Origin of the sequence: Variovorax sp. KBW07 (assembly GCF_003852515.1) — a bacterium.
Taxonomy (GTDB): Bacteria; Pseudomonadota; Gammaproteobacteria; order Burkholderiales; family Burkholderiaceae_C; genus Variovorax.
The window spans coordinates 1-55,462 of the sequence record NZ_QAJK01000005.1 but is presented as its reverse complement, the minus strand read 5'-3'; the positions used below and the strand labels follow the sequence as shown (position 1 = coordinate 55,462).

At 67.4% G+C, this 55,462-nt stretch carries 49 protein-coding genes; 24 read left to right on the top strand and 25 right to left on the bottom strand.

The window, feature by feature from the left end:
- Positions 1–70: 70 nt before the first annotated feature.
- Entirely contained in the window at positions 71–1,624 is a 1,554-nt protein-coding gene (gene pgi, locus DBV14_RS01295) for a glucose-6-phosphate isomerase (protein WP_124457388.1), read from the bottom strand.
- Between the two features lie 2 nt (positions 1,625–1,626).
- On the bottom strand, positions 1,627–2,583 hold the full coding sequence (tal, locus tag DBV14_RS01290) for a transaldolase (protein ID WP_124457387.1): 957 nt from the start codon (positions 2,581–2,583) through the stop codon (positions 1,627–1,629).
- 245 nt (positions 2,584–2,828) lie between these two features.
- On the opposite strand from tal, the gene DBV14_RS01285 reads away from it, so the two are divergent.
- Positions 2,829–3,512, top strand: coding sequence for a lipocalin family protein (locus DBV14_RS01285; protein ID WP_124457386.1), 684 nt, complete (start codon positions 2,829–2,831; stop codon positions 3,510–3,512).
- Here the strand turns inward: DBV14_RS01285 and DBV14_RS01280 are convergent.
- From DBV14_RS01280 to DBV14_RS01265, 4 genes are read right to left on the bottom strand one after another with little or no spacing between them, the layout of a single operon-like run.
- Complete coding sequence (locus DBV14_RS01280) at positions 3,458–4,120, bottom strand: HAD family phosphatase (protein ID WP_124457385.1); 663 nt, start codon at positions 4,118–4,120, stop codon at positions 3,458–3,460. The genes DBV14_RS01285 and DBV14_RS01280 overlap by 55 nt on opposite strands.
- Before the next feature lie 12 nt (positions 4,121–4,132).
- Positions 4,133–5,200 (bottom strand): ABC transporter ATP-binding protein, encoded by a 1,068-nt coding sequence (locus DBV14_RS01275; RefSeq protein ID WP_124457384.1) that lies wholly within the window; start codon positions 5,198–5,200, stop codon positions 4,133–4,135.
- 55 nt (positions 5,201–5,255) lie between these two features.
- Positions 5,256–7,529 carry an iron ABC transporter permease gene (locus DBV14_RS01270; RefSeq protein ID WP_124457383.1) on the bottom strand — a complete coding sequence of 758 codons (2,274 nt, stop codon included), beginning with the start codon at positions 7,527–7,529 and terminating at the stop codon, positions 5,256–5,258.
- A 4-nt stretch (positions 7,530–7,533) separates the two neighbouring features.
- Entirely contained in the window at positions 7,534–8,547 is a 1,014-nt protein-coding gene (locus tag DBV14_RS01265; protein WP_124457382.1) for an ABC transporter substrate-binding protein, read from the bottom strand.
- 143 nt (positions 8,548–8,690) lie between these two features.
- Between DBV14_RS01265 and zwf the strand changes: the two genes are divergently transcribed.
- Positions 8,691–10,163, top strand: a complete 1,473-nt coding sequence (gene zwf, locus DBV14_RS01260; protein ID WP_124457381.1) for a glucose-6-phosphate dehydrogenase — start codon at positions 8,691–8,693, stop codon at positions 10,161–10,163.
- A gap of 15 nt (positions 10,164–10,178) precedes the next feature.
- On the opposite strand, the gene ygiD is transcribed toward zwf, so the two are convergent.
- From ygiD to DBV14_RS01220, 8 genes are all read right to left on the bottom strand, one after another.
- Positions 10,179–11,111, bottom strand: a complete 933-nt coding sequence (gene ygiD / locus DBV14_RS01255; RefSeq protein WP_124457380.1) for a 4,5-DOPA dioxygenase extradiol — start codon at positions 11,109–11,111, stop codon at positions 10,179–10,181.
- A gap of 105 nt (positions 11,112–11,216) precedes the next feature.
- Positions 11,217–12,272 carry an ABC transporter ATP-binding protein gene (locus DBV14_RS01250; RefSeq protein WP_124457379.1) on the bottom strand — a complete coding sequence of 352 codons (1,056 nt, stop codon included), beginning with the start codon at positions 12,270–12,272 and terminating at the stop codon, positions 11,217–11,219.
- The gene (locus DBV14_RS01245; RefSeq protein WP_124457378.1) at positions 12,269–13,339 is read right to left on the bottom strand and encodes an ABC transporter ATP-binding protein; all 1,071 of its coding nucleotides are present in this window, start codon (positions 13,337–13,339) and stop codon (positions 12,269–12,271) included. The genes DBV14_RS01250 and DBV14_RS01245 overlap by 4 nt, the downstream gene beginning before the upstream one ends.
- Positions 13,340–13,360: 21 nt before the next feature.
- Positions 13,361–14,272 carry an ABC transporter permease gene (locus DBV14_RS01240; protein WP_124457377.1) on the bottom strand — a complete coding sequence of 304 codons (912 nt, stop codon included), beginning with the start codon at positions 14,270–14,272 and terminating at the stop codon, positions 13,361–13,363.
- Positions 14,273–14,347: 75 nt separating this feature from the next.
- Positions 14,348–15,928, bottom strand: a complete 1,581-nt coding sequence (locus tag DBV14_RS01235; RefSeq protein ID WP_124457376.1) for an ABC transporter substrate-binding protein — start codon at positions 15,926–15,928, stop codon at positions 14,348–14,350.
- Between the two features lie 31 nt (positions 15,929–15,959).
- Positions 15,960–17,243, bottom strand: coding sequence for a M20 aminoacylase family protein (locus tag DBV14_RS01230; protein WP_124457375.1), 1,284 nt, complete (start codon positions 17,241–17,243; stop codon positions 15,960–15,962).
- A gap of 1 nt (position 17,244) precedes the next feature.
- The gene (locus tag DBV14_RS01225) at positions 17,245–18,225 is read right to left on the bottom strand and encodes an ABC transporter permease (RefSeq protein WP_124457374.1); all 981 of its coding nucleotides are present in this window, start codon (positions 18,223–18,225) and stop codon (positions 17,245–17,247) included.
- Between the two features lie 173 nt (positions 18,226–18,398).
- The gene (locus DBV14_RS01220; RefSeq protein WP_124457373.1) at positions 18,399–19,676 is read right to left on the bottom strand and encodes a porin; all 1,278 of its coding nucleotides are present in this window, start codon (positions 19,674–19,676) and stop codon (positions 18,399–18,401) included.
- A 282-nt stretch (positions 19,677–19,958) separates the two neighbouring features.
- On the opposite strand from DBV14_RS01220, the gene coq7 reads away from it, so the two are divergent.
- The gene (gene coq7, locus DBV14_RS01215; RefSeq protein WP_124457372.1) at positions 19,959–20,588 is read left to right on the top strand and encodes a 2-polyprenyl-3-methyl-6-methoxy-1,4-benzoquinone monooxygenase; all 630 of its coding nucleotides are present in this window, start codon (positions 19,959–19,961) and stop codon (positions 20,586–20,588) included.
- A 34-nt stretch (positions 20,589–20,622) separates the two neighbouring features.
- Here the strand turns inward: coq7 and DBV14_RS01210 are convergent, their stop codons facing one another.
- Positions 20,623–21,072, bottom strand: coding sequence for an OsmC family protein (locus DBV14_RS01210; RefSeq protein ID WP_124457371.1), 450 nt, complete (start codon positions 21,070–21,072; stop codon positions 20,623–20,625).
- 293 nt (positions 21,073–21,365) lie between these two features.
- On the opposite strand from DBV14_RS01210, the gene DBV14_RS01205 reads away from it, so the two are divergent.
- The gene (locus DBV14_RS01205; protein ID WP_124457390.1) at positions 21,366–22,616 is read left to right on the top strand and encodes a porin; all 1,251 of its coding nucleotides are present in this window, start codon (positions 21,366–21,368) and stop codon (positions 22,614–22,616) included.
- A 94-nt stretch (positions 22,617–22,710) separates the two neighbouring features.
- Here the strand turns inward: DBV14_RS01205 and DBV14_RS01200 are convergent, their stop codons facing one another.
- A complete protein-coding gene (locus DBV14_RS01200; protein ID WP_124457370.1) occupies positions 22,711–23,841 on the bottom strand; it encodes a hypothetical protein in 1,131 nt (376 codons plus the stop codon).
- A gap of 50 nt (positions 23,842–23,891) precedes the next feature.
- Between DBV14_RS01200 and ilvA the strand changes: the two genes are divergently transcribed.
- Complete coding sequence (gene ilvA, locus DBV14_RS01195; RefSeq protein ID WP_124457369.1) at positions 23,892–25,502, top strand: threonine ammonia-lyase, biosynthetic; 1,611 nt, start codon at positions 23,892–23,894, stop codon at positions 25,500–25,502.
- Positions 25,503–25,603: 101 nt separating this feature from the next.
- On the opposite strand, the gene DBV14_RS01190 is transcribed toward ilvA, so the two are convergent.
- On the bottom strand, positions 25,604–26,071 hold the full coding sequence (locus DBV14_RS01190; protein WP_260396770.1) for a hypothetical protein: 468 nt from the start codon (positions 26,069–26,071) through the stop codon (positions 25,604–25,606).
- 203 nt (positions 26,072–26,274) lie between these two features.
- Between DBV14_RS01190 and gspG the strand changes: the two genes are divergently transcribed.
- The 15 genes from gspG (at position 26,275) to DBV14_RS01115 (ending at position 41,881) form a co-directional block, all read left to right on the top strand.
- On the top strand, positions 26,275–26,715 hold the full coding sequence (gene gspG, locus DBV14_RS01185) for a type II secretion system major pseudopilin GspG (protein ID WP_124457368.1): 441 nt from the start codon (positions 26,275–26,277) through the stop codon (positions 26,713–26,715).
- Entirely contained in the window at positions 26,690–27,205 is a 516-nt protein-coding gene (locus DBV14_RS01180) for a GspH/FimT family pseudopilin (RefSeq protein WP_124457367.1), read from the top strand. Before gspG ends, DBV14_RS01180 begins: the two co-directional genes overlap by 26 nt.
- Positions 27,206–27,207: 2 nt before the next feature.
- On the top strand, positions 27,208–27,582 hold the full coding sequence (gspI, locus tag DBV14_RS01175) for a type II secretion system minor pseudopilin GspI (RefSeq protein WP_124457366.1): 375 nt from the start codon (positions 27,208–27,210) through the stop codon (positions 27,580–27,582).
- Positions 27,582–28,301, top strand: coding sequence for a type II secretion system protein J (locus DBV14_RS01170; RefSeq protein ID WP_124457365.1), 720 nt, complete (start codon positions 27,582–27,584; stop codon positions 28,299–28,301). Before gspI ends, DBV14_RS01170 begins: the two co-directional genes overlap by 1 nt.
- A complete protein-coding gene (gene gspK, locus DBV14_RS01165; protein WP_124457364.1) occupies positions 28,298–29,326 on the top strand; it encodes a type II secretion system minor pseudopilin GspK in 1,029 nt (342 codons plus the stop codon). The genes DBV14_RS01170 and gspK overlap by 4 nt, the downstream gene beginning before the upstream one ends.
- 129 nt (positions 29,327–29,455) lie before the next feature.
- Positions 29,456–30,667, top strand: a complete 1,212-nt coding sequence (gene gspL, locus DBV14_RS01160; protein ID WP_124457363.1) for a type II secretion system protein GspL — start codon at positions 29,456–29,458, stop codon at positions 30,665–30,667.
- The gene (gene gspM, locus DBV14_RS01155; RefSeq protein WP_124457362.1) at positions 30,664–31,215 is read left to right on the top strand and encodes a type II secretion system protein GspM; all 552 of its coding nucleotides are present in this window, start codon (positions 30,664–30,666) and stop codon (positions 31,213–31,215) included. Before gspL ends, gspM begins: the two co-directional genes overlap by 4 nt.
- Positions 31,216–31,231: 16 nt before the next feature.
- Entirely contained in the window at positions 31,232–32,032 is an 801-nt protein-coding gene (gene gspN / locus DBV14_RS01150; protein ID WP_124457361.1) for a type II secretion system protein N, read from the top strand.
- 7 nt (positions 32,033–32,039) lie between these two features.
- Positions 32,040–34,331 (top strand): type II secretion system secretin GspD, encoded by a 2,292-nt coding sequence (gene gspD / locus DBV14_RS01145; RefSeq protein ID WP_124457360.1) that lies wholly within the window; start codon positions 32,040–32,042, stop codon positions 34,329–34,331.
- A 63-nt stretch (positions 34,332–34,394) separates the two neighbouring features.
- The gene (locus DBV14_RS01140; protein ID WP_124457359.1) at positions 34,395–35,786 is read left to right on the top strand and encodes a GspE/PulE family protein; all 1,392 of its coding nucleotides are present in this window, start codon (positions 34,395–34,397) and stop codon (positions 35,784–35,786) included.
- A 21-nt stretch (positions 35,787–35,807) separates the two neighbouring features.
- Positions 35,808–37,046 carry a type II secretion system inner membrane protein GspF gene (gene gspF / locus DBV14_RS01135; protein ID WP_124457358.1) on the top strand — a complete coding sequence of 413 codons (1,239 nt, stop codon included), beginning with the start codon at positions 35,808–35,810 and terminating at the stop codon, positions 37,044–37,046.
- A gap of 25 nt (positions 37,047–37,071) precedes the next feature.
- Positions 37,072–37,971 (top strand): 5'-nucleotidase, encoded by a 900-nt coding sequence (locus tag DBV14_RS01130; protein ID WP_124457357.1) that lies wholly within the window; start codon positions 37,072–37,074, stop codon positions 37,969–37,971.
- A 21-nt stretch (positions 37,972–37,992) separates the two neighbouring features.
- The gene (locus DBV14_RS01125; RefSeq protein WP_124457356.1) at positions 37,993–38,895 is read left to right on the top strand and encodes a LysR substrate-binding domain-containing protein; all 903 of its coding nucleotides are present in this window, start codon (positions 37,993–37,995) and stop codon (positions 38,893–38,895) included.
- 126 nt (positions 38,896–39,021) lie between these two features.
- Positions 39,022–40,437 (top strand): nucleobase:cation symporter-2 family protein, encoded by a 1,416-nt coding sequence (locus DBV14_RS01120; protein WP_124457355.1) that lies wholly within the window; start codon positions 39,022–39,024, stop codon positions 40,435–40,437.
- A 4-nt stretch (positions 40,438–40,441) separates the two neighbouring features.
- Positions 40,442–41,881: an 8-oxoguanine deaminase gene (locus DBV14_RS01115; RefSeq protein ID WP_124457354.1), complete on the top strand. Its 1,440-nt coding sequence runs from the start codon at positions 40,442–40,444 to the stop codon at positions 41,879–41,881.
- Positions 41,882–41,914: 33 nt separating this feature from the next.
- On the opposite strand, the gene DBV14_RS01110 is transcribed toward DBV14_RS01115, so the two are convergent.
- The 3 genes from DBV14_RS01110 to DBV14_RS01100 are packed head-to-tail and all read right to left on the bottom strand — an operon-like array spanning position 41,915 to position 44,161.
- Positions 41,915–43,207, bottom strand: coding sequence for a cytochrome c (locus DBV14_RS01110; RefSeq protein ID WP_124457353.1), 1,293 nt, complete (start codon positions 43,205–43,207; stop codon positions 41,915–41,917).
- A 22-nt stretch (positions 43,208–43,229) separates the two neighbouring features.
- The gene (locus DBV14_RS01105) at positions 43,230–43,976 is read right to left on the bottom strand and encodes a cytochrome c4 (RefSeq protein ID WP_124457352.1); all 747 of its coding nucleotides are present in this window, start codon (positions 43,974–43,976) and stop codon (positions 43,230–43,232) included.
- Positions 43,973–44,161: a DUF2970 domain-containing protein gene (locus DBV14_RS01100; protein ID WP_124457351.1), complete on the bottom strand. Its 189-nt coding sequence runs from the start codon at positions 44,159–44,161 to the stop codon at positions 43,973–43,975. Before DBV14_RS01100 ends, DBV14_RS01105 begins: the two co-directional genes overlap by 4 nt.
- A gap of 99 nt (positions 44,162–44,260) precedes the next feature.
- Between DBV14_RS01100 and DBV14_RS01095 the strand changes: the two genes are divergently transcribed.
- Complete coding sequence (locus DBV14_RS01095) at positions 44,261–45,679, top strand: PLP-dependent aminotransferase family protein (protein ID WP_124457350.1); 1,419 nt, start codon at positions 44,261–44,263, stop codon at positions 45,677–45,679.
- A 44-nt stretch (positions 45,680–45,723) separates the two neighbouring features.
- Here DBV14_RS01095 and DBV14_RS01090 read toward each other — a convergent pair whose 3' ends face one another.
- Positions 45,724–46,977 carry an MFS transporter gene (locus tag DBV14_RS01090; RefSeq protein ID WP_124457349.1) on the bottom strand — a complete coding sequence of 418 codons (1,254 nt, stop codon included), beginning with the start codon at positions 46,975–46,977 and terminating at the stop codon, positions 45,724–45,726.
- A gap of 118 nt (positions 46,978–47,095) precedes the next feature.
- Here DBV14_RS01090 and DBV14_RS01085 point away from each other — a divergent pair, with 118 nt between their 5' ends.
- From DBV14_RS01085 to DBV14_RS01070, 3 genes are read left to right on the top strand one after another with little or no spacing between them, the layout of a single operon-like run.
- Positions 47,096–47,995, top strand: coding sequence for a DapH/DapD/GlmU-related protein (locus DBV14_RS01085; protein ID WP_124457348.1), 900 nt, complete (start codon positions 47,096–47,098; stop codon positions 47,993–47,995).
- Positions 47,996–48,017: 22 nt separating this feature from the next.
- Positions 48,018–49,235: a GNAT family N-acetyltransferase gene (locus DBV14_RS34130; protein WP_311732659.1), complete on the top strand. Its 1,218-nt coding sequence runs from the start codon at positions 48,018–48,020 to the stop codon at positions 49,233–49,235.
- Entirely contained in the window at positions 49,232–51,370 is a 2,139-nt protein-coding gene (locus DBV14_RS01070; protein ID WP_124457347.1) for a tripartite tricarboxylate transporter substrate-binding protein, read from the top strand. The genes DBV14_RS34130 and DBV14_RS01070 overlap by 4 nt, the downstream gene beginning before the upstream one ends.
- A 16-nt stretch (positions 51,371–51,386) precedes the next feature.
- Here DBV14_RS01070 and DBV14_RS33725 read toward each other — a convergent pair whose 3' ends face one another.
- The 4 genes from DBV14_RS33725 to DBV14_RS01055 form a co-directional block, all read right to left on the bottom strand.
- Positions 51,387–51,521, bottom strand: coding sequence for a hypothetical protein (locus DBV14_RS33725; RefSeq protein ID WP_260396769.1), 135 nt, complete (start codon positions 51,519–51,521; stop codon positions 51,387–51,389).
- Positions 51,522–51,599: 78 nt separating this feature from the next.
- Positions 51,600–52,436, bottom strand: a complete 837-nt coding sequence (gene phnX, locus DBV14_RS01065) for a phosphonoacetaldehyde hydrolase (protein WP_124457346.1) — start codon at positions 52,434–52,436, stop codon at positions 51,600–51,602.
- Between the two features lie 49 nt (positions 52,437–52,485).
- Positions 52,486–53,646, bottom strand: a complete 1,161-nt coding sequence (locus DBV14_RS01060) for a TIGR03364 family FAD-dependent oxidoreductase (protein WP_124457345.1) — start codon at positions 53,644–53,646, stop codon at positions 52,486–52,488.
- Entirely contained in the window at positions 53,646–55,361 is a 1,716-nt protein-coding gene (locus DBV14_RS01055; RefSeq protein ID WP_124457344.1) for a putative 2-aminoethylphosphonate ABC transporter permease subunit, read from the bottom strand. The genes DBV14_RS01060 and DBV14_RS01055 overlap by 1 nt, the downstream gene beginning before the upstream one ends.
- Positions 55,362–55,462 lie beyond the last annotated feature (101 nt).

Genomic DNA, 55,462 nt, shown 5'->3' with positions numbered 1-55,462 from the left:
CACACCGTCGGCGTGGGCGTCGCCCCGAAGGCAACTGAACAACAGCGCCCCAGACAGCCCCAGGAAAGACTCAGGAGCTCAAGCGCTTCAGCAGCCCAGCCGTAGAGGCGTCAAGCCCCATGATGTCGCCCGAAGCAAGACGCGGCTCGATGTCTTTCGCCAGTACCTTGCCCAGCTCCACTCCCCACTGGTCGAAGCTGTTGATGCCCCACAACGCACCGCTGGTGAACACGCGGTGCTCGTACAGCGCCAGGAACGCACCGAGTGCCTCCGGCGTCAGCTTCTCGAACACGAAGAACGTGCTCGGCCGGTTGCCCGGAAAGTTCTTGTGGCCGCCCTCGTCGAGCTTGCCCACCATCAACGCCTGCGCCTGCGCCAGCGCATTCGCCAACAACTTCGGGTGGTGGCCCTCCAGGTCGTGCGCCGCATCGCGCACCGCCAGGAATTCGAGCGGGATCACGTCCGTGCCCTGGTGCAGCATCTGGAAATACGCGTGCTGGCCGTTGGTGCCCGGCTCGCCCCACAGCACCGGCGACGTGCCGAAAGCAACCGGCTTTCCGCTCGCATCGACCTGCTTGCCGTTGCTTTCCATCTCCAGCTGCTGCAGGTACGCCGGCAGGCGCTTCAACGCGCTGTGGTACGGCGCGATGCCGCGGCTGGTGAACTTGTGGAAGTTGCGATACCAGACGTCCAGCAGGCCCAGCCGCACCGGCAGGTTCTTCTCGAGCGGCGCCGTGCGGAAGTGCTCGTCCATGGCATGCGCACCCGCCAGCAGGCGGCGAAAACCCTCGGGGCCGATGGCCAGCGCAATCGGCAGGCCGATGGCCGACCACAGCGAATAGCGGCCGCCCACCCAGTCCCAGAAACCGAAGGTGGTTTCGATGCCGAACTTGTTCGCCGCTGCCACGTTGGTGGTCAGCGCCGCGAAGTGGCCCGCAATGTCGGTGCCGCCCGATTGCTCGTACCAACGCTTGGCCGAGAGCGCGTTGGTCATCGTCTCGGTGGTGGTGAAGGTCTTCGAGGCGATCAGGAACAGCGTGTGCTCCGGTGCCAGGCCCTTCAACACGCCGGCCAGCTCGTGACCATCGACGTTCGAGACGAAATGAAAGCGCTTGCCCGGCGCCGCGAACTCGGCCAGCGCCAGCACCGCCATCTGCGGGCCGAGGTCGGAGCCGCCGATGCCGATGTTGACCACGTCGGTGATGGTGTGGTCGCCGCGCACCTTCTCGGCATAGGCCAGCATGGCGTCGAGCGTGGCGTGCACTTCGCGCAGCTCGTTGGCAGTCTTCGGGCCGGTCGGCGCATCGGCCGGCGCGCGCAGCAGCGTGTGCAGCACGGCGCGGTCTTCGGTGTTGTTGATGTGCTCGCCCGCGAACATCGCGTCGCGGTGCGCTTCGAGGCCGCACTCGCGGGCCAGCGCCAGCAACAGTTCTTCGGTGCGCTTGTCGACCAGGTTCTTCGACAGGTCGGCAAACACGTGCGGCGCTTCCTGGCTGAAGCGTTCGTAGCGGCCGGCGTCGTCGACGAAGGCATGGCGCACGTCGAACTGGCGCCCCGCGATATCGAAATAAGACTGCAGTTGCGCCCAGGCCGGCGCACGGTCGCAGCGAAGGGTCATGGCCATGTTTACTTGCCGCTTTCCTGCATGAGCTTTTCGAGCTTCACGGCGTCGGCCGCGAAGGCGCGGATGCCCTCTGCGAGCTTCTCGGTGGCCATGGCGTCTTCATTGAGCGCGAAGCGGAAGCCGGCTTCGTCGTAGCTCACCTTCTTGGCGTCACCCTTGGCCGCAGCCTTGGCGTCGAGCGCATGCTCGAGCGGCTCGTTGCTCGCGGCCAGTTCGGCCAGCAGCTCGGGGCTGATGGTCAGCAGGTCGCAACCGGCCAGCGCCTTGATCTGCCCCACGTTGCGGAAGCTCGCGCCCATGACCTCGGTCTTGATGCCGTGCTGCTTGTAGTAGTTGAAGATCTCGCGCACCGACTTCACGCCGGGGTCGTTGGCACCGGCGCTGGCGGCTTCGTCCCACTTGGCGCCGGCCGATTTCTTGTACCAGTCGTAGATGCGGCCCACGAAAGGCGAGATGAGCTGCACGCCCGCCGCCCCGCAAGCCACGGCCTGCGCGAACGAGAACAGCAGCGTGAGGTTGGTGCGAATGCCCTTCTGCTCCAGCGCGCGGGCGGCCTCGATGCCCTCCCACGTGGAAGCCACCTTGATGAGCAGGCGCTTCTCGGTGTCGATGCCTTCGGCCTTGTAGAGCGCCACGATGCGCTCGCCGCGGGCCACGGTGGCGGCAGTGTCGAAAGACAGGCGGGCGTCGACTTCGGTCGACACGCGGCCCGGAATGATCTGCAGGATCTCGGTGCCGAAATTCACCAGCAGGCGGTCGATGACCTCGTCGAGCGGCTTGCCGGCGTGCTTCTTCACGGTTTCGTCGAGCAGCGGCCGGTATTCGGGCTTCTGCACGGCCTTGAGGATCAGCGACGGATTGGTCGTCGCGTCCTGCGGCTTGGAAACGCTGAGCTGCTTGAAGTCGCCGGTATCGGCAACCACGGTGGTCCACTGGCGGAGGGCATCGAGTTGGTTCATGAAATCATTATCCTGTGCGGGTTGTGACAAGTCCTGCACGCAGTTGCGCGTCAGCCGATGTTTTCATGCGCACCGTAGCACGGGTTTTCACGCGCTTGCATCAGCCTGTTGCCCGTGGGGTTGTCCGTCCGGCCGCCCTGCCCTACATGGGCTGTGGTCCGTGGCTGACGGGGATCCTCCGTTGCGCGGCACTACTCTGGGCTCTACGCCAGATGCCAATTGTTCGACCCCAGAGGAGTGCCCCCATGTCCCTTCGCCAACGCCCCGCAGCGCCTGTTGCTTCTGCCGCCGCCGTCAGGCCCTTCGACGACCGCCGCACCAGTGCCGCCATCGGTGCCATGGCCACCGCCTTCGTCGTGGGCGGCGTGGCGACCTGGCTCGCGCTGGGCGCCGCACGCACCGCCCGCGCCCAGGTGGCCGGCCCTGCCGATGGCGCGCCGCTGATGCGTGCGCCGCTGCAGGTGGTGGCGCCGGTCGACCTGCAGCGCTACGCCGGCATGTGGCATGAGCAGGCCCGCCTGCCGAACCGCTTCCAGAAGCAGTGCGCCGGCCCGGTGACCGCCGAGTACACGCCGCAGCCCGATGGCACCGTGCAGGTGCTCAACCGCTGCGTGCGGGCCGACGGCAATTTCGACGAGGCCATCGGCACCGCGCGCGTGGTGCCCGTGGCGGGCCAACCCGGCGCAGGCCGCCTCGCGGTGCGCTTTGCGCCCTCGTGGCTCAGCTGGCTGCCGATGGTCTGGGGCGACTACTGGATCCTGAAGCTCGACCGCGAATACCAGGTGTCGCTGGTCGGCACACCCGACCGCCAGTACCTGTGGGTGCTGTCGCGCGCCCCGCGCCTGGACGACGCGGTGCTGCAGGCCGAACTGGACTACGCCCGCAGCCTGGGGTTCGACACCGACAAGGTGGTGCTGACCGGCAGGTAGCGCGCCAGCTGCGATGGCAGCGTGGCCGGCGCGGTGCAGTGGATGGCCTGCCAGCCGAAGGCGCGCGCCGCCTCGACGTTGGCGGCCGAATCGTCGATGAACACGGTTTGTGCCGCGTCGAGCGCGTAGCGCATCGCCAGCACCTCGTAGATTTCACGATCCGGTTTGAGGAATTTCACGTCGCCCGAGAACACGCCGCCGTCGAAGCGCCGCATGAAGGCATGCCGGTGCTCGATGGCTCGGGCATAGGGTGCCGGCATGTTCGACAGGTAGTACAGCCGCAGCGGTTGCCCGGCTTCGCGGTGGGCCATCAGCTCTTCGAGCATGCCCACGGTGACGTCGATCGGCGCCAGCCGCTCGCCCAGCGAGTCGAGCATGGCGTGCAGCGGCTCGGCCGGCAGCGACAGCCGGGCCGACATGCGCGCGATGGCGTCGTCGAGCGTGCGGGTGCCGCAATCGAAACTGGTCCAGTCGTCGTGATGGAAAAGTGCCCGTCCCAGGGCCGCGGCGGCAGCCTCAGTGGGTGCGTGCGGGGCGAGATGGGCCTGTACCAGCCGTGTGGGCTCCCATGCGAACAGCACGGCGCCAAGATCGAAAACCACGTTCATGGCGCCATTGTTTCATGGCCCGGGCACCACGCTCACGCCATGGGCTCCGAGCGACAGCGTGGCCTGCGCGCCCGCGGCCAGCGGCTGCGACAGGTCGGTCGATACCACGAAGACCGGCCCCAGCGTGGTGTCGAAGCCATATTCGTAGAAACTGCCGAGGTAGGCGGCCTTGCGCAAGGTGGCCGGCAAGCCGCCACCGGCGCCGCTCACGCCACTCAAGCCGCTCGCACCGATCCGCCAGGCCTCGGGCCGCACCGCGACCTTCACCGTGCCGGGCGCGACCGCGTAGCGCGGCTGCAGGCGCAGCGGGCCCAAAGCCACGCTGCCGTCCGCTTCTGCCACGGCCGGGAACACCATGGCCTCGCCCATGAAACCGGCGACGAATTCGCTCTCGGGCCGGCCATACAGCTGCTCGGGCGTGCCGCGCTGGGCGATCACGCCGTGGTCCATCACGATGATCTGGTCGCTCACGGCCAATGCCTCGCTCTGGTCGTGCGTGACGTAGGCCACGGTGAGCTTCAGCCGCTGCTGCAGCGCGCGGATTTCTTCCCGCATCTCGCGCCGCAGGCGGGCGTCGAGGTTGGACAGCGGCTCGTCGAACAGCAGCACCGCGGGCTCGAGCACCAGCGCGCGCGCCAGTGCCACGCGCTGCTGCTGGCCGCCCGAGAGCTCGCTGGGCAGCCGCTCGTCGAAGCCGACAAGGCCCACGCCGCGCAGCGCCTCGCGCGCCCGGTCGGTGGCTTCGTTCTTCTTCACGCCGCTCATGCGCAGGCCATAGCCCACGTTCTCGATCACGTTCATGTGCGGGAACAGCGCGTAGCTCTGGAACATCATGCTGACGTTGCGCTCGGCCGGGCCCAGCGTGGTGACGTCGCGCCCGCCCATGAAGATCGAGCCCGATGTGGGCGATTCGAGCCCCGCGATCATGCGCAGCGTGGTCGTCTTGCCGCAGCCCGAGGGGCCGAGGATGGTGGTGAGCGTGCCCACCGGCACCTCGAAGCTGATGCCCTTGACGGCCATCGGCGCACTGGCGTCGGTGCCGTAGCGCTTGGTGACGTTGCGAAATTCGATGCCGTTCATTAAGTAGTCTCCGTGCTCCGCACTTCGATATTCGCCTTGGGAGCGGCCCTGCGGCTCATGCCGAGAGGCTTTCCATTTTGTGATGCCCTTGGTGCTTGGGCGCGGCCCCGCGCCGCCCCAGCTTGCGCTCCCCGACCACGAACTGCACCAGCGCAATGGCCAGTGACATCAGGATCATGAGCACCGTGCAGTAGGCCAGCGCGATGCCGTAGTCGCCATTGCCGACGCGGCCGATGATGTAGGTGGTCGCCAGCTCGTTCTCCGCCGTGACCAGGAAGATCACCGCGCTCACCGTCGTCATGGCGCGCACGAAGCTGTAGACCAGCGCGGCCACCAGCGCAGGCTTGAGCAGCGGCAGCACCACCTTGAAGAGCGTCTGCGAGGTCGATGCGCGCAGCATCAGCGAGGCTTCGTCAAGCGAGCGGTCGAGCTGCTTGAAGGCCGCCGTGCCGGCCCGCACGCCCACCGGCAGGTTGCGGAACATGAAGCACAGCACGATGATCAGCCCGGTCCCCGTGAGCTCCAACGGCGGCACGTTGAAGGCCAGGATGTAGCTCACGCCCAGCACCGTGCCCGGAATGGCAAAGGCCAGCAGCGCGCCGAATTCGAAGGCGCCCTGCCCCTTGAACTCGTTGCGCGCCAGCAGCCACGCGATCAGCAGGCCCAGCGCCGCGGTGATCGGCGCAGAGATGCCCGCGAGCTTGAGCGTGGTGATGAGCGAGTTCCATGCGGTGCCGGCCCACACCAGCCCGAACTGCCCCCACTCGAGTGCGAAGGCGCTCTTGAAGTGGTTCAGCGTGAAGGTGTAGTCGCGGCCCCAGGTCTGCACGAAGCCGCCCGCGAAGGCAAACAGGTAGACGACCACGGTGAACGCGATCCACGGCAGCGCAATGCAGTAGATGGTGCGGCGCACGCCGTCGGGCAGCGCCATGGCAATACCCGCGTCGCCCTTGCCGCTGACGGTGGTGTAGTTCTGTTTGCCCAGCAGGCCGCGCTGCAGCGCGAACACGCCGAGCGCGAACATCGTAAGCACCCAGGCCAGCGACGCCGCGCGGCCCTGGTCGTACTGCGCGCCGACGATGGCAAAGAAGATGTCGGTCGACAGCACCGAGAACTGGCCGCCCACCACCACCGGGTTGCCGAAGTCGGCAATGCTTTCGATGAAGCCCACCAGGAAGGCGTTGGCCAGGCCGGGCTTCAACAGCGGCAGCGTGATGGTGAAGAAGGTGCGGCGCCGGTCGGCACGCAGCATCTGCGCAGCTTCTTCGAGGCTGGGCGCGATGCCCTGCACCACGCCGCGCATGATCATGAAGGCGATGGGCGTGAAGGCGAACAGCTGTGCCACCAGCACGCCCGGCATGCCATAGAACCAGCGCGTGGGCTCGATGCCGAACACGTTTTCCAGCACCTGGTTGACGATGCCGGCGCGGCCGAACAGCAGGATCAGGCCCAGGCCGACCACGAAGGGCGGCGTGATGATCGGCAACAGCGCCAGCACGCGCAGCACGCCCTGCCCACGCTTGCTGCCGCGCTCGGCCATCAGCGCCATCAGGGTGCCCAGGAAGGTGGTGCCCGCCGCCGTCAGCAGCGCCAGCACCAGCGTGTTCCAGGCCACGCCGCAGCGCACGCCGCCCGACAGGCAGCCCACGCCCCAGATGCGCTCGGTGAACACGCGCGCAATGAAGGCGCTGATCGACCACTGCCCGTCTTCGTTGAAGAAGGCGCCCGACAGCGCCTTGCTCACCGGATAGGCGATGAACAGCGCCATCAGCACGCCGCAGCCGATGACCGCGGCAGCAACGAACAGGTCGCCCTTGAACAGGCCGAGCCGCGCAATGCCGAAGGCGGCCAGCAGCACCAGCGCGGTGAGCGCCACGAAGCCGCCCGCGCCGATGCCGAACTGGTTGATGGCGAGTTCGCCGAACTGCGCGTTGAGCGCCGCGAAGCTCCAGCCCCGCGCGCCGATGGCGAAGCCCGCGACCGACAGGCCGATGGCACCGATGGCACCGCCCGCCAGCAGCCAGCGCCCTTGCGCCCGGCCCGCCGGCAGCCACGCGCCCACGGCGCACATCGACAGGCCCGCGAGCCCGATGAAGAGCCAGCCGCGCCCCTGCGTCGCGGCCTGCATCAGGCCATTGGCGCCCTCGGCGCTGCCGAAGACCTGCGGAACGGCCTCGTACCAGGTGGCGTCCTGAATGGCGTACCAGGGCAGCAGCAGATAGCCCGCAAAGCCCAGCGCGACCCAGGCCCAGATCCAGCGCTGCGAGCGCCGGGCAGCGGCCACTGAAGCCGGATTGACCGGCCCGGTGCCGGCAGCAACGGTGACCACTGGCTCAGCGCGGCAACGAGTTGACGTCTTTTTCCCAGCGCGCGATCAGGCGGCGGCGCTCGGCGCTGGCGCCGTATTTCGCGTAGTCGTAGTTGATGAACTTGATCTTCTTGAAGTCGGGAATGCGCGAGTCGAGCTTGGCGTTAACGTTGCTGGGCAGCTGGAACTGCTTGTTGGCGGCGCCCAGTTCCTGCGCGGCGGGCGTCAGCGCCCATTCGTAGAACTTCTTGGCGGCGTCGAGGTTGCGCGCGCCCTTGATGATGCTCATGGAGCCGATTTCGGCGCCGGTGCCGTCGCTCGGCGTGATGGTCTCGACCGGGAAGCCCTGCATCTTCTCGCCCGGGCCATCGTGCACGAAGCTGATGGAAATCGCGGTTTCGCCGCGCGCCACGGCCTTGATGGGGCCGGTGCCCGAGCGGGTGTACTGGCCAACGTTCCTATGCAGTGCCTTCAAATAGTCGAAGGCCTTGTCCTCGCCCATCATCTGCACCAGCGTGGCGATCATGGTGTAGGCCGTGCCGCTCGACGCGGGGTTGGCCACCTGGATGTCGCCCTTGTATTCGGGCTTGAGAAGGTCGCCCCAGGTCTTGGGCACGGGCAGCTTCTTCTTGGCCAGCAGCTCGGGGTTGTAGCCGAAGCCCAGCGGGCCCGAATAGATGCCGACCGTCTTGTAGCCCGACTGCTTGGCCTGCTGCTGGGCCCAGGGGTGCAGCTGCGTGAGCGTGGGCGACTTGTATTCGAGCGTCAGGCCCTGTTCGGCCGCCTGCAGGTGCGGGTCGCCGGTGCCGCCGAACCAGACGTCGGTCTTGGGGTTTTCTTTTTCGGCGATGAGCTGGGCCAGCGCCTCGCCCGAGCCCTTGAGCGCCATGTTGATGCGCACGCCGGTGGTGCGGGCATACACCGTCGAGATCACATTGCACCACTCGGCCTGTACCGAGCAGATCACGTTCACGGTCTGTGCCGACGCGGCGGCCGACAGGCCCAGCAGTGCGGCGGCGGTGAGAATTTTGTTCTTCATTGGGAATCCCTGCCTCAGCAATAAAAAAAAGGCCTTGCGGCCACAGGCGAGCGTAGCTTTAGTACAGATTCCGCGAATCGGTACAAGTACCATCGCGACTGGCACACTGCCTGCTCGGCACTCAGACAAAGGAAAGTTTTCTCATGAGCTTCGATCTCGTTCTGTTCGGCGGTACCGGCGATCTCGCGTGGCGCAAGCTCATGCCCGCGCTGTTCCAGGCATTCCGGCACGGCAGCCTGCCGCCGGACGGCCGCATCGTCGGCGTGGCCCGGGACGACCTGTCGGACGACCAGTACCGCGAGCTGATCCAGTCGCGCTTCAGCGCGGTCGAAGGGGCCAAGCGGCCCTCGCCGGAAGAGTTCAAGAAGTTCGCTTCCATGCTGCACTACCTGCGCATGGACCTGTCCAAGCCCGACGACTACGCCAGGCTGGCGGACCTGCTCAAGCAGCGCGACGCCAAGACCGTGGTGATGTACGTGGCCACGGCGCCGGCGCTGTTCACCCAGGTGGTCGAGCAGATTGCCGCCGCCGGCCTGAACGGGCCGAAGACGCGCATCGTGCTCGAAAAGCCGCTGGGCCACGACCTGGCGTCGAACCGCGCCATCAACGCCGCGGTGGGCAAGGTGCTCGAAGAAAAGCAGGTCTTTCGCATCGACCACTACCTGGGCAAGCCTTCGGTGCAGAACCTGTTCGCCATGCGCTTCGGCAATGCGCTGTTCGAGCCCATCTGGCGCCGCGAGCACATCGCCAACATCCAGATCACCATGGCCGAAGACCTGGGCGTCGAGAAGCGCGGCGCCTTCTACGACCAGACCGGCGCGTTGCGCGACATGGTGCAGAACCACGCGCTGCAGCTGCTGTGCGCCATCGGCATGGAGCCGCCGATCAACTCGCACGCCGATGCCATCCGCGACGAAAAGCTGAAGGTGTTGCGCGCGCTCAAGCCCTGGACGCCCGAGAGCCTGAGCCTGCATGCGGTGCGCGGCCAGTACACGGCCGGCACGGCCTATGGCGAGCGGGTGCAGGGCTACAAGGACGAGCCCGGCGTGAGCCCCGACAGCCGCACCGAGACCTTCGTGGCGCTGCGCACCGAAATCGCCAACTGGCGCTGGGCCGGCGTGCCCTTCTACATCCGCACCGGCAAGCGGCTGGCGTCGCGCGATGCGCGCATCGAGGTCAACTTCAGGCCGACGCCGCACGCGATCTACCGCGCGCCCGCCGGCAGCGTCAACAAGCTGGTGATCAACCTGCAGCCCAAGGACGGGCTGGAGCTGCACATGCTCGCGCAGGCGCAAGACAACCGCCAGCGCACCAACGGCAACCAGAGCGCCGCCGCGCAACTGGCGCCGGTGCAGCTCGACCTGGACTTCGACAAGCGCTTCGGCGCCGAACGCGTGGGCGCCTACGAACGCCTGCTGCTCGACGTGATCGACGGCCGGCTCAACCTGTTCGTGCGCAGCGACGAGCAGGAAGAAGCATGGCGCTGGGTCGAGCCGCTGATCGACAGCTGGGAATCCGACGGCGGCCCGCGCCCCTACGCGGCCGGCACCTGGGGGCCAAGCGCATCGAGCGCAATGATCGCGCGCGACGGTTTCTCGTGGGGCGAAGAGCAGTAGCAGCCGGCCAGCCGGTCAGCCGAACTGCAGGCAGCGCATGCTGAGCGTGCCCGACTGGAACCCCTCGTAGACCGTCTTCGCGCGCTCGCTGGCGCCTGCAGCGCCGAGGGCGTAGAGAAAAGGAAAGTAGTGGTCCGGCGTGGCGACGGCGGTTGACGCGCCTTCCAGCTTTTCATAGCCGACCAGGGCGCGGTCATCGCGGCCCGCCAGCGCGGACTTCACCGCGTCGTCGAAAGATTGCGCCCAGGGCCGGCTGGCCTTCGGACCGTCCGCGGTTCCGCGGTCGGTGGCCCGCAGGTTGTGCACCACGTTGCCGCTGCCCATCACGAGCACGCCCTGGTCACGCAGCGCCGCGAGGTCGCGGCCCACGGCGTAGTGAAAGGCGGCCGGCTTGTCGTAGTCGATGCTGAGCTGGAACACCGGAATATCGGCCTTCGGGTAGAGGTGCTTCAGCACCGACCACGTGCCGTGGTCCAGGCCCCATTGCTCGGTGGCGATGACGGGCGTTTGCTTCACCACGCCGATGGCCTCGCGTGCCAGCAGCGGATGGCCCGGTGCCGGGTACTCGACATCGAACAACGCCTGCGGAAAGCCGCCGAAATCGTGAATCGTCTTCGGCCGCTCCTGCACGGTGACGCCGGTGGCGCCGCGGCTGAGCCAGTGCGCGGACACACTGAGGATGGCCGACGGCCGGGGAAGCTCGCGCCCCCATGCGGACAGGCGGCGGGTGAATGCGTTGTCGGCAATCGCGTTCATGGGCGTGCCGTGGCCGATGAAGACGACGGGCATGCGCCGCGCCGGCGCACCCTGCGCCGCGTGCGAGAAAGAAGCCAGCGAGGCGAGCGCCGCGGTCGCGCCGAGCGCGGAACCCATGAGAAAGCCCCGGCGTCCGGGCTCCGGCATCGCGGGCCGGGTGCGGTTCAGAAGAGTCGTTGTCGTGATTGCCATGGCGCCATTCGGGAAAGCCGCGCTACTGTGCAGCGCCGCTCGCCAGGGCGCGGTGCGTTTACGCACACTTTCCGCGACTTGGCGGCCACCACGCGCACGCTCTGGCTAGATCCGGCCTTCCTCGGCCGCATGGCAAGCCACCTGCACGCCCTTGATGCTCAGCAGCTTCGGCCGTTCCGACGAACACCGCGCATTGGCGTGCGGGCAACGCGGATGAAAGGCACAGCCCGTCGGCGGATTCAGCGGATTGGGCACCTCGCCCTGCACCGGCGTGCGCTGGCGCCCCGTGTGCTTCATCTGCGGAATCGCGTCGAGCAGCATGCGGGTGTACGGATGCTGCGGCTCTGCGAAAAGCTTCTGCTTGTCGGCCACCTCGACCAGCCGGCCAAGGTACATCACGCCGACCTGGTCGGCCACATGGCGCACCACGGCCAGGTTGTGCGAGATGAAGAGATAGGTCAGGCCCTGCTCGCGCTGCAGGTCCTTCATGATGTTGAGCACCTGGGCCTGCACGCTCACGTCGAGCGCCGACGTAGGCTCGTCGCACACCAGGAACTCGGGCTGCGTGGCGAGTGCGCGCGCAATCGAAATGCGCTGGCGCTGGCCGCCCGAGAACTGGTGCGGGTATTTGCTCATGTCCAGCGGCGAGAGGCCGACCGACTTGAGCAACTCGCCCACGCGCTCGCGCAGCGCGGCCTTGTCGGTGAGGATGTCGTGCTCGCGCAGCGGCTCTCCGATGATGTCTTCGACGATCCAGCGCGGGTTCAGGCTCGCGTAGGGGTCTTGAAAGATCATCTGGATGCGGCGGCGCAGCTTGCGGCCCTCGGGCGTCTTGAACGCGGCGTGCGCGTCCTGCCCGTCGAACTGCAGCCCGCCGCGGGTCGGCGCATAGAGGCCGACCAGCAGGCGCGCCACGGTGCTCTTGCCGCAGCCAGATTCGCCCACCAGTGCCAGCGTCTTGCCGCGTTCGATGGAAAAACTCACGCCATCGACGGCATGCAGCAGCACGCGCGGCTTGCGCTCGAGCACACGGTTGAGCCAGGGCGGCGACACGTCGAAGGTGCGCGCGAGGTCGTGCGCCACCACGAGCGGCTCACCGGCGGTAGAAACGGTCGCGGCGGTGCTTGCCGTGTCCTTGCGGGGTTCGATCACGGCGCTCATCGGTTCACCTCGGCGAGCGGTTCGGCCGCTTCGGGCGTGGCGCGTTCGCCGGCCGCCAGGGCATCGTGGTGCTTCGCCGCAATCTCGGCCTGGCCGGCATGCGGGTCGGCCGCATCGTGCAGCCAGCAGGCGGCACGCGTGGCGCCGGCGTGCATCAGCTCGGGCCGGTCGGTCAGGCAGCGCGCAAAGGTGCGCGGGCAGCGCGGGTTGTAGGCGCAGCCGGTCGGAATGGCATTCAGGCGCGGCATGGCGCCGTCGATCTGGTTGAGCCGCTCGCGGTCGCTCGCCATGTCGGGAATCGATGCCATCAGGCCCGAGGTGTAAGGGTGCGAGGGTTGGTGGATCACCTCGTGCACCGGGCCGATCTCGGCGATGCGGCCGGCGTACATCACGGCCACGCGGTCGCACGTCTCGGCGATCACGCCCATGTCGTGCGTGATGAGCATGACGGCGGCGCCGCGGTCCTTGCAGATGCGCTTGAGCAACTGGATGATCTGCGCCTGGATTGACACGTCGAGGGCGGTGGTCGGCTCGTCCGCGACGATGAGCTTGGGCTCGGCCGCGAGCGCCAGCGCGATCACCACGCGCTGCCGCATGCCGCCCGAGAACTGGTGCGGGAAGTGGTCGATGCGCTGCTCGGCGGCGGGAATGCCGGTGTCTTGCAGCAGGCCGATGGCGCGCTTGCGCGCTTCCGATTCCGTCACGGGCAGGTGCGCGCGAATGGTCTCGACCAATTGACGGCCCACCGTGTAGAGCGGGTTCAGCGAAGTCAGCGGGTCCTGGAAAATCGCGCCGATCTTGCGGCCGCGAATGGGCCGCATGGCATCGAAGCCAAGGTTGTCGATGCGCTGGCCCTCGAGCAGGATCTGGCCGCCGGCCACGCGGCCCGGCGGTTCGAGCAGGCCGATGATGGCCGCGCCGGTCAGCGATTTGCCGGCGCCCGATTCGCCCACCACGCCGAGGATTTCCCCGGGCGCGATGTCGAATGAAATCTGGTCGATCGCGCGCAGCGTGCCGCGGCGATGGGGAAATTCGACGACGAGGTCTTTGACCTGGAGCAGCGTCATGGTGGCGTTCTCCTTTTGTCTTCAGCGCAGGCGCGGGTTGAGCGCGTCGCGCAGCCAGTCGCCAAGCAGGTTCACGCTGAGCGCGATCAGCACCAGCATCAGGCCCGGAAACACCGTGATCCACCATTCACCCGAGAACAGGTACTGGTTGCCGATGCTGATGAGCGTGCCCAGCGAAGGCGAGGTCGGCGGCACGCCGACACCCAGAAAAGACAGCGTGGCCTCGGTGATGATCGCGGTGGCGACCTGGATGGTGGCCAGCACCATCACCGGCCCCATCACGTTGGGCAGCACGTGGCGCAGCATGATGCGCAGCGGCGCGACGCCGGTGACGCGCGCGGCCTGCACGTATTCCTTGTTGCGCTCCACCAGCGTGGAGCCGCGCACCGTGCGGGCGTACTGCACCCAGCCGGTCAGCGAGATGGAAATGATCAGCACGCCGAACGCCAGCGACTCGTGCGCACCGGGGAAAAGCGCGCGGCCGACGCCGGCGATGAGCAGCGCCACGAGGATGGGCGGGAACGACAGCATGACGTCGCACACGCGCATCAAGAACGAATCGAGCCAGCCGCCGAGAAAGCCGGCCAGCAGGCCGAAGACGACGCCGACGACGACCGACAGCACCACCGACACCACGCCCACGATCAGCGAGATGCGCGCGCCGTAGATGACGGCCGAAAGAATGTCACGGCCCTGGTCATCGGTGCCGAGCAGGTATTTGGACGAGCCCTCGGCGCTCCATGCGGGCGGCAGGCGCGCGTCGCTCAGTTCCAGCGTGGCAAGGTCGAAGGGGTTGTGCGGCGACACCCATCCGGCAAACACCGAACAGAAGACGCACACCAGCGCAATGAGCGCCGCGGCCATCGCAACCGGCGAGGTGCGAAAGCTGTAGCCGACATCGCTGTCGAGCCAACGGGCAAATGTTTTTTTCATCGTGAGGCAAAAAGGAATGGGCCCGCAAGAAGCGGGCCCATGGTCGGGCCGCTCAAGCGGCGGCCCACGGTCGACTTACTTGATGCTCATCCACTTGAAGTACATGAAGTTGTCGGCCAGTTGCACCAGCTCGACCTTCTTGCTCACGCCCCAGGCCAGCGATTGCTGGTGCAGCGGCAGGTGACCCACGTCGTCCGCGTGCATCTTGAACGCTTCCTTGATCATCTCGTTGCGCTTGCCCTTGTCGGACTCTGACTGGATCTTCTTGGTCAGCTCGTCGAGCTTGGGGTTGCAGTAGGCGCCCAGGTTGAACTGGCCCGTGCCCTTGTCGTCGGGGCAGGAGGTGAGCGAGCTCAGCGCGTTGTGCGAGTCGTAGGTGGTCGGGGTCCAGCCCAGCATGTAGAAGCTGGTGTCGCGGCGCAGCACCTTCGGGAAGTAGGTGCCCTTGGTCTCTGCCACGAGGTTGATCTTGACGCCGATCTTCGCGAGGTTGGAGGCCACGCTCTGGCAGATCTGGCCGTCGTTGACGTAGCGGTCGTTCGGGCAGTTCATCGAGACCTCGAAGCCGTTCGGGTAGCCGGCTTCGGTCAGCAGCTTCTTGGCGGCTTCGACGTCGTAGGGCAGGCGCTTGTCCTGCTCGGCGGTCCAGCCGTTGATGCCGGGGCCGACCAGCAGCGCGGTGGGCTTGGAGGCGCCGCGCATCACGGTCTTCTGGATGCCGACGATGTCGATGGCCTGGTAGAAGGCCTGGCGAACGCGCTTGTCCTTGAACGGGTTCTTGCCCTTGATGTTCGAGTACTGCAGCTCATCGCGCTTCTGGTCCATGCCCAGGAAGATGGTGCGCATCTCGGGGCCGGTGATGACGCGCGCGTTGGGCGCGGCGTTGATGCGCGCGATGTCCTGCACGGGCACGGGCTCCATCACGTCGACTTCGCCGGAGACCAGCGCGGCCACGCGGGTGGCGGGGTTGGCGATGGGCGTGAAGATGATCTCTTGCGCGTTGCCGTCGATCTTGCCCCAGTAGGTGCCGTTGCGCGTGAACACGGTGCGCACGTTGGGCTGGCGTTCGCGCACGCGGAACGGGCCGGTGCCGTTGGCCTTGAAGGAGGCGGTGTTCTCGATGCCCTTGCGGCGGTCGACCGGCTTGGTGGCCTGGTTTTCCTCGCACCACTTCTTGCTCATCATCATGGTGAGCGAAATGACGTCGGGCAGGATGGGGAACGGGCCGTTGGTTTCGATCTCGACGGCCAGGTCGCCGACCTTGCGCACGGCCTTGATGTCGCTCAGCGTGGCGCGCATGTCGGAGCCGTCGCCTTGCGCACGCGCAAAGCTGAAGACCACGTCGTCGGCGCTGAACGGCGTGCCGTCGTGGAACACCACGCCCTTGCGCAGCTCGAAACGCCAGACGTTCGGCGAGGTCTGCTTCCAGCTGGTGGCGAGCAGCGGCGCAAGGCTCAGGTCCTTGTTGCGGCCCACGAGGGTTTCATAGACGTTGGCGGTCACGCTCAACTGCAGCGATTCGTTGAGTGAATGCGGGTCGAGCGACAGCGCGTCGCCCTGGTTCGCGATCCGGATGGTCTGCGCATTGGCGACCAGGCTGGCGGCGCTCAAGGCGCACAGGGCTGCGGCCGCGGCCACTTTCTTCTTGAAACTCATGGGAACACTCCTCGGGTTGGAATCAAACACATCACGACGCCGCGGTGGCGGCGGCTTTCCCTGGCTGCGCGCCGCGGGTAGCGGCAAGCGGCATGCCCTGCTCGACCAGGCCCGCGTGCAATGCGGCGCCGAGCGGCAGGATCTCGTCGTTGAAGTCGTAGCGGCTGTTGTGCAGGAAGGCGCCGCTGCGGGCGTCCTGGCCGATGCGCAAATAGGCGCCGGCCTTTTTCTGCAGCATGAAAGAGAAATCTTCGGCGCCCATGCTGGGCTCCATGCTTCGGTCGACGTTCTTGGCACCGACCAGCGACTCGGCCACGTCGGCCGCGAACATCGCCTCGGGGGCGGTGTTGATGGTGGCCGGGTAGATGCGCTCGTACTTGATGGTGGCGGTGGCACCGAAGCCGGTGGCCACGGCGGTGCACAGCTCGGTCAGGCGCTGCTCGACCTGGGCCTGCACGCGCGCGCTGAAGGTGCGCACGGTGCCGACCAGGGTGGCCTCTCCGGGCACCACGCTCATCGCGCCGAGGTCGCCAGCCTGCATGGCGCAGATGCTGATGACGGCCGCATCGATGGGGCGCACGTTGCGCGAAACGATGCTCTGCACCGCGGTGATGATGTGCGCCGCGACGATCACCGGGTCGACGGTGAGGTAGGCATGCGCGCCGTGGCCGCCCTTGCCCTTGATGTTGATGGTGATGCGGTCGGCCGCAGCCATCATTGCGCCGCGGTTGATGCCGACGGTGCCGGCCGGCATGGCGGGCCAGTTGTGCATCGCGTAGACCGAGTTAACCGGGAAGCGGTCGAACAGGCCGTCTTCGATCATCACGCGCGCGCCGGCAAAGCCTTCTTCGCCGGGCTGGAAGATCAACACGGCGGTACCGTCGAAGTCGCGGGTTTCGGCAAGGTAGCGCGCGGCGCCGACCAGCATCGCGGTGTGGCCGTCGTGGCCGCAACCGTGCATGAGGCCATCGTTGGCGGAACGCCAGCCGAAGTCGTTGTCTTCGCGCATGGGCAGCGCGTCCATGTCGGCGCGCAGGCCGATCATGCGGCCGCTGGCAACGGACTTGCCGCGGATGATGCCGACCACGCCGGTCTTGCCGATGCCTTCGTGGATCTCGTCGACGCCGCAGGCCCGGAGTGCCTCGCGCACGCGGCCCGAGGTATAGACCTCTTCGAAGCCGAGTTCGGGATGGGCGTGCAGGTCGCGGCGAAAGGCCGTGATCTCTGGGTAGAAGCTTGCGATGTGCGCGAATGCACGCCCGGAGGCTTGCAGGCGAGGCGCGGTGGTGGTTGCTGCTGCCGTCGCAGTCGTCATGTCAGTGCCCTCCTGCCTTGCCAACGCGCAGACGCGGATCGACCACGAAATACAGCAGGTCGACCACGAGGTTGATCACCACGAAGATCAATGCAATGAGGCACAGGTAGGCGGCCATCACCGGGATGTCGGCGAAGGTCACGGCCTGGATGAACAGCAGGCCCATGCCGGGCCACTGGAACACCGACTCGGTGATGATGGCGAAGGCGATCAGGCCGCCGAGCTGCAGGCCGGTGATGGTCATCACCGGCACCAGCGTGTTCTTGAGCGCGTGGCCGAAATGGATGGCGCGGTTCGAGAGGCCCCGAGCCCGCGCGAACTTGATGTAGTCGGTGCGCAGCACCTCGAGCATTTCGGCGCGCACCAACCGCATGATGAGCGTGAGCTGAAAGATTGCCAGCGTCACGGCCGGCAGCACGATGTGGTGCCAGCCGTCGGCCTTGAAGAGCCCGCTGCTCCACCAGCCGAACTGCACGGTCTCGCCGCGCCCGAAGCTCGGGAACCAGCCCAGCGTCACGGCAAAGACGAGGATCAGCAGGATGCCGATCAGGAAGGTGGGCAGCGACACGCCGAGCAGCGACACGGTCATGAACACCTGGCTCATGAAGGTGCCGCGGCGCAAGGCCGTGTACACGCCCATCGGAATGCCGACGAAGAGCGCCAGGGCCGCCGCCACGAGCGCGAGTTCGAGCGTGGCGGGGAAGCGTTCGCCGATCAGGCGCGACACCTTGGCGCCCTGGCGCAGGCTCAGGCCGAACTCGCCTTGGGCGGCGTTGACGAGGAAGTGCCAGAACTGCACGAAGAAGGGCTTGTCGAGCCCCAAGGCAGAGCGCATTTCGCGGATCTGGTCAGGCTTGGCGTCTTGCCCCAAAAGGAACACGACGGGGTCGCCAACATACTGGAACAAGAGGAAGGCAATGAACGCGACCGCGATCATCACGATCACGGCCTGGATCAGGCGGCGCAGTACAAATGCAGTCATTCAGCAAACAAAGTGATCGGGCATGCTAGCAGTGCAAGGTGCGTGCCCGCACGGTGGTTCCCCGGGGGTGGGGCGCATGTTTTTACGGGTTGCAGAACGAAAAAAAGCCACTCGACTTTCGTCGAGTGGCTTTTGAGCTTTTCGATTCGAAGCTGGCTTACGCCAGCGTCAAATTAGAAAGCGTGACGGATACCGAAGTCGTAGCCGGTCGAGGTCTTCGGGGTGAACGTGCCGTTCGAGATGAAGGCCGGGCCGCCCACGCTCAGACCAGCTTGGCCTTGCATGTTCTTGTTGCTGACGCGAGCAACAGTAGCGTACAGAGCCGTGCGCTTCGACAGGTTGTGCACGTAGCCGATGGCCAGCTTGTTAGCCTTCGGGTCCTTTTGCAGGTAGTTGAAAGGCAGGTTGTAGTCGTACTTGACAGCCGAGTACGAAGCACGGATCAGGCCTGCGCCAACCGGCACGGTCACGCCCAGCAGGTAGCCGGTCAGGTCCACGTCGTTGTTGGTAGCGAAGAACTGTTGGTTTTCGTAGTCCAGCTTGTTCTTGGCCTTCGACAGTTCGCCGAACAGCTTCACGGGACCGAAGTCATACGAAGCGCCCAGGTTGAACGTGTTCACCTTGTTGGTGATGCCAGCGTAGTAAGCGTCGCCAACGGTGCTGCTGCCATAGGAAGCTGCAACGTCCAGCGGGCCGTTGGCGTAGCCGAAGCGACCACCAACGTAACGGCCGGTGCGAGCGTTGTTCAGCACGGCAGGCGTAGCAACGCCAGGGCTGTACTTCGTCTTCTCGCTGAAGCCGTACATCAGTTGACCGTAGAAACCACCCAGGTTCGGCGGCAGGAAGTAGCCGATGGTGTTGCTGGCGCGAACGTAGTTGCTGCCACCGACGTCGGTGATTGCGGGAACGTTCACGAGCTTCGTCTTGGCTGCGCTGTAGCCAGCGAAAGCGTTGAAGCCCGAGTTGGCCGTCGAGATCAGGTTGGTGCCAACGCCGTTGGTGCCGAACGGATCGAACACGGTGTCGTTCCAGAAGGTCGGGGTGTAGTCACGGCCGAGGCGGACTTCACCGAAACCACCCGACAGGCTCACGGTCGAACGACGAGCGAACGTCGCAACACCTTCAGAACCGTCATCGTTCTTGATGGGAGCTTCGAGCCAGAAGCTCGCTGCCAGGCCACCGCCGAGGTCTTCCGTGCCACGGAAGCCCAGACGGCTGCCGTTGTAGCCCGAGGTGGTCAGCGCGCGTTGGCTGACCTTGGCGCTGCCGCGGTTGGTATACGCCGGGGTATTGAAGAGGTTGTTGGCCAGAACAGTGGCGCGGGGATCGCGCGAGCCGTTCGAATAGCTGCTGAACGCAGCATCGACCACACCAAACAGGGTGACGGACGACTGAGCCGAGGCAACACCGGCGACAGCCAGGGCAGCCAGAGCAACTAGAGATTTTTTCATTGCAAGTTTCTCCAAGGTTAAACATAGGGCTCCGGTGCGAAGGGCTCACCGTGACTGGCACTTTTGTGCTCCCACCGGACCCCGGGCCAACCTCCTTTTGGGAAGTTGATGCTATTGCACCAGAGCCGCTGCGGCAGGGCAAAGCAATTCGCCCGAAATCTCGGATGGCCGGCGCGTTTCGTTGCAGTCCTGCAACAAAGGACTTAGCCCAGCCAACATGCCACCATATGAAATCAAACCGCTCCGTCGTGTCGCCTTCGCCATGTGCGTTCAAATAGCCCCATGACGACCTTGCTCGACCCCGTCCTGACCGCGGCAGATGCGGCATTGCGCACCCTTTTTGCCCGGCCCCATGCAACCCGGGCCACACCCGCCCCCTCACAGGCGCCCGGAGAAATGAGCGAGAGCGAACGCCGAGAGGCAGGCGCCCTGATGCGGGTGAATCACGTGGGTGAAGTCTGCGCCCAGGCGCTGTATACGGCCCAGGCCGCCGTTGCGCGGGATCCGGCCTTGCGCGCCCAGCTCCTGGAGGCGTCGCATGAAGAAACCGATCATCTGGCCTGGACACGCCAGCGCCTCGACGAACTCGGCGCACGGCCTTCGCTCCTGAATCCGCTCTGGTACGCGGGGGCTTTCGGCCTGGGCCTTGTCGCGGGGCGCCTTGGAGACCCGCTGAGCCTGGGGTTCGTCGCGGAAACCGAGCGCCAGGTCGAGGCTCACCTCGACAGCCATCTGGATCGCCTGCCGCCCGCCGACAGCGCCTCCCGGGCCGTGGTCGAGCAGATGAAGCTCGACGAGGGACGCCACGCTACACAGGCCGTCGACGCAGGTGCGGCGGAGCTTCCGGCACCGGTCAAGGGGCTGATGCGCGCAGCCTCCCGCGTGATGACCACGCTGGCGCACCGCATCTAGGGGCCATGCCCGGCAGCCCGGGCAGCAGCAGCCTTCAGGTTTCGATCAGGTCGAAACTGGTGGTGATCTCGGCGGTTTTCGCCAGCATGATGCTGGCCGAGCAATAGGTTTCGTGGCTCAGTGCAATCGCACGCTCCACGGCCGAGGCCGGAATTCCCTTGCCCGCCACGGTGAAGTGCATGTGGATCTTCGTGAAAACCTTCGGGTCTTTTTCCGCCCGCTCGCTGGTCAGCTTGACGCTGCAGCGTTCGACATGGTGGCGCCCGCGCTTCAGGATGAGCACGACGTCATAGGCCGTGCATCCTCCGGTGCCCGCAAGCACCGTTTCCATGGGCCGCGCCGCGAGGTTCTGCCCGCCGTTCTCAGGCTTCGCGGCATCGGGCGCGCCATCCATCATCAGGACGTGGCCGCTGCCCGTTTCGGCGACGAAGCCCATGGCCGATCGGGTGCCTGCGTCACCGGTCCAACTTACTGTGCATTCCATGATTTTTCGGGGTTCCAGTCGGGGATGTAGGGGATGTCGGGCAAAAATGCACGTCAACACCCATTTATGTGTGGGAAAAGCATCACTCGCTTGTTGCATCGCAACAAACAGTCGATATACTTTATTTCATTGCGCAAACGTATGCGCACCCAGTTGTCTCCTCCACCCTTCCAATTGGTGGATTTAGCCCCGAGTTGCAAAGCTCGGGGCTTTTTTCTTTCCGGCGAGGCCCGCAAAAGGCCGTCCAGGGCCATCGCGCCCACTCTAGCGCGCCGGCTGAAAGGGCAACTGCTCTGGCTGCCCTGGCTGTCGCCGGTGTTGCCTCGGCTCAGTCGTCCGTCACCCTGTTTGGTGTGGTCGATGCTGCGTTCAGCAGCTATTCGAACGGCTCGCGCGATCCCCGCGCCACTGTTCTGGCCAACAACCTCTTCAATACCCCGGCGTATACCAACCGCGGCAGCGCCAAGGTCAGCCAACGCGCGCTGACCACCTCGGGCTACAACGGCAGCCGTCTGGGCTTCCGTGGCACGGAAGACCTCGGCGGTGGCCTGGCAGCGAGCTTCTGGCTCGAAGCCCCGATCAGCAACGATGACGGCGCCACCGGCGTTGCGTCCTTCAAGCGCCGCTCGACCGTCAGCCTGTCGGGTGGCTTCGGCGAACTCCGCCTCGGCCGTGACTACACCCCGACCTTCTGGAACGACACCGTGTTCGATCCGTTCGGCACCAACGGCGTTGGCGGCAACCTGATCAACACCGCCAACGGCTTCAACGCCAAGACTTTTGGCGCCAAGGACACGGGCGGCTTCGGTGGCAACACGAACTACGACCGCGCAAGCAATTCTGTCGGCTACTTCCTGCCGCCGAACCTGGGTGGCTTCTACGGCCAACTGATGTACGCGTTCAGCGAGAAGACCAAGTACAGCTCTGGCACCAACACCCCGCTGGATGCGGTCAACGCGAACCAGGCACGCACCGGCCGTTATGTCGGTGGCCGTTTTGGCTACGCCAACGGCGGGCTCGACATTGCAACGTCCTACGGCAGCAGCACCGTCGGTGACGCGTTCTACGCGGGCACGACCGAAAAGGTCAACACGTTCAACCTCGGCGCTTCGTACGACTTCGGTCCCGTCAAGCTCTTCGGTGAACTGTCGCGCGCCAAGGACAAGATCAACTACGAAGTCTCGCCAATTCCGGCTGGCCGTCCTGACGTCAATCTCAACGGCTACCTGCTCGGCCTGACCGTGCCAGTCGGCGCAGGCCTGATCCGCGCTTCGTATTCGTCCGTCAAGTACGACTACAACAAGCTGCCGTCGCCGACCACGTACCTGGAACGCGATCCGAAGGCCAACAAGCTGGCACTCGGCTACGTCCACAACCTGTCGAAGCGCACGGCCCTGTACGCATCCGTCGCTCGCGTCAGCAACAAGAACGGTGCCGCTCTGACCGTCGGCGGTCCTGCCTTCTACAACCTGAGCACCGCAGGCAACGTCTTCGTTCCGAAGACCTCGACCGGCTACGACTTCGGCATCCGCCACGCGTTCTGACCCAAGTCTGATTCTCATGCTGGCTCTCGCCAGTTCGAATCGGCAAAGCATCAAGCCGCCCAGCTCGCGCTGGGTGGCTTTTTGTCCTTCCTCCTCAGCTCACCCGGCCACGCCTGCTTTGCAGCAGCCCCACATTCATTTCTCCGCTCAGCACCGATGCGTAGAAACGCTCGACCATGTTGACGCTCGTGCGTGCATTGCGCGCCAAGGTCAGCATGTCGATCCCCTGCCCATACAAGAGCCGCAACGTGATTGCGGTATGGCGCAGGCAATACAGCGTCCTCGATTGACCCAGCGGCCCCTTCTCGAGCCCCGTCTTTTCGAGCACCCAGTGAAAGAAGAAGTTGAGAACCGCCAGCGCGTGCTCGCGGTTCTTCAGGTGCGGCATGAAGATGTAGTCTTCCGCCCCGCCAAAGCCATGCTCGCGGCGATAGGCCGCCAGGCATTCATAGACCCGCACGGCCGGACGCAAGCTCACGATGGGCTGGCTGTGCCGCTTCGTCTCGGGCAGGTTCATCCGCAGGTAGACATGCTTGCCGCGCACGACCTCGATGTGCTTGTGCTTCATGAGCTTGATGTCACTCGGACGAACGAAGGTGTTCACCATCCAGCGGATCAACCAGGGCAACTCGTCGGGCATCACGAGCAGCTCGCGCGCAATCCAGAAGCGCTCGCCGGCCGACAGCCGGTCGAGCACCGGATGCGAATGTCCGCGCAAGCCGCGCGCCGCGGAAATCAACGCCCTGTACTCCGCCACGCTGAAGCTGCCGCGCGGTTGGCTGCGCACCTTGATCTTCGGAAACGCCGGTGCGTCACGCAGCACGCCGATGTGCACGCCGTGCATCACGACCTTGCGCAACAGCACCAGGTACTGGGCAATCGTCGTGCTGGTGAAACCCTGCGCGCCCAGGTGATCGATCAGGCGTTGCGCATCGGCCGTTGCGAACGCCTGCGCAGGCAAATCGCCCAGCAGCGGAACGATGTTCGCGCGCAGGCGGTTGCCCATCACCTGCCATGTGGGCCGTCCAATTTCATTTCGCTGAACGCGTGCGGCCTCCGCCTTCATCAGCCCTTTGGAAAGGTCACTGACAGAAACGGATAACAAATTTTGCTCAATTGTTATTGAATTGGCGGGCGCATGAATCGCGGAATAGCTACGTGTTAAAAAACCGGAATCATTCGCTGCCGGGGCTTTGGGAAAGAGAGTTATGACATTTGTGTCCATGTCTTCTCTCGTAAGCAATCCCGATGCCTCTTATCATCAACAGTTAGCAAATGAAAACTCCCGTGAAAAAAATCGAGCGCGATGCGCCTGTTCATTCGGCGCTTACGCCCGCCGACTATCTCAGAAAAATTCTCAACGCCCGTGTCTACGACGTTGCTGTCGAGTCCGCGCTTGAAAAAGCGCGCGCGCTCAGCGAGCGGCTCGGCAACACCGTTCTGCTCAAGCGCGAAGACCAGCAACCGGTGTTCAGCTTCAAGCTGCGAGGTGCCTATAACAAGATGGCGCACCTGAGCGCCGAGCAATTGGCAAGAGGCGTGATTTGCGCTTCAGCCGGCAACCACGCGCAAGGTGTTGCGTTGGGTGCGCGCAAGCTCGGCACGCGCGCCGTGATCGTCATGCCGGTGACCACGCCTCAATTGAAGATCGATGCGGTGCGCGGCTTCGGCGGCGAAATTGTTTTGCATGGCGACAGCTATTCGGATGCGTATTTGCACGCACTCGAATTGCAGGCGCAACAAGACCTGACATTCGTCCACCCCTTCGACGATCCCGATGTGATTGCCGGCCAAGGCACCATCGCGATGGAAATCCTGCGGCAGCACCAGGGCCCGCTCGATGCCGTGTTCGTAGCCATCGGTGGCGGCGGCCTCATCTCCGGCGTGGCCAACTACATCAAGGCCGTGCGCCCCGAGATCAAGGTGATCGGCGTCCAGATGAACGACTCCGACGCGATGATGCAATCGGTCGCGGCGCACCAGCGTGTGAGCCTCGCCGACGTGGGCCTGTTCTCCGACGGCACCGCCGTCAAGCTCGTTGGCGAAGAAACCTTCCGCATCGCCAGCGACCTGGTCGACGACTACATCGCCGTCGACACCGACGCCGTGTGCGCCGCCATCAAGGACGTCTTCGTCGACACGCGCAGCATCGTCGAGCCGGCAGGCGCGCTGGCGGTGGCCGCGATCAAGGAATACGTCGCGCTGCACGGCCGCCACGGCGAAACCTACGCGGCCATTCTGTGCGGCGCCAACATGAACTTCGACCGGCTGCGTTTCGTGGCCGAGCGCGCCGAAGTCGGCGAAGAACGCGAGGCGCTTTTCGCCGTCACGATCCCCGAAGAGCGCGGCAGCTTCCGCCGCTTCTGCGAGCTGGTCAGCGAGATGCCCGCGAGCGCCGCAGGACCTGCCGGCGGCGGTGCGCCGCGCAACGTGACCGAGTTCAACTACCGCATCAGCGATGCCGCCAAGGCCCACGTGTTCGTCGGCCTCACCACCTCGGCCCGCGGCGAGTCGGCCACCATTGCGCAGACTTTCATCGCGCACGGTTTCGACGCGCTCGACCTTACGCACGACGAACTCGCCAAGGAACATCTGCGCCACCTGGTGGGCGGACGCACGGGCCTCGCGCACGACGAACGCCTGCTGCGCTTCGTGTTCCCCGAACGCCCCGGCGCGCTGCTCAAGTTCTTGAGCCTGATGCGCCCCAACTGGAACATCAGCCTGTTCCACTACCGCAACCAGGGTGCCGACTACGGCCGCATCCTGGTCGGGCTGCAGGTGCCGGCCGGCGAAGCCGCCGCCTTCGATGCCTTCCTAGAAACGCTGGGCTATCCCTACGTCGAAGAAACAGCCAACCCGGCCTACCGGCTGTTCCTTCAGGCCTGAAAGAAAGACGAACAGAAAGAAAAAGAAAAGCCGGCACAAAGGCCGGCTTCTTCATTTTTATTTGTCCGTTCGCTCGCGCGACCTCGACCCCACTGTCCAGCCTATTGCGCCGCCCCTTGGGGTTGCGGCGTCGCGGCGGGCTGCATCGCGGCCGCGCCCATCTGTGAAGGCGCCACCACGGCTGGCATGGTCGACGGCAACAACCCGGCCGGCGCTGGCAGCGGCGCGGGCGCGGCCATCTGTGGTGGTGGCACGCTGCTGCTCACATTGATCGGCGCACGCACCGGCAGTTGCAGCGTGAACGCCGCCGGTCCATCGAGCTGGGCACCAAGCGTTGCCGCCCGCACACCCACCGACTGCAGCACGTAGCCCTCGCCGACCTTCGAGCCGACGCGGAACGGCCGCGGCGGCTTGCCGTCGATCGAGATCAATGCGGCGCCCTGCTTCGAAGGGTCCGCCACCACACCGGACAGCGCAAAGCGGCTCGCCGCCTCGGGGGCCACAGGCGCCGTGCTGGATGCGGGAAGCACACCAAGCAGCCGCGCGACCGCATCGGAATCAGCAGGCATCGAAGCGCGTGGCATCGTCGCGGCCGCCGCCACGGCATCGGCCGGCGAGGCCAGCCGCAGCCCCCAAGAACACCGCGGCGCCAGCGGCCAACGCCCAAAGGCCGGTCGTTGCAAGTGGGGCATGCCATCGGGCAGCGGAGTAAGGACTTGTCATGGCCGCGGATTATCATGCAGCGCGCTTACCGAACCATGTCCCACAACCTATGACCAAATTCTTTCGTGCCGCCTCCCGAACCGCTCAACGCGGCTTCACGCTGATCGAACTGATGGTGGTGCTGGTCATCATCGGCGTGCTGGCGGCACTGATCGTGCCGAACGTGATCGAGCGCGCCGACGATGCCCGCGTGACCGCCGCCCGCACTGACATCAACAACCTGATGCAGGCGCTCAAGCTCTACCGGCTGGACAACCAGCGCTACCCGACCGCCGAACAGGGCCTGCAGGCGCTGCTGACGCGCCCGACCACCGGCCCGGCCGCACCCAACTGGAAGCCCTACGTCGAGAAGCTGCCCAACGACCCCTGGGGCCATCCGTACCAGTACATGAATCCGGGCATCAAGGGCGAAATCGACGTGCTCTCGTTCGGCGCCGATGGCCAGAACGGCGGCGAGGGCAAGAATGCCGACATCGGCAGCTGGCAGTAGCAGCACAGGCGCCTCGCGCCATACAAAGCGGCAACAGCAGCAACCAACCCGCGCTGCCCGCGGCTTCACATTGCTGGAGCTGATCGTCGTGATCGCGATCATCGCGATCGCCACCGCCGGCGTCAGCTTCGCAATGCGCGACACCAACGCCGCCAAACTTGATCGCGAGGCCGACCGGCTCGCGGCCCTGCTCGAATCGGCGCGCGCGCAGTCGCGGGCCAGCGGCGTTGCGGTGCGCTGGCGTCCGGTCGAAGGCAGTTTCGTGTTCGACGGCTTGCCGGCCAACGCGCTGCCCGGTGGCTGGGTCGCCGAAGGCATCACGGCCCAGGCCTCGCTCGCCAACGGCGTGCAGGTTCCCGCGCTGCAGCTCGGTCCCGACCCGATCATTGCGGCGCAACAGGTCACGCTGTATTCGGCCGGCCCGCCCGCGCGTTCGCTGCGCATCGCCACTGACGGCCTGCGCCCTTTCAGCGTCTCGACGGTGCCATGAGAATGCGGCGCGCATCTGCATCGGTCTCCGGCGGCTTCACGCTGATCGAGGTGCTCGTCGCCCTCGGCATCGTCGCGCTGGCGCTCGCCGCCGGTGCGCAGGCCACGATGTCGCTCACGCGCAATGCGCAACGCCAGTCCGACATGGTGCTGGCCGACCTGTGCGCCGAGAACGAACTGGCCAAGGCCCGCCTGTCGCGGCAGATGCCGGCCGTGGGCGACTCGGGCTCGATCTGCGTGCAGGCCGGCGCGTCGTTCAACGTGACAACCTCGACCGTGTCCACGCTCAACCCCAATTTCCGCCGCATCGACGTGCAGGTGCGCGACGAAGGCAACGCGCCCATCCTGCGCATCTCGACCGTGGTGGGGCGCTTCTGATGGCGCCACGCAACCACCGCCCGGCAACCCGGGGCTTCACGCTGATCGAACTGCTGGTTGCCATCTCCGTGATGGCGCTGCTCTCGCTCGTGAGCTGGCGCGGGCTCGACAGCATGTCGCGCGCCACCACGCAGAACCAGCAGCGCGCCGACGCCATCCTGACGCTGCAGGCCACGCTCGCTCAGTGGGGCGCCGACCTCGACGCCACCACCGCGCTGGCGCAGACCCGCCCGATCGACTGGGACGGCCGCGTGCTGCGCCTCACGCGCCGCAACAGCGACGCGACCGCGCCTTCGGTGCTGGTGGTGGCATGGACGCTGCGCGGCGGCCCCGACGGTGTGCGCTGGCGGCGCTGGCAGTCGCCGCCCTTCACCACGCGCGGCGAGTGGCAGCAGGCCTGGAACCTTGCCGCCAGCTGGGCACAGGACGGCGGCGCGCAACCGGGCGGCTACGGCGACGTGGCCCTGCTGCCCGCCACCAGCTGGCAGCTCTACTACTTCCGCGAGAACAGCTGGGTGCCCGCCGGCCAGTTGCCCAACGCCGTGCCGCCGCCGACCAATCCGCCCACGCCGGGCAACCCGGCCAATGCCACGGGCCCGCTCGTCAACATGCCCGACGGGGTGCGCCTGGTGCTGAGCCTGCCGCCCGGCGAAGGGCTGTCGGGCGAACTCACCCGCGACTGGGTCAAGCCGACCATCGGGGCGCCGAAATCATCATGACGACGACGCCTCTACGCGCTTGCACGCGCACCGACAGGCTGCTGTCGCGCACACGCCGACAGGCCGGCGCCGCGCTGCTCGCCGCCATGCTGACCGTGATGCTGGTGGCCACCTTCTCCGCCGCCGCGCTGTGGCAGCAGTGGCGTGCGGCGGAAGTCGAAGGCGCCGAACGTGCGCGCGTGCAGGCCGCCTGGGTGTTGATCGGCGCGCTCGACTGGTCGCGCCTGATCCTCGGCGAAGACGGCCGCGCCGGCGGTCCCGACCACCTCGGCGAACCCTGGGCCGTGCCGCTCGAGGAAGCGCGCCTCACCAGTTTCCTGGCCGCCGACAAGAACGTGTCGAGCGACAGCCTCGAAGGGCTGCCCGATGCCTTCCTGTCGGGCCGCATCGTCGATGCGCAGTCCAAGCTCAACGTGCTGTCGCTGGTCGATGGCGGCAAGCCGGTGCCGGCCAGCGTCGCCACCTTCACCCGATTGTTCGGCCTGCTCGGCCTGCCGGTGGCGGAACTCAACCAGATGACCTCGGGCCTCGTGCGCGCCCTGTCCAACGGCACCGCGGCCGACGGCAGCGCCGAGGCCGACGCCGGCACAGCGTCGCTCATGCCGCAAGAGGTCTCGCAACTGGTGTGGCTCGGGCTCTCGCCCTCCACCGCCGCAGCCCTCGAACCCTACGTGACCATCCTGCCGGTGCGCACCACGCTCAACGTCAACACCGCCAGCGCCGAGGCCCTCAGCGCCAGCATGGAGTCGCTCAGCATCGCCAACGCGCGCCAGTTGGTGGACCGGCGCACACGCGCGTTCTTCAAGGACATCGCCGCCGCCAATGCCGCGCTGCCCAGCGGCGGCACGCCTTTCAACGCGACGCAGCACGGCGTGGGCACGCAGTTCTTCGAGGTGTACGGCAAGCTGCGCCTGGACCGCACCTGGGTCGAAGAGCACTCGCTGCTCCAGCGCAACGGGATCACCGTGACGACCGTCTGGCGCACGCGCGGCGCGGGTGCCAGCAACACTCCGGTCAAACCCTGATTACGAATGTCATTTTTTATGAACAAAAAGCCGTCTAACGGCCGTCACACCTGCGCGCTACGCTATCGAAATTAGAGCGCCTGCCTGTAAGACACGCACCTACAATCCACCGGCTTTTCCAACATCGACATGACTCCCCTGCTGCTCATTGCCCCCCTCCCTCCGGCCGACGCCGCGGGTGAGTACGACTGGGCCCAGGCAGGCGACGACGGCATTGCGTTGCGCAACCAAGGCCGCGCGCTGCTGGCGCTCCTGCCCTCGAGCACCGAAGTCACGCTCGGCATTCCTTCGGCGGCGCTGTCGTGGCACCGCGTCACGCTGCCCAAGGGCAGCATGGGCAGCGCCTCCAGGCTGCGCGCCGTGCTCGACGGCCTGCTCGAAGAACACCTGCTCGACGAGCCCGAGGCCCTGCACTTCGCGCTCGAGCCCGACGCCAAGGCCGGCGGCCCGGTGTGGGTCGCGGCCTGCAACCGCATCTGGCTGCGCAGCATCGTGCAGGGGCTCGAAGCGGCCGGGCGGCGCGTGGTTCGCATCGTTCCCGAATTCGCGCCGCAGCCGGCCGATGGCCCGCCGCTGCTGCAGATCACCGGCGAGCCCGAGTCACCGCAGCTCACGGTCTGCGATGCCGATGGTGTCGTCTCGCTGCCGCTGGCCGGCGCCGGCCTGGCACTGTCGGGCGGCCTGCCGCTCGACACCGCCGTCATCACCACCGAGCCCGCCGTGGCCGAAGCCGCCGAGCACCTGCTGGAGCGCCGCGTGCCCATCGTGCAGACGCCGCAGCGCTGGCTGCAGGCCGCGCGCACGCCCTGGGAGCTGGCGCAGTTCGACCTCGCCGTCACCGGCCGCGCGCGCGCCGGCAAGAAATTCGCATCGGTGTTCCAGACCCTGCGCTACGCCCCCGAGTGGCGCGCGGCGCGCTGGGGCGCCGTCGTGCTGCTGCTCACGCAACTGATCGGCCTCAACGCCTGGGCCTGGAAAGAACGCAACGCGCTCGAAGCCAAGCGCAAGGCCGCCGATGCCGTCCTGACCCTGACCTTCCCCTCGGTGAAGATCGTGGTCGACGCCCCGCTGCAGATGCAGCGCGAAGTCGCGGCGCTGCAGCAGGCCGTGGGCGACGTGGCCGGCAGCGACTTCGAACCCATGGTCGGTGCACTCGCCACCAACCTCCCGCCCGGCAAGGTGCCGACCGCCGTCGACTACAGCGCCGGCCAGTTGCGCCTGCGCGGCCTCGGGCTGCAACCGTCCGAGGTGTCCCAGCTCACCGGCGCGATGGCGCCGCGCGGCTACAACGTGCGCACCGAAGGCGATCTGCTGCTGGTACAGGCCGAGGCCACCCGATGAATTTCAGCGAACAGCTCAAGGCCCGCTGGGCCACCCTCGAAGCGCGCGAGCGCCGCCTGGTCGCCGCCGCGATCGCGCTGGTGGCACTGGCCCTGCTCTGGTGGATTGCGCTCGCGCCCGCCTTGCGCACGCTGGCCGCGGCCCCGGCCGAACACGCCAGGCTCGATGGCCAACTGCAGCAGATGGCGACCCTGCAGAACCGCGCCAAGGCACTGCAGTCGCAGCCCCGGCTGAACCGCGACGACGCCATGCGCGCACTCGAAGCCTCGGTGCGCGACGGCCTCGGCACCAGCAACGCCCAGCTCATGAACGCCGGCGGCGACAGCGCCACCGTCACGCTGCGCGCAGCGCCCGCGAACGCCGTCGCCCAGTGGCTGGCACAGGCACGCGGCAACGCCCATGCCGTGCCGCGCGAAGCCCACCTGACCCGCGCACCCGCCGCACCGCCGGCAGCGGGCGGCAGTGGCAACAGCAAGGACGCATCGTCGCAAGCCCCGCAGGTCCGCTGGGAAGGCACGCTCGTCATGGCGCTGCCCGCGGCGCGATGAGCCACGGCCACCTGTCATGGTGACGCGCCCTTCGCTCCCCGAACCCAAGCCGCGCCGCGGCTGGCGTTGGGCCCTGCTCGGCATCCTTGTCGGCGTGCTGCTGGCGGTGGCGCTGTTCGCGCCGGCGCGCTGGCTCTCGGCCGCGCTGTCGAACTGGAGCCAGGGCCGGCTGGTGCTGGCCAACCCGCGCGGCACCGTCTGGAACGGCACGGCCGCCGTCGTGTTCGCCAGCGGCGTCGGCGGCTCCGAAGCCGCGTCGCTGCCCGGCCTGCTGCACTGGCGCATGCGGCCGAGCTGGGGCGGCATGTCCGCCAGCCTCGACCTGCCCTGCTGCGCGGCCACCCCGCTCCAGCTCAAGGCCAGCCTGCGCGCCGGCGGCATGCAGCTCGAATGGCAGGACGCGCGCTCGCGCTGGCCCGCCACCATGCTCACCGGCCTGGGTGCGCCCTGGAACACGCTCAAGCTCGAAGGCGCGCTCGATCTCTCCACCAAGGCCTTCGCCATGCAGTGGGACGGCCCCGCGCTGCGCATCGCCGGGCAGGCCACGCTCGACGCCACCGATGTTTCCTCCAGCCTGTCGACCCTGCGTCCGATGGGCAGCTACCGGCTCACGCTCGAAGGCGGCAACCGCCCCACGCTGCTGCTCAGCACGCGCGAAGGCAGCCTCGAACTGAACGGCAGCGGCAGCTGGAACGGCACCGCTTTTCGCTTCAACGGCGAAGCCAGTGCCGCACCCGGCCGCGAAGACGCACTTTCCAATTTGTTGAACATCATCGGACGGCGCAACAACGCGCGTTCGATCATCACCCTGGGTTGACCCGATCATGATGAAGCCACTGTTTTCGACCGGCACCGTCGCACTCGCCGTGCGCGTGCTGATCGCGGCCACGTTCCTGCAAGCGGCGCCCGCCGTGTTCGCGCAGGGCGACGCACCGCGGCGCGGCGAGCCGATCACCCTCAACTTCGCCAACGCCGACATCGAGGCCGTGGCCCGCACCATGGCGGTGGTCACCGGGCGCGACGTGGTGGTCGATCCGCGCGTCAAGGGCACCATGAACCTGGTGACCGACCGCGCCATCGCACCGGCCGCCGCGTTCAACCAGTTCGCCTCGGCGCTGCGGCTGCAGGGCTTCGCGGTGGTCGAAGCCGACGGCCTCTACAAGGTGGTGCCCGAAGCCGATGCCAAGCTGCAGAGCAGCACCGTCAACACCTCCATCGGTGCCACCTCGTCCAGCGGCAGCAACCAGATCGTCACGCAGATCTTCCGGCTCAACTACGAGTCGCCCAACAGCCTGCTGCCGGTGCTGCGCCCGCTCATTCCGCCGAACAACACCATCAACGTGAACCCGGGCAACAACTCGCTCGTGATCACCGACTACGCCGACAACATGCGCCGGCTGGCCCGCATCATCGCGTCGCTCGACGTGCCCAATGCGTCCGACATCGAGGTCATCCAGCTCAAGCACTCGATTGCCACCGACCTGCTGCCGCTGGTGCAGCGGCTGGTCGACGGCAGCGGCTCGGGCGCGCCGGGTGCCGCCGCTGCGCCGGGCGCCGCCGATGCATCGTTCCGCACCACGCTGCTGGCCGATCCGCGCAGCAACGCGCTCATCCTGCGGGCAGCCAATCCGGCGCGCGTGCAGCTCGTGCGCACGCTGGTCGAGAAGCTCGACCGCGCGCCCAACGAGAGCAGCAACGGCGCGGCCGGCAACATCTACGTGGTCTACCTGAAGAACGCCGATGCGGTGCGGCTGGCCGCCACGCTGCGCGCCGCCATGGCCGCCAACCAGCAGTCGGGCGCGCAAGGCGCCGCGGGCGGTGGCGGCGGCAGCCCGGTGCCGCAGCAAGGCAGCGCGCCGCAAGCCATGCAGACCAGCAACATGAGCGGCGGAAGCGGCGGCTCGGCCGCGGCCAATGCGCCGCTCAACAACGCCAACCAGCCCTCGACCGGTGGCCAGATTCAGGCCGACCCATCGACCAACTCGCTGATCATCACCGCGCCCGAGCCGCAGTACCGCCAGATGCGCGCCGTGATCGACCGGCTCGACGGCCGCCGCGCGCAGGTCATGATCGAAGCGCTGATCGTCGAGGTCAATGCCTCCAAGGCCGCGAGCTTCGGCGTGCAGTGGCAAAGCGCGCTAGGCAACAACGCACTCATCGGCACCAACTCGTCGCTGAACGGCAACAACATCCTGGCCCTGACCCAGGCGCTCGCGACCAAGAACCCGGCCGGCATCAAGCTGAACCCGGGCCTGAACCTCGGCATTGCCGGCAAGATCGGCGGCCAGTACATCCTGGGCGCCATCGCCAACTTCTTCAGCAACGACAGCGACGCCAACGTGCTGTCCACGCCCAACCTGCTCACGCTGGACAACGAAGAAGCCAAGATCGTCATCGGCCAGAACGTGCCCTTCCCCACGGGCTCGTACGCCAGCACCTCGGGCTCGGTGGGCGTCAACCCCTTCACCACCGTCGAGCGCAAGGACGTGGGCCTCACGCTGCGCGTGCGTCCGCAGATCAACGAGAACGGCACCGTGAAGATGGTGATCTTCCAGGAGATCTCGAACGTCGCCGCGGGCACCACCACCGACCCGAACGGCCCGACCACCAACAAGCGCTCGCTCGAATCGAGCGTGCTGGTCGAAGACGGCGGCCTCGTCATGCTCGGCGGCCTGCTGTCGGACACCTACGGCACCAGCATCGACAAGGTGCCGCTGGCCGGCGACATCCCGGTGGTCGGCAACCTGTTCAAGAGCGAGAACCGCAAGCGCGAGAAGAACAACCTCATGATGTTCCTGCGCCCCGTCGTCATGCGCGACGCCATCGCCACCGAATCCTTCGCCTACGACCGCTACGACGAAATCCGCGGCATGCAGCAGCGCAACCAGCCGAACGCCGACAACATCATGCTGCGCAGCGTGGACTCCGCGCCCGTGTTGCCCGAGGCACCGCTCCCGCGCAAGGGCCCCGCGGACTTCGGCAGCCTGCGCATGGAAGGCACCCAGCTCATTCCGCCGGCCCAGGCCGCCGCCGACAACCGCCGGCTGGCACCCAGCCCGCTGCGCGGCGCGCTGCCGCCCACGGCCGACCCGGTGAGCTCGCGCGAACTGCCCTGATCGTTCTATCCTTTCGTTCAACGCCTTTCCTTTCTCCACGCACACGCCCCGCTGACCCTGCCCATGCGCTATCCCCTGCCCTATGCGTTCGCACGCAGCCAGCAATTGCTGCTCGAGGAGGCCGACGACGGCCGCTACACGCTGTGGATGTCGACCCACCCCGCCCGCAGCGCGGTCGGCGAGGTGTCGCGCAAGTACGGCGTGCAGGCCTTCGAGGTGCTGGCCGACGGGCCCCTGGCGCAGCGCATCAGCGCGGCCTATGCGCAAGGCGAATCGAGCGCCGCCGCGGTGGTGAGCGAAGTGCAGAACGACGCCGACCTCTCTCGCATGATGCAGGAGCTGCCTGCGGTCGAAGACCTGCTGGCCAGCGCGGGCGACGCGCCCATCATCCGCATGCTGAACGCGCTGCTCACGCAGGCCGCGCGCGACGGTGCCAGCGACATCCACATCGAGCCCTACGAGCGCACGTCGTCCGTGCGCTTTCGCATCGACGGCACGCTGCGCGAAGTGGTGCAGCCCAACCGCGCGCTGCATGCCGCGCTGATCTCGCGGCTGAAGATCATGGCCGACCTGGACATCTCCGAAAAGCGGCTGCCGCAAGACGGGCGCATCAGCCTGCGCATCGGCACGCGCGCGGTCGACGTGCGCGTTTCCACGCTGCCCAGCGCGCATGGCGAACGCGCCGTGCTGCGCCTGCTGGACAAGAGCGAATCGAAGCTCACGCTCGAATCGGTCGGCATGCAGGGCGACACGCTGCAGCGCTTCGAAAAGCTCATCACGCAGCCGCACGGCATCATCCTCGTGACCGGGCCCACGGGCTCGGGCAAGACCACCACGCTGTATGCCGCGCTGGCCCGGCTCGACGCGAGCCGCAGCAACATCATGACGGTGGAAGACCCCATCGAATACGAGCTGCCGGGCGTGGGCCAGACGCAGATCAATTCAAAGATCGAGCTCACCTTCGCCAAGGCCCTGCGCGCCATCCTGCGGCAAGACCCCGACGTGATCATGATCGGCGAAATCCGTGACTTCGAAACCGCGCAGATCGCCATCCAGGCCTCGCTCACCGGCCACCTCGTGCTGGCCACGCTGCACACCAACGACTCCGTCAGCGCCGTCACCCGCCTGACCGACATGGGCGTCGAGCCCTTCCTGCTCAGCTCTTCGCTGCTGGGCGTGCTCGCACAGCGGCTCGTGCGCAAGGTCTGCACGGCCTGCGCCGGCGCCGGCTGCGACGTCTGCGGCCAGACCGGCTACCAGGGCCGCACCGGCATCTTCGAACTGCTGGTGGCCGACGAGACCGTGCAGGGCCTCATTCACAGCAAGGCCGCCGAAAGCGAACTGCTGCAAGCCGGCGCGCGCGGCGGCCTGCGCCTGATGCGCGAAGACGGCGAACGGCTGGTGCAGGCCGGCATCACCTCGCGCGCGGAACTGCTGCGCGTCACGCGCGACTAGCGACCAGCGCCCGCCCCCGCCATGCCCGCCTATTCCTTCGAAGCCCTCGATGCCAGCGGCCAGTCGCGCGAAGGCGTGCTCGAGGCCGACACCGCGCGCAGCGCCCGCACCCTGCTGCGCGCGCAGGCGCTGATTCCGCTGTCGGTCACGCCAGTCGGCAGCGACCACATCAACGGCACCGGCCAGCGCAGCGGCCTTTCCCGCTGGCTCGGCGGCGGCAAGCGCGTCTTCAACTCCACCGGCCTTGCCGTGTGGACACGCCAGCTCGCAGGCCTCGTGTCTTCGGGCCTGCCGCTGGAACGCGCGCTCACGGCACTCACGGACGAAGCCGAGTCGGAACCGCAACGCAACCTCGTCGCCTCGCTGCGCGCCGAAGTCAATGCGGGCTCGCCTTTCGCGCGCGCGCTGTCGGCGCACTCGCGAGAGTTCTCGCCCATCTACACCGCAGTGATCGGTGCCGGCGAACAGAGCGGCAACCTCGGGCTGGTGCTCGACCGCCTGGCCGACGACCTCGAAGAACGCCAGGCACTGCAACAGAAGCTGATCGGCGCCGCGCTGTACCCGGCCATCGTCACGCTGGTGGCCATCGTCATCGTGATCTTCCTCGTGAGCTACGTGGTGCCGCAGGTGGCGCAGGTGTTCGCGGGCACCAAGCGCTCGCTGCCCTTCCTGACCACCGTGATGCTGTCGCTGAGCGCGGGGGTGCGCAACTACGGCTGGTGGATGCTGTGCGGCGTGGTGCTCGCGGCCATCGGCGTGCGCCTGGCGCTGGCGCAGGAAGCCTTCCGCCTGAAGTTCGATGCCGCCTGGCTCAAGCTGCCGCTGGTCGGCAAGCTCGCGCGCGGCTACAACGCGGCGCGCTTTGCCAGCACGCTCGCCATGCTGGCCACGGCCGGCGTGCCGATCCTGCGTGCGCTGCAGGCCGCTTCCGAAACGCTGGGCAACCGCGCAATGCGCGCCGATGCGCTCGACGCGCTGGTGCTGGTGCGCGAAGGCGCGCCGCTGGCCTCGGCGCTGGCGCAGAAAAAACGCTTTCCGGGCCTGGTCTCGATGTTCGCTCGGCTGGGCGAGCAGACCGGCACGCTGCCGCTGATGCTGCAGCGCGCGGCCAACCAGCTCGGCGCCGAAGTGCAGCGCCGCGCGATGCACCTGGCTACCATTCTCGAACCGCTGTTGATCGTCGCCATGGGCGGCGTGGTGATGCTCATTGTCCTGGCCGTGATGCTGCCCATCATCCAGCTCAACCAATTCGTCAAGTGACAACGGCCACCCCGCAGGACGCAGCATGCCGGTAACGCTCGAAGACAAACTCGTGGTCGCGATCTCCTCGCGCGCGCTGTTCAACCTCGAAGAAGAAAACAAGATCTTCGAGGCCGGCGACAACGAGGGCTACATGAAGCTGCAGCTCGATCGCATCGACGAGCCGGCCGCGCCCGGCATTGCCTCCTCGCTCATTCGCAAGCTGCTGCGCTTCAACGAAGACGGCGTGCAGCGCGTCGAAGTCGTCATCCTCTCGCGCAACGACCCGGTCTCGGGCATGCGCATCTTCAAGTCGAGCGCCGCAGCCGACATCAAGCTGCAGCGCGGCGTGTTCACCCAGGGCCGCCCGCCCTTCGGCTACCTGCGGCCGCTGCGCGCGCACCTGTTCCTGTCGGTCAATGCGCAAGACGTGCGCGAGGCGCTCGCCGCGGGCTTTCCGGCCGCGCGCGTGCTGGTCGAGTCGGTCAAGGCCAGCGACGCCTGGCCGAACGAAGTGCGCATTGCCTTCGACGGCGATGCGGTGCTGTTCTCCGACGAGGCCGAGCGCGTGTTCCAGGCCGAAGGGCTCGACGCCTTCCAGGCGCACGAGCTCAGCAAGGCCGACCTGCCGCTGCCCGAAGGCCCGTTCAAGCCGCTGCTGATGGCCCTGCACCGCCTGCAGATGGCGGGCAATGCGCAGATGCGCATTCGCACCGCGCTGGTCACGGCACGCAGCGCGCCCGCGCACGAACGCGCAATTCGCACGCTCATGAAGTGGAACATCCGCGTCGACGAGGCCATGTTCCTCGGCGGCCTGCCCAAGGGCGAATTCCTGCGCGAATTCGAGCCCGACTTCTTCTTCGACGACCAGACCGGCCATGTCGATGCGGCGTCGCTGCACGTGCCGGCCGGGCACGTGTCGAGCGGCATCAGCAACGAAGGCTGACACCCCTCGAGGCGGCCGCCCATGCACGCCAAGGTCATCCGGTATTTCGTCGAGGTGGTTCGCGCGGGCTCGATCCGCAAGGCGGCCGAGCAACTGCACGTGGTGCCCACCGCGGTCAACCGGCAGATCCTCAACCTCGAGGAAGAACTGGGCGCGCCGCTCTTCGAGCGCATCCACAACACGCTCAAGCTCACGCCCGTGGGCGAGATCGTGCTGGCGCACGCGCGCGGCACGCTGCGCGAGTTCGATCTCGTGCGCCAGCGCATCGAGGCCATGCGCGGGCTGCGGCAGGGCGAGGTCACGCTGGCCACCACCGCCGGCCTGGCCGATGCCTTCCTGCCGGCCGTGGTGCAGCGTTTTCGCGAAGCGCACCCCGGCATCCAGCTCAAGCTGCTGGGCCTGCCCATCGCGGCGGTGCTGCGCAGCGTGAGCGAAGGCGATGCCGACCTGGCGCTGGCCTACGACGTGCCCGGCACCGCGGGTTTTCGCACCCTCTTCACCAGCGAGTGGCCCATCGGCGCGGTGGTGCCGGCGGGCCATCCGCTCACGGCGCACGCGACCACGGTGCTCGCTGAATGCGTGGGCTATCCGCTGATCCTGCCCGCGCCATCGCTGTCGATCCGGCCCATTCTCGATGCCGCCTTCGGGCGCTCCGCCATCAACGTGTCGCCGGTGATCGAAACCACCTCCACCGCGCTCATGCGCCGGCTGGTGCGCCAGGGCGGCGGCATCACGCTGCTCAACCGCCTCGACGTCGACGAGGAACGGCAAGACGGCTCGCTGGTCTTCATTCCGCTGCGCGACGCCACGCTGCGCGCCCAGACGCTCACGCTCGAAACGCGGGCCGCGCAGGCGCCGAGCCCCGCGGCCGAGCTGTTCGCGAACCACGTCGTCACCTGCCTCGACGAACTGCTGGCAACGTGATTCCGCCGCCAGGCACCGTCCACTTTTTGTGCACAGGGCGCGTCATTTATTGACTTTGCGCGCATGCAGGACCCGCTCCTAGACTCCCGTCGCTCCGATTCATCGGACGGAAAAAGAAAGGTCCACATGCTTTCGAACGATAAAACGATCCCCGCAGGAGACGGCGAAGGGGTCGACCAGAAACTTCCCCTTGGCCGCTGCGGCGCGCTGAGCCTGCAACACGTGCTCGTGATGTACGCGGGCACCGTGGCGGTGCCGCTCATCGTGGGCGGCGCGCTCGGCCTCTCGAAGGCCGACATCGCCTTTCTCATCAATGCCGACCTGTTTGCCGCGGGCATTGCCACGCTGGTGCAGGCCATCGGCTTCTGGCGCTTCGGCATCCGCATGCCGGTGATGATGGGCGTGACCTTCGCGGCCGTCGGCCCGATGATCGCCATCGGCATCGACCCCTCGCTCGGCCTGCCGGCCATCTACGGCGCCACCATCGTGGCGGGCGTGTTCGGCATCGTGGTCGCGCCGCTCATGGGCCGCGTGCTCGGCGTGTTTCCGCCACTGGTCACGGGCACCGTCATCACGCTGATCGGCGTGTCGCTCATGGGCGTGGCCATCAACTGGGCCGCGGGCGGCCAGCCCACGGCCACCCGCATGATCGACGGCGTGGCGCATGCCGTGGCCAACCCGGCCTACGGCGAGCCCGTGAACCTGGCCATTGCCGCGGCCGTGCTGGCGGTGATCATCGCGATCACGCGCTTCGGCAAAGGCCTGGTCGCCAACATCGCCGTGCTGCTGGGCATCGTCTTCGGCGTCGGCGTTTCGCTGGCGCTCGGGCGCATGCATTTCGACGGCCTGGAAGAAGCCGGCTGGATGGCCGTGACCACGCCCTTTCACTTCGGCCTGCCGCGCTTCGAGTTCACGGCCATTGCCTCGATGTGCATCGTGATGCTCATCACGCTGGTCGAGTCCACCGGCATGTTCCTCGCGCTGGGAGAGATCACCGGCCGCAAGGTGACCACCGATGCACTCACGCGCGGCCTGCGCGCCGACGGGCTGGGCACGGTGATCGGCGGCGTGTTCAACACCTTTCCGTACACCTCGTTCTCGCAGAACGTGGGCCTTGTCACGGTGACGGGCGTGCGCTCGCGCTATGTGGCGGCGGGCGGTGGCCTTCTGCTGATTGCACTCGCGCTGTTTCCGAAGATCGCGCACATCGTGGCCTCGGTGCCGCAGTTCGTGCTTGGCGGCGCCGGCATCGTGATGTTCGGCATGGTCGCGGCCACCGGCGTGCGCATTCTGGGCGCCATCGACTATGCGCAGAACCGGCACGCGCTGTACGTGATTGCCATCTCCATCGGGCTTGGGCTGATTCCCACGCTGTCGCCCAACTTCTTCCAGCACTTTCCCGCGTGGACCCATCCGCTGACGCACAGCGGCATCGTGCTCGGCACGCTCGCCGCGGTGCTGCTCAATCTTTTCTACAACGGCGTGCTGTCGAAGGAGCGTTCCTTCACACTGGCGGCACGCACTTCGCACGGCGCCGAATGACACCATGAAACCTGCTTCCCCCTCGCAACAACCCCAAGAACAGCCGCTGCTGATCGTCCGGCACGCCGACGTGCTGGTCACCATGGACGCCGCGCGGCGCGAGATTCCCGATGGCGCGGTGGTGATGAACGGGCCCGCCATCGCCTGGGTCGGAGCCACCGCCGAGCTGCCGGCCACCTACCTCGACGCGCTGCGCAACGGCCGCGCCGAAGCCATCGACATGCACGGCCACGTGGTGATGCCGGGGCTGGTCAACACGCACCACCACATGTACCAGAGCCTCACGCGCGCCGTGCCCGAGGCGCAAGACGCCGAGCTGTTCGGCTGGCTCACCAACCTGTACCTGCTGTGGGCCCGGCTCACGCCCGAGATGATCCGCGTGTCCACGCAGACCGCCATGGCCGAGCTGATGTTGTCGGGCTGCACCACCACCAGCGACCATCTCTACCTGTTCCCGAACGGCTCGAAGCTCGACGATTCCATCGAGGCGGCCGACACCATGGGCATGCGCTTCCACGCCGCGCGCGGCAGCATGAGCGTGGGCCGCAGCGCGGGCGGCCTGCCGCCCGACGAAGTGGTCGAGACCGAAGAAGCCATCCTGCGCGACAGCGAACGGCTCATCGACCGCTGGCACGACGCGTCGCGCCACTCGATGCGCCGCATCGTGCTGGCGCCCTGCTCGCCGTTCTCGGTGTCGCGCGACCTGATGCGCCTGTCGGCCGAACTGGCGCGCGTGCGTGGCGTGTCGCTGCACACCCACCTGGCCGAGAACGACAACGATGTCGCCTACTCGCGCGAGAAATTCGGCATGACGCCCGCCGAATACGCCGAAGACCTGGGCTGGGTCGGCCGCGACGTGTGGCACGCCCACTGCGTGAAGCTCGACGAAGCCGGCATCGCGCTGTTCGGCCGCACCGGCACCGGCGTGGCGCACTGCCCCTGCTCCAACATGCGGCTCGCCTCGGGCATCGCACCCATCGGCGCCATGCGGCGCGCGGGCGTGCCCGTGGGCCTGGGCGTGGATGGCAGTGCATCGAACGACGGTGCCCACATGCTCGGCGAAGCACGCCAGGCCATGCTGCTCCAGCGCGTGGGCTACGGCCCGGCCGCTATGACGGCGCGCGAGGCGCTGGAAATTGCAACCATCGGCGGCGCCCGGGTGCTGGGGCGCGACGACATCGGGGCGCTGGCGCCGGGCATGTCGGCCGACCTCGTGGCCTTCGACATGCGCGGCGTGGCGCATGCGGGCGCGTGGCACGACCCGGTGGCGGCGCTGGTGTTCTGCACGCCGGGGGCCGCTTCGCTGAGCGTGATCAACGGGCGCGTGAAGATTCGCGATGGGCGCTTCACGGGGCTGGAGCTGACGCCGCTGCTGGCGAGGCACCGGGATCTGGCGCGCACGCTGTACGAGACGGCGCGGCATCCGCATCTGGCGGGGCGATAAGGGCGGCGGGCACGAGCGCCACCGCAACTTCCTTCAGCGCCGCATCGTGTCCAACTGCGTCACCGGCGCGCCGTCGTTGCCCCACGACCCACGGATGTAGGTCAGCACGGCTGCCACATCGTCGGCATCGAGCGTCTGCCCGAACGGCGGCATGCCGTAGGGCCGCGGATTGCCTGCCGTCGATGGCAGGAAGCCGCCATGCGCGATCACCTGGATCAGGTTGGTGGGCCGCGCCATGTTCACCGCGCGGTTGCCCGCGAGCGGCGGATAGGCGCCGCTCGCGCCCTGGCCCTGGTCGCCGTGGCAGTAGGCGCAGCGCTGGTCGTAGATCTTCGCGCCGCGCACCATGGTGCTGGCATCCCGGCGGATGGGTGCGCCGGCGCGCGTGGGTGCTTCGGCCTTCGTCAGGTCGGGCACATCGGGCAGGTCTTTCAGGTAGCTCGCCATGGCCGCCAGGTCCGAGTCGCTCAGGTACTGCGTGCTGCGGAACACCACGTCGGCCATCGGCCCCATGACGGACGCGCGGGGCGCCACGCCGTTCTTCAGCAGCGACACCACGTCGGCCACCGGCCAGTCGGCCAGGCCCGCTTCGTGCGGATCGGTGAGCGATGGCGCGTACCAGTTCTCGACGGCGATCAGCCCGCCCGAAAGGCCGAGCCTGGTTTCCGTGGCACCCAGCGAATTGCGGCTGCCATGGCAGGCGATGCAATGCCCGAGCCCGTCGACCAGGTAGGCACCGCGGTTCCACTCGGCGGGCTTGCCCGCGTTGGCGACGAAGGGCTCGGGCTTGAACGAAAGCGCGCGCCACACGGCCAGCGCGGCCTGCGTGTCGTACGGAAAGCGCAGCCGGTGCGCCAGGTTGGGCGCCGGCGCGGGCGGCACGCTGCGCAGGTAGGCGTAGATGGCGTCCGAGTCTTCGCGCGTCACCTTGGTGAAGTTGGGGTACGGGAAGGCCGGGTACAGCAGCCGCCCGTCCTTGCTGCGGCCGTTGTGCATGGCGCGCCAGAAATGCGCGCTGCTCCAGCCGCCGATGCCGGCCTTGGCATCGGGCGTGAGGTTGCTCGAGTAGATGGTGCCGAACGGCGTTTCGAGCGGCAGGCCGCCCGCATACGGCTCACCGCCGCGCGTGGTGTGGCAGCCGGCGCAGTTGCCGGCGAGCGCGAGGTAGCGGCCGCGCTCGACCAGTTGCGGCGTGGCATTGAAGCTTTCGGCCTGCGTGGGCAGCGGGTCTTCGCCGCGCAGGTTCATGGCCAGGATGACGCCGGCGGCAATGGCCCCCAACACGACGAGGGTCAGCAGCGTCCAGCCGATGTGTCGCAATTTCATGGGCGCTTCTTTTTGTTCTTCATCACTTCGGCATGCCGCCGCAGCGCACGGGCAACGGCGCCGGCAGCGAAGCTACCGGCCGGGTGTCGGCCGGCATCGGCTGCACGGCCAGCCAGCCGGCGACCGCGTTGATGTCGGCGGTGGTCATGCGACGGCCGATGTCGGCCATGCAGTCGGGCGCCAGCGCATGGCGCTCGTTGGTGAGCCAGGCACCGAGCTGCGAAGACACGTACAGCCGCGGCAACCCCAGCAGGCCCGGAATGGCCGGCTGCACGCCCGTGAGCGCCGCGCCGTGGCATTGCACGCAGGCCGGCACGCCGCGCGCCGCATCGCCTTCGAGCACCAGCTTGCGGCCACGCTGCAACTGCTCGGGCGTCGCATCGCTGAGGGCGGAAATGGGCGGGTACGGCAGCTGCAGGCCGGCGAAGTACTCGGCCATCTCGCGCAGGTAGGCGTCCGAGAGGTGCTGCACCATGTAGGTCATGTCGCTGTTGAAGCGCCGACCGTCGCGAAAACTCACGAGCTGGTTGAACAGGTAGCCGGCCGGCTTGCCCGCCAGGCGCGGAAAGTAGCCGGCGTTGGTGGTGGCGCCCTCGCGGCCGTGACAGGCAATGCAGGCGGCCACGCGCTGTTCGATGGTGTCGGGCACGGTGGCGGGGGGCACGGTGGCGGCGGGCGTTGCCGCATTCGCCAGGCTCGCCACGCTGATCAGGCCGGACACCAGCACGCACAGCAGCGCGGTCGCGGCCACCCGGAGGCGGTGCCTCATGTGCCGGCTGCGAAGTGCGCCAGGCCCAGCAGGCCCGCGATCAACAGCAGCACCATGACGAGCGCGACACCGATCAGCGGCAGGATGCCGACCTGCGCGGTGCGCTTGTCGGCGTCGGCGCGGCGGCCGCCCAGCCCGATGAAACTCCAGAGAACGGCGCGCACCGCGCGCAAGAGATTGGACATGGGGTGGAGTGTCGCCCAGGCGAGCCAGAAAAAACAGATGCAGATCCGCCTCGATTCACCGGAGCAGATAAAGTCGCTGCGAATGAAAACGACCGCGCGATGAAGCGTTACGAAGCCCTGGCCGCGGACATCGAGGCCTCGATCCGCAACGGCACCCTGAAGACCGGCGACCGCCTGCCCTCGGTGCGCCACACCGGCCAGAGCCGGGGCGTGAGTGCGTCCACTGTGTTCCAGGCGTACTACCTGCTGGAGGCCCGCGGACTGGTGCGCGCACGCGACCGCTCGGGCTACTACGTGGCCGGCGGCGGCCTGCGCGACGCGCCACCCGAATCGACCCTGACCTCGCGCCCCGCCGACGGCCCGATGTCGCTCGACGTGAGCGACCAGGTGTTCGACATCCTCGAGGCCAGCATGTCGCGCAAGGTCGTGCCCTTCGGCTCGGCTTTTCCGAGCCCGCTGCTGTTTCCGCTGGCGCGGCTCGGGCAGTTCATGGCCGCCAGTGCCAAGTCGCTCGACCCGTGGAGCACGGTGGACGACCTCACGCCCGGCAGCGCGGCGCTTCGGCGCCAGATCGCGCTGCGCTACCTGGCCGACGGCATGCCGGTGCCAGCCGATGAAATCGTCATCACCAACGGCGCGCTGGAGGCGCTGAACCTGTGCCTGTCGGCCGTCACGCGGCCGGGCGACGCGGTGATCGTCGAATCACCCACCTTCTATGCCGCGCTGCAGGCGCTGGAACGCATGGGCCTGCAGGCCATCGAGGTGCCGACGCATCCGGGCGAAGGCATCGACCTGGCCGCGCTGGAGCTGGCCATCGCGGCCCACAAGCCGCGCGCCTGCTGGCTCATGACCACCTTCCAGAATCCGCTGGGCAGCCTGATGCCCGACGCGAAGAAAAAAGCGCTGGTCGAACTGCTGGCGCGCCACGAACTGCCGCTGATCGAGGACGACGTGTACGCCGAGCTCTACTTCGGCGACCGCCGGCCGCCTCCGGCCAAGGCCTTCGACACGCAGGGGCTGGTGCTGCATTGCGCTTCGTTCTCGAAGTGCCTGGCGCCGGGCTACCGCATCGGCTGGACATCGGCCGGCCGCTTCGCGCGCAAGGTGGCGCGCCAGAAGCTCACCACCACGTTGAGCACCTCGGCACCGGCGCAACTGGCGCTCGCGGCCTACCTGGAAAAAGGCGGGCTCGACAAACACCTGCGCAAGCTGCGCCAGACCCTGGCGATGCAGCAGGCCACTTTCGCGCAGGCGGTGGGGCATTACTTTCCAGCGGGCACGCGCGCCACACGGCCGCTGGGCGGCTACTTCCTGTGGGTCGAGCTGCCGGCGCACGTGAACGCGCTCGACATCCACCGCAAGGCGCTGGAACTCGGCATCAGCGTGGCGCCGGGCCCCATCTTCTCGGCCACGCGCGCCTTCAGCAACTGCCTGCGGCTGAACTACGGCCATGCGTGGGACACGCAGAGCGAGCAGGCGATGCAGACGCTGGGCCGGCTGGTGGCCGAAGCCGCCTGAATCGGCACGAAGTACTGCGAAGTACGGAGAAGTACCCGGCCCCGTCAGGCCACGGCGAGCGTGCGAACGCGCCGCAACCGGAACAGCAAGAAGGCCGCGATGCTCACGTTCACAAGGTTCCAGCCGATGCCGTTCAAGAAGGCCGCGTGGTAGCTGCCGGTCAGGTCGAACACCTTGCCCGACATCCAGCCGCCCAGCGCCATGCCGAACAGCGAGAACATCAGCACCGTGCCCACGCGCGCGCCCGCTTCGGCCGGCGGGAAATGCTCGCGCACGATGATCGCGTAAGAAGGCACGAGGCCGCCCTGGAACAGCCCGAACAGCGCCGAGATCACATACAGCGGCACCAGCCCGTCGAAAGGCAAAAACAACAACAGCGCCACGCACTGCAGCACGCCGCCCAGCATCAGCGTGCGCAGCCCGCCGATGCGGTCGCAGATCGCGCCCGACACCAGCCGGCTCACGATGCCGAAGCCCAGCATCAGCGACAGCATCATCGCGCCCTGCGCCGGCCCATAGCCCAGGTCGCCGCAGTACGCCACGATGTGCACCTGTGGCATCGCCATGGCCACGCAGCAGGCCACGCCCGCCACGCACAGCAGGCCCTGCGCCGTGCCCATGCTCAGGCCGAAGGGCCGCGTCAGGTCGCGAGGCAGTGCGGTGCTCGATGCGTTGGCCTTGGGCTTCACCTCGGCCAGCGCCGGTGGCCGCGCGCGGAAGCACAGCGCCAGCAGCGCCATCGTGATGCTGCAGAAAATGCCCATGCCGATGTAGGTCTGGCGCCAGCCCACGGTTTCGACGAAGTGCTGCGCAATCGGGGGCCACACCGCGCCCGCCAGGTAGTTGCCGCTCGCGCACACCGCCACCGCGATGCCGCGCCGCTTGACGAACCACAGCGAGGTGTCGGCCACCAGCGGCGCAAAGGCCGCCGAGCTGCCGAGCAGGCCGACCAGCAATGCCTGCGCGATGGTGAACGACACGATGCCGCCCGACATGCCCGTGGCGATGTACCCCGCCGCCAGGAACACCGAGCCGAACAGCAGCGGCCACATCACGCCGACACGGTCGGCCAGCTTGCCCATCAGCACGCCGCCGAAACCGAAGCCCAGCATCAGCAGGGTGTAAGGCAGCGAGGCATCGGCGCGCGCAATGCCGAACTCGGCCTGCACGGCCGGCAGCATCACCGACACCACATACATGCCGCTGCTGCCGACCGTCATGATCAGCAGCGTGAGGGCCAGGCGCACCATCGCGTAGCGCGAATCCGCCTGATGGGCGGTTGTCTCGTGTGTCGTCACTGTTTTTCTCCCCGCCGGGAATGGCCGGCGCATGTCGTGTGGCATTCTCGCGGAAGACCGCCGCCGGCCTGCTGCCGGCCTTCTTTCCAGCACGCCACATCACCGAAGCAGGACTTCCATGACCCTCCAGCGCACCGGCCATCGCTACCGCGACGTCGAGACGGGCAAGACCCTCGACGTCTGGTTCCCCACGCACGCCACCTTCAACCACCGGCGCTGCCTTGCCGAGAAGGTCGGACTGATCGCGGGCGACACGGTCGAAGTGCGCATCGAATCGCTCGATGCGCCGCCGCTGTCGACCGAAGATGCCTACCTGCGCCTACACCTTCTGTCCGAACTGGCGGTGCGGCCGAACGAGATCAACCTCGAAGGCCTGTTCGGCCTGCTGCAGAATGTGGCATGGACTTCGGCAGGCCCGGTGCTGCCATCGAAGGTCGATGAACTGCGGCACCTGGTTGCGCCGGAATACCACCACCTCACGGTGCCGTCGATCGACAAGTTCCCGCGCATGAGCGACTACGTCGTGCCGACCGGCGTGCGCATTGCCGACGCCGACCGCGTGCGGCTGGGTGCGCATCTCTCGCCGGGCACCACCGTCATGCACGAGGGCTTCGTGAACTTCAATGCGGGCACGCTGGGCGAGTCGATGGTCGAGGGGCGCATCACGCCGGGCGTGACCGTCGGCAAGAACTCGGACATCGGCGCGGGCGCGTCCATCATGGGCACGCTCTCCGGCGGCGGCAAGACGAAGAACGCCATCGGCGAGCGCAGCCTGCTGGGCGCCAACGCGGGCATCGGCATTTCGCTGGGCGACGAATGCATCGTCGAGGCGGGCCTGTACGTGACCGCGGGCACCAAGGTCAAGCTGCCGGATGGCAGCGTGGTGGCTGCCCGGACGCTGTCGGGCAAGTCAGGGCTCCTGTATCGAAGGAACAGCCAGAGCGGGGCTGTCGAAGTGCTCGAAACCAATGCGAAGCGCTGGGGCGGATTGAACACGACGCTGCACAGCAACGACTGATGCGTGCGAGCGAACGGAACGCATGAACGTCGTCTACAGAAAAGCCATCCCCGAAGACACGCCCGCATGCCTCGACCTGAGAGGCAAGACCCGGGAGAACGCCTTCTCGGTCGAAGAACTGAAAGCCATCGGCATCACGCTGGAGAGCTGGCAGTCCGCCATCGCCGACGAATCCCTGCCCGGCTACGTGGGTCTGGTCGATGGCGAGTTGGCCGGCTATTGCTTCGGTGATCGCGAGACCGGCGAGATCGCTGTGCTTGCACTGCTGCCGGCCTGCGAAGGCAAAGGCATCGGCAAGGCGCTTCTGAGCCTGATGGTTGAAGAATTCAAGGCGCTGGGTTTCAAGCGACTTTTTCTCGGCTGCTCGTCCGATCCGAAGGTCCGGTCGCATGGGTTCTACAGGCGGCTGGGCTGGAAGCCCACGGGCGAGATCGATGCGGCGGGCGACGAGGTGCTGGAGTACCGGCCTTCCCAGGAACGCACAGTGGACAGCTTCATCCCGCCTGCGCCAGGCGGGCCGCTCCAATCCGAATTCGAAGCGCTCGTTCACGATGTCCGCGCCACGCTCGTGTCCGAAGTGGGGCCGCTGCTGGACGGCATCTACCTGTATGGCAGCGTCGCGAGGGGAACCGCCGAAGCAGGTTCTTCGGATCTCGACCTGACTCTCGTGTTTCGCGATCCGCTGACTGCGCAGGACAGCGCGACAGTGGAAGCCGTGCGCAAGGCGCTGGAGGCGCGGCACAGCGAAGTCGTGAAGATCGATTTCGACATCGGCAGCCTCGCCGAGGCACTCGCGCCCAAGAACCTGTACAGCTGGGGATACTGGCTCAAGCACCACTGCCGCTGCATATGGGGCAACGACCTGGCGCCGCACTTCGAGCGATTCAAGCCCTCGCGCGACATCGCCCTTGCAGTCAATGGCGACTTCGGGGTGGTACTGCGGAGCTACGCGGAGCGCATCGATCAGGCGAACGATTCCATCGAATTGCAGCGCTTGCAGAAAGAAGCCTCCCGCAAACTGATACGCGCAACGAACATTCTTCGCGCGGACGAGGACAGCACATGGCCCCAGACCCTGGAAGACCATGCCTGGCAGCTCCTGCAGCGCCACCCGTCGGTAAAGCCGCAGATCGACTTCTTCCTGTCTCACGCCCGAAGCCCCACCGCTTCGGGCGAAGCATTCGGCCATCGCCTGCGGGCCTTCGTGGACTGGATGGAAAAGGAGAACGCCACCCGATGAAGCGCCTGCATGTTTTCGCAAGCCTGTTATGGCTCGGCACGGCCCTCTCTTCGGCCCACGCAGCGCCATCGAGTTACCAAGAGCTGCACAGCAACCCCGAGCGCGCACTGCCGATGCAGCCTGCCTGGCAATTGCAGCCGGTGGACGCCGCAGCGCCGCCGTGGGAAGACATCTTCGTTTTCACCCTCGGCATCGCTCCCGAGCTGATGGCGCGGTCGCGCTGGCTGAGCCTGAATCCCGGCCAGCACGGCGAACGCGCACCCGCGCTGTTCGACACCCTCGACGGGCGCGCGCTTTTCCTTTCTCCTGTTGCCCGCAGCTTCTGCGACGGCCGCTGGCGGGCCGTGTGGCTGGAAAGGATCGGCATCAACACCGCGCTTCAGCCCATGCACAAGGTGTGGCTGGTGGAACGAAAGCCCGAAGGCGGGCAGCGCACCACCGTGGCCTACGGGCGCGTCGATGCGCAAGGCCGGTGGGCCGTGCCGCCCGTGAGCTGCGATGGCAAGGACACCACGTCCATCGACTCGCCCACGGCCCTCTCCTACCTGATGCCCGGTGACTCCGCGCATGCCGAGTCCGACCTGCGGGTGGACACGGTGGCCGGACAACCCGGCTTGCGCGATGCGCGGGGACAGTGGCGCACGCCGCCGCCGCAACGCGACGTCGCGACCGCGCAATGGATGCGCGACAGGCAAGAGCCGATTCCACCCGGCTCCACTGCCACGGGCCTTGTCGATGCACGGGGCCGCACGGTGATCCCGTTCATCTTCAGCGCGCTGCCCGACGCGACAGCCCAGCGGCGCATCCGCCTGTGCACCGCCGCCGGACAGGACCGCCAGCCCGATGCCGGCACGCCGCGCATGTGTCGCTGGCAACGGCTGCGCGGCAGCAGTACCGATGCCGCACTGCAACCGGTCAAAGACCCCGACACCGGCCGATGGGGCTATCAGGATGCGCAGGGCCAATGGGTGATCGCGCCGCAGTTCCAGGCCGCGCGCCCATTCCGTCACGGCTATGCCGTGGTCACCGGCACGTTCCCGCAGGACTGGCGGCCACCGGGGTGGCAAGACGACCGGCCGATCATCCGGAAACTCCAGCGCGTAGGCCGGCACTGGGTGGCCGAAGCCATGGTGCGCAACGCCTCCACCGGCGGGCAGTGGGCGCTGCGCCACGGCCTGCTGAACGACGCGGGGCAGTGGCTTGCTCCCGTGCCGGAACCCACGCTGCACGTCACCGTGCTGGTTCCGCCCGGAGGCCGCAGCAGCCACTACGCCGGCATGCTGGCCAGTCACCTGCCCAACCTGCTGGGGCGCGGCGTGCAGGTCGATCACGTGCTGAAGGCCACCGAGGCCGACTACCGCCGGCTGATGATGGAAGGCGGCAACGCGAAGGTCTTGCTCGCTGCAATGCGATTGCCGCGCGGCGGCATCGAAGGCGTGCACCAAGGTCCGCCGATCGATGCGCTGATGCAGTCCCTTCGTCCCGTCACGCTGCTGGCCTCGCAGCCGCTGGTGCTGGCCATCGACAGCACCAAGGCCGACACGCTGGGCATCCACGGCATCGACGACCTGCTCGCCTACGCGCGGGCCCACCCCGGCAGCCTGCGCATCGGCACGGGCGAAGACGGCTGGACAGGGCACCTGGCCTTCGGTCAGTTCCGCGCACTGAGCGGCGCCGACGTGCAGCGCGTGGTCTTCAAGGGCATGTATCCCGATTCGGACGTCATCACCAAGGAGCATGCGGTGGACCTGTTGTTCGCGCCGGTGAACGGCGTCGCGGTCGCGGTGCGGCGCGGCCAGTTGCGTGTGCTGGGCACCACCGCCGAGGCGGCACGTCCGCAAAGCTTCGAGGGCACGCCGTGGCCGACGCTGGCCTCCAGTGCGCCCTTGGCCGGCTTCACGGCGTATGACCGCTTCAGCCTCTGGGCGCCGGCGAATTCGGAGGCCGCGGCCAATCGCCTGTTGCAGGAAGCCGTGGAGCAGGTGCTTGCAACGCCCGAGGTGCTGAAGCAGCTGCAAGACCTTCAGGTGGTCGGTGGAGGCGGCTCGCCGGAGAGCTTGCTGGCGCTGGAAGACGAAGAGCGCGAACGCTGGGCACGCGCACTCTCGGCACCGTCGTCGCCGCCGGCGCGTTGAGTGGCCTGCCTGCCGGTCAGCACACCGGCAGCGTGGACACCACGACGCTCACCGAAGCCTTCGGCACCGGTCCCCCGGGCTTGGGCTTGTCGTCGCAGGCCGCCGTCAGCAGGCCGAGACAGAACAGAAGAACAAAGGCTGTGCTTCGCATTCGACGGATGCTATGCCCGCGAAGCCGCGCGTCAAGTCGGACGCCGCGCCGTGCCGCGCGGCGCCGCCCGCTGTTTCCTCAAGCCGCGTCGGCAGGGGTCGGGCGCTCGCCACGCTGCAGGCGACGCTCGATGTCTTCCAGCACCTGCGGCAGGTCGGCCACGCTGTCGATCACGTAGTGCGCACCGGCGGCCTCGAGTTGCGCGGTCGCGGCCTCGCGGTGCGATTGCTGCTGCGCCTCGTCGAGCGCCGTCCATTCGGCCAGCGTGAGCCCCACCGAGTTGCCGCTGATCGCCAGGCCCACGGCCCAGGTGCCCGCGTTCAGGCCTTCCTGCAGTCCCACGCCGGTGTCGTCGACCTTCACCACGGTGTGCGGCGGCCACACGCCCAGGTCGGCGAAGCAGCGGTACATCATGAGCGGCGACGGGCGGCCTTCGGCCAGGTCGCCACCGCACACGAGGTTGTCGGGTGCATAGCCACCGGCCGCGGCGATGGGTGCGACCACTTCCATGATCGGGCGGTTGTAGCCGGTGGTAGAGCCGATCTTCAGGCCGCGCTGGCGTGCGGCGTTCACCGCTTCGACCGCGCCCGGGATGAAGTCGGCATGGTCGCGCGCACTCGCGGCGTTCATCGGCGTGAACACTTCGTAGAGGCGGTCGACATCGGCGTCATTGAAGGCGTGGCCATGCCTGGCCTCCCATTGCGACGCGATGCGCGGCAGCGAGCCGAGCGCCTTGATGTGGTCCCACTTGGCCACGCCCATCGGGCCGCGCGCTTCGGCAATGGTGATGTCCACGCCGAACTGTTCGAACAGCTTCACGAAGGCGCCCATGGGTGCGCAGGAGCCGAAGTCGAGAATGGTGCCGGCCCAGTCGAAGACGACGGCCTGGAGCTGGGAGTGGTTGTGTGCGTTCATGGCTGCAAGGATCAAAAAGAGGGGGGGGTGAAGGCAGGCGCGGTGCGCCTCACCAGGCGTCGAAAACGTCGTGCGCAATGCCGAAGCCGGTGCTGGCCCCGCTGCCGCTGGTAACCAGCACCACGCGCGTGGCATCGTCGGGCGCGTCGATCACGCAGGGCGTGGTTTTCGACGAGGGGTAGACGCCGGTCCAGCGCTCGGTCACTTGCGCGGTCTCGATGTTGAGCGTGCCGCGCAGGTGCCGCAGGATGAGCTGGTCGACCTCTTCCATCGCGAAGGGCTCGGGCGCGTCGCCGTAGTGGTGCGAATCGCCGACCACCAGCGAGCCATCGGCGCTCTGCACCACGATCAGGTGGATGCCATGCGCCAGCGATTCGGCCTCTTCCTCTTGCAGCCGGGCACGCAGCGCGGCGGCTTCGGGTAGCGTGCTGTAGCCCTCGTAGCGCACCAGGCTCAGGTCGGTCATCACCGAGCCCGGCAAACGGAATCCGGCCTCGGGCTTCACGCGCAGCATCTGCAGGCGGCACAGGGTGAGGCCGTGTGCAGCAATGCGGTCGGCGAACAGGCCGTGCAGTTCGGTGTTGGTGCAGACCACCACGCGCTCGCCGCGCAGCGTGCCGCGCGAGGTGCGCACGCGGGGTGTTTCCACCTCGTGCACGGTCTCGCCGAAACGGAACACCACGCCATGCACTTCGGCCAGCCACTTCGCGAGCAGGCCGATGGCGGTGCGCGATTCGACGCGCAGCTCGTGTGGGCTGAACAGCACCGAGCGCACATCGGCCAGGCTCAGCGCCGGGGCCTTGGCCTGCGCGTCGGTGGCATCGAGCAGTTCGCAGGCCTCGCCCATCGGCGTGCGCATGAAGGCCTCGAGCACCGCATGCGCCTCGGGGCGAGAAGCCGCGAGCCAGAGGTTGCGGTGCACGATGTCGATGCCCGCCTGCGGGGCGATCTCGTTCCACACCTGGCGCGCATGCATCGCGCGGCGCCATGCATCGCCCGGCGCCTGGCCGGTGATGGTGATGAAGCCGAAGTTGCGGATCGACGCGCCAAGGCAGGCCGCATCGCGCTCGACCACGCACACCTTCAGGCCGCGCAGCGCGGCGGCGTAGGCATGGGCCAGGCCGACGATGCCGGCACCGACGACGATCAGGTCGAAACTGTCTTTGCTGGCCGAGAGTGAGGGTGAAAGCGGGGGTGAGGTTCCGGGCACTAACGGTTTCTCCACATCTGGGTGCGCTTGAGCGCCCAGTGCCCGGCCAGCGCGAACACGCCGCGGCCGACGGCGGCCGTGAGCATGATCAGCGAGGCCATGGCGGCGGCGGGCGCCACGTCGCCGGCGTCGTCCATGTTGAGCACGGCGATGGCCGCCAGCGAGGTCTGCGGCGAATAAAGGAACACGACGGCCGACACGGTCGTCATCGCGTTGACGAAAAAGTAGCCGCCCACGTTGAGCACAGTCGGCAGCGCCACCGGCAGGTGAACGCGCCACAGCGTGTGCCAGAACGGCACGCCCATCGACTCCGACACCAGTTCGTACTCGCGATCGAGCTGGCGCAGCGCGGTGAGCGACGTGAGGTGCGCCACCGAGAAGAAGTGCGCCACCGTGCACACCACGAGGATGGTCATGCTGCCGTAGATGGCGCGCAGCGGGTTCGACGGCGAGATGAAGAAGAAGATGTAGCCCACGCCCAGCACCAGCCCCGGCACCGCGAGCGGCAGGTTGGCCAGCAGGTTGAGCAGCTCGCGCAGCAGGCCGAAGTGGCGTGGTTTTTCGACCAGGTAGGCCGAGACGAAAGTGACCAGCGCCCCCGCCACCGCCGCGCACACGGCCAGCCGCAGCGAGTTGAAGTAACTGCCCCAGCCCCCGCCGTCCATGTTGCTGAAGTCGTAGTTCTTGAACGACGGCACCAGGTTGTAGGGCCAGTAGGTGGCAAGCGATGCAAACACGGCCATGCCGATCATCACGAGGATGGCGCAGGCCGTGAGCCCGCAGAACACCAGCAGCGCGCGGTCGCGCACCTTGACCGGTTCGGGCTGGTACGGCGTGGCGCGCGCGGACAGCGCGGCGGCCTGCCTGCTGCGCACGCGGCGCTCGATGAGGAACGACAGCACCGCCGGAATCAGCAGCACCAGGCCGACGACCGCGCCCATCTGGAAGTTCTGCTGCCCCACCACCTGCTTGTAGATGTCGGTCGCGAGCACGCCGGTCTGCCCGCCGACGACCTTCGGCACGCCGAAGTCGGTGATGACGAGCACGAACACCACCATCGCGGCAACGATGAGTCCGTAGCGCGAGGACGGCAGCGTGACGGTGCGGAAGATGCGCCAGCGCGAGGCACCGAGCGTTTGCGCGGCCTCGTAGAGGCGACCGTCGGAGGTGGCCATGGCGGTGGTCAGGATGAGCAGCGCATGCGGCAGCGTCCAGAACACCGAGCCGAGCACGATGCCCAGCGGCCCATAGATGGAAAGATCGCCCAGCAGGCCCTTGAACAGCCCCTGGTTGCCGAACAGATAGACGAGGCTGATGGCCGGCAGCAACGAAGGCGCCAACAGTGGAACGAGTGCCACGGCGCGCAGCAGGCCCTTGGCGGGCATGCACGAGAGGGTGAGTCCGTAGGCATACACGTAGGCGATGGCGGTACAGATGACGGCACTGATGGCCGCGAGGCCGAGGCTGTTGAAAGCGGACTGCACCAACGCGGGACTGTCGAGGTAGCGCGCAAAGTTGGCGAGGCCGACGAAGGCGCCGGCGCGGTCGAAGAAGCTCTGGCCGACGAGGGCGCTAACGGGCAGCGCGACGATCACTGTCAGCAGCAATACGACCAGCAAGACGGCGGCGCCAGTGAGCCAGCGCTCGCGGTCGAACGCGCTGCTGCGCGCCATCGTCACGGGCACTATGGCGATGGCATCGGGGGAACTGCTCATATCTGCTTTTCTAACGCGCTGTCGCGTGGCTTGGACTTGCGATGCTGTGACGCGGGAGCGGGGGCGGGGTCATTCGGGGTGCGTGCGAATGACACCGGGTA

Coding starts and splice junctions, on each gene's coding strand:
- DBV14_RS01240 (WP_124457377.1), bottom strand. CDS start 14,272: ATGAAAAAAACATTTGCCCGTTGGCTCGACAGCGATGTCGGCTACAGC.
- DBV14_RS01200 (WP_124457370.1), bottom strand. CDS start 23,841: ATGGACACAAATGTCATAACTCTCTTTCCCAAAGCCCCGGCAGCGAAT.
- DBV14_RS01265 (WP_124457382.1), bottom strand. CDS start 8,547: ATGAAGAACAAAATTCTCACCGCCGCCGCACTGCTGGGCCTGTCGGCC.
- DBV14_RS01100 (WP_124457351.1), bottom strand. CDS start 44,161: ATGTCCAATCTCTTGCGCGCGGTGCGCGCCGTTCTCTGGAGTTTCATC.
- gspD (WP_124457360.1), top strand. CDS start 32,040: ATGATGAAGCCACTGTTTTCGACCGGCACCGTCGCACTCGCCGTGCGC.
- gspG (WP_124457368.1), top strand. CDS start 26,275: ATGACCAAATTCTTTCGTGCCGCCTCCCGAACCGCTCAACGCGGCTTC.
- DBV14_RS01095 (WP_124457350.1), top strand. CDS start 44,261: ATGAAGCGTTACGAAGCCCTGGCCGCGGACATCGAGGCCTCGATCCGC.
- gspL (WP_124457363.1), top strand. CDS start 29,456: ATGACTCCCCTGCTGCTCATTGCCCCCCTCCCTCCGGCCGACGCCGCG.
- DBV14_RS01190 (WP_260396770.1), bottom strand. CDS start 26,071: ATGCCTGCTGATTCCGATGCGGTCGCGCGGCTGCTTGGTGTGCTTCCC.
- DBV14_RS01085 (WP_124457348.1), top strand. CDS start 47,096: ATGACCCTCCAGCGCACCGGCCATCGCTACCGCGACGTCGAGACGGGC.
- DBV14_RS01245 (WP_124457378.1), bottom strand. CDS start 13,339: ATGACGCTGCTCCAGGTCAAAGACCTCGTCGTCGAATTTCCCCATCGC.
- DBV14_RS01275 (WP_124457384.1), bottom strand. CDS start 5,200: ATGAACGGCATCGAATTTCGCAACGTCACCAAGCGCTACGGCACCGAC.
- tal (WP_124457387.1), bottom strand. CDS start 2,583: ATGAACCAACTCGATGCCCTCCGCCAGTGGACCACCGTGGTTGCCGAT.
- DBV14_RS01220 (WP_124457373.1), bottom strand. CDS start 19,676: ATGAAAAAATCTCTAGTTGCTCTGGCTGCCCTGGCTGTCGCCGGTGTT.
- gspM (WP_124457362.1), top strand. CDS start 30,664: ATGAATTTCAGCGAACAGCTCAAGGCCCGCTGGGCCACCCTCGAAGCG.
- DBV14_RS01130 (WP_124457357.1), top strand. CDS start 37,072: ATGCCGGTAACGCTCGAAGACAAACTCGTGGTCGCGATCTCCTCGCGC.
- DBV14_RS01280 (WP_124457385.1), bottom strand. CDS start 4,120: ATGAACGTGGTTTTCGATCTTGGCGCCGTGCTGTTCGCATGGGAGCCC.
- DBV14_RS01140 (WP_124457359.1), top strand. CDS start 34,395: ATGCGCTATCCCCTGCCCTATGCGTTCGCACGCAGCCAGCAATTGCTG.
- coq7 (WP_124457372.1), top strand. CDS start 19,959: ATGACGACCTTGCTCGACCCCGTCCTGACCGCGGCAGATGCGGCATTG.
- DBV14_RS01235 (WP_124457376.1), bottom strand. CDS start 15,928: ATGAGTTTCAAGAAGAAAGTGGCCGCGGCCGCAGCCCTGTGCGCCTTG.
- DBV14_RS01225 (WP_124457374.1), bottom strand. CDS start 18,225: ATGACTGCATTTGTACTGCGCCGCCTGATCCAGGCCGTGATCGTGATG.
- DBV14_RS01230 (WP_124457375.1), bottom strand. CDS start 17,243: ATGACGACTGCGACGGCAGCAGCAACCACCACCGCGCCTCGCCTGCAA.
- DBV14_RS33725 (WP_260396769.1), bottom strand. CDS start 51,521: ATGCGAAGCACAGCCTTTGTTCTTCTGTTCTGTCTCGGCCTGCTGACG.
- zwf (WP_124457381.1), top strand. CDS start 8,691: ATGAGCTTCGATCTCGTTCTGTTCGGCGGTACCGGCGATCTCGCGTGG.
- gspF (WP_124457358.1), top strand. CDS start 35,808: ATGCCCGCCTATTCCTTCGAAGCCCTCGATGCCAGCGGCCAGTCGCGC.
- phnX (WP_124457346.1), bottom strand. CDS start 52,436: ATGAACGCACACAACCACTCCCAGCTCCAGGCCGTCGTCTTCGACTGG.
- gspK (WP_124457364.1), top strand. CDS start 28,298: ATGACGACGACGCCTCTACGCGCTTGCACGCGCACCGACAGGCTGCTG.
- DBV14_RS01285 (WP_124457386.1), top strand. CDS start 2,829: ATGTCCCTTCGCCAACGCCCCGCAGCGCCTGTTGCTTCTGCCGCCGCC.
- DBV14_RS01250 (WP_124457379.1), bottom strand. CDS start 12,272: ATGAGCGCCGTGATCGAACCCCGCAAGGACACGGCAAGCACCGCCGCG.
- DBV14_RS01170 (WP_124457365.1), top strand. CDS start 27,582: ATGGCGCCACGCAACCACCGCCCGGCAACCCGGGGCTTCACGCTGATC.
- pgi (WP_124457388.1), bottom strand. CDS start 1,624: ATGGCCATGACCCTTCGCTGCGACCGTGCGCCGGCCTGGGCGCAACTG.
- ygiD (WP_124457380.1), bottom strand. CDS start 11,111: ATGGCAATCACGACAACGACTCTTCTGAACCGCACCCGGCCCGCGATG.
- DBV14_RS01055 (WP_124457344.1), bottom strand. CDS start 55,361: ATGAGCAGTTCCCCCGATGCCATCGCCATAGTGCCCGTGACGATGGCG.
- DBV14_RS01120 (WP_124457355.1), top strand. CDS start 39,022: ATGCTTTCGAACGATAAAACGATCCCCGCAGGAGACGGCGAAGGGGTC.
- DBV14_RS01180 (WP_124457367.1), top strand. CDS start 26,690: ATGCCGACATCGGCAGCTGGCAGTAGCAGCACAGGCGCCTCGCGCCAT.
- gspN (WP_124457361.1), top strand. CDS start 31,232: ATGGTGACGCGCCCTTCGCTCCCCGAACCCAAGCCGCGCCGCGGCTGG.
- DBV14_RS01110 (WP_124457353.1), bottom strand. CDS start 43,207: ATGAAATTGCGACACATCGGCTGGACGCTGCTGACCCTCGTCGTGTTG.
- DBV14_RS01070 (WP_124457347.1), top strand. CDS start 49,232: ATGAAGCGCCTGCATGTTTTCGCAAGCCTGTTATGGCTCGGCACGGCC.
- gspI (WP_124457366.1), top strand. CDS start 27,208: ATGCGGCGCGCATCTGCATCGGTCTCCGGCGGCTTCACGCTGATCGAG.
- ilvA (WP_124457369.1), top strand. CDS start 23,892: ATGAAAACTCCCGTGAAAAAAATCGAGCGCGATGCGCCTGTTCATTCG.
- DBV14_RS01125 (WP_124457356.1), top strand. CDS start 37,993: ATGCACGCCAAGGTCATCCGGTATTTCGTCGAGGTGGTTCGCGCGGGC.
- DBV14_RS01210 (WP_124457371.1), bottom strand. CDS start 21,072: ATGGAATGCACAGTAAGTTGGACCGGTGACGCAGGCACCCGATCGGCC.
- DBV14_RS01105 (WP_124457352.1), bottom strand. CDS start 43,976: ATGAGGCACCGCCTCCGGGTGGCCGCGACCGCGCTGCTGTGCGTGCTG.
- DBV14_RS34130 (WP_311732659.1), top strand. CDS start 48,018: ATGAACGTCGTCTACAGAAAAGCCATCCCCGAAGACACGCCCGCATGC.
- DBV14_RS01115 (WP_124457354.1), top strand. CDS start 40,442: ATGAAACCTGCTTCCCCCTCGCAACAACCCCAAGAACAGCCGCTGCTG.